The 56412-nt window shown below is 47.6% G+C and carries 45 protein-coding genes (1 of these 45 only partly in view); 11 read left to right on the top strand and 34 right to left on the bottom strand.

Annotation, left to right across the window (positions count from 1 at the left end):
• Window positions 1-288: 288 nt before the first annotated feature.
• From J7E85_RS20845 to J7E85_RS20755, 19 genes are all read right to left on the bottom strand, one after another.
• On the bottom strand, window positions 289-453 hold the full coding sequence (locus tag J7E85_RS20845; protein WP_215161064.1) for a hypothetical protein: 165 nt from the start codon (window positions 451-453) through the stop codon (window positions 289-291).
• A 284-nt stretch (window positions 454-737) separates the two neighbouring features.
• Complete coding sequence (locus J7E85_RS20840; RefSeq protein WP_215161062.1) at window positions 738-902, bottom strand: hypothetical protein; 165 nt, start codon at window positions 900-902, stop codon at window positions 738-740.
• Window positions 903-1431: 529 nt separating this feature from the next.
• Complete coding sequence (locus tag J7E85_RS20835) at window positions 1432-1683, bottom strand: tyrosine-type recombinase/integrase (protein ID WP_353049542.1); 252 nt, start codon at window positions 1681-1683, stop codon at window positions 1432-1434.
• A 284-nt stretch (window positions 1684-1967) separates the two neighbouring features.
• The gene (locus J7E85_RS20830) at window positions 1968-3071 is read right to left on the bottom strand and encodes a glycerol dehydrogenase (RefSeq protein WP_215161060.1); all 1104 of its coding nucleotides are present in this window, start codon (window positions 3069-3071) and stop codon (window positions 1968-1970) included.
• A 306-nt stretch (window positions 3072-3377) separates the two neighbouring features.
• Window positions 3378-4757, bottom strand: a complete 1380-nt coding sequence (locus J7E85_RS20825; protein ID WP_215161058.1) for an extracellular solute-binding protein — start codon at window positions 4755-4757, stop codon at window positions 3378-3380.
• 41 nt (window positions 4758-4798) lie between these two features.
• Entirely contained in the window at window positions 4799-5668 is an 870-nt protein-coding gene (locus tag J7E85_RS20820; protein WP_215161056.1) for a carbohydrate ABC transporter permease, read from the bottom strand.
• A 61-nt stretch (window positions 5669-5729) separates the two neighbouring features.
• Window positions 5730-6680: a carbohydrate ABC transporter permease gene (locus J7E85_RS20815; RefSeq protein WP_098744590.1), complete on the bottom strand. Its 951-nt coding sequence runs from the start codon at window positions 6678-6680 to the stop codon at window positions 5730-5732.
• A gap of 281 nt (window positions 6681-6961) precedes the next feature.
• Window positions 6962-8635, bottom strand: a complete 1674-nt coding sequence (locus tag J7E85_RS20810) for a ribonuclease J (RefSeq protein WP_215161054.1) — start codon at window positions 8633-8635, stop codon at window positions 6962-6964.
• 209 nt (window positions 8636-8844) lie between these two features.
• Window positions 8845-9528 carry a DUF554 domain-containing protein gene (locus J7E85_RS20805; RefSeq protein ID WP_076323459.1) on the bottom strand — a complete coding sequence of 228 codons (684 nt, stop codon included), beginning with the start codon at window positions 9526-9528 and terminating at the stop codon, window positions 8845-8847.
• 69 nt (window positions 9529-9597) lie between these two features.
• A complete protein-coding gene (locus tag J7E85_RS20800) occupies window positions 9598-10413 on the bottom strand; it encodes a MerR family transcriptional regulator (RefSeq protein WP_215161052.1) in 816 nt (271 codons plus the stop codon).
• 203 nt (window positions 10414-10616) lie between these two features.
• Complete coding sequence (locus tag J7E85_RS20795; protein WP_215161050.1) at window positions 10617-12203, bottom strand: CehA/McbA family metallohydrolase domain-containing protein; 1587 nt, start codon at window positions 12201-12203, stop codon at window positions 10617-10619.
• Window positions 12204-12480: 277 nt separating this feature from the next.
• Entirely contained in the window at window positions 12481-15696 is a 3216-nt protein-coding gene (locus J7E85_RS20790) for a glycosyl hydrolase (RefSeq protein ID WP_215161048.1), read from the bottom strand.
• A gap of 18 nt (window positions 15697-15714) precedes the next feature.
• On the bottom strand, window positions 15715-17727 hold the full coding sequence (locus tag J7E85_RS20785; protein ID WP_215161046.1) for a glutaminase family protein: 2013 nt from the start codon (window positions 17725-17727) through the stop codon (window positions 15715-15717).
• A 171-nt stretch (window positions 17728-17898) separates the two neighbouring features.
• The gene (locus J7E85_RS20780) at window positions 17899-19557 is read right to left on the bottom strand and encodes an extracellular solute-binding protein (RefSeq protein WP_215161044.1); all 1659 of its coding nucleotides are present in this window, start codon (window positions 19555-19557) and stop codon (window positions 17899-17901) included.
• Between the two features lie 72 nt (window positions 19558-19629).
• Window positions 19630-20526: a carbohydrate ABC transporter permease gene (locus J7E85_RS20775; RefSeq protein WP_215161042.1), complete on the bottom strand. Its 897-nt coding sequence runs from the start codon at window positions 20524-20526 to the stop codon at window positions 19630-19632.
• 12 nt (window positions 20527-20538) lie between these two features.
• On the bottom strand, window positions 20539-21465 hold the full coding sequence (locus J7E85_RS20770; protein ID WP_098744568.1) for an ABC transporter permease: 927 nt from the start codon (window positions 21463-21465) through the stop codon (window positions 20539-20541).
• Window positions 21466-21512: 47 nt separating this feature from the next.
• Complete coding sequence (locus J7E85_RS20765; RefSeq protein ID WP_215161113.1) at window positions 21513-24584, bottom strand: glycoside hydrolase family 38 N-terminal domain-containing protein; 3072 nt, start codon at window positions 24582-24584, stop codon at window positions 21513-21515.
• A gap of 40 nt (window positions 24585-24624) precedes the next feature.
• A complete protein-coding gene (locus J7E85_RS20760) occupies window positions 24625-26844 on the bottom strand; it encodes a hypothetical protein (RefSeq protein ID WP_215161040.1) in 2220 nt (739 codons plus the stop codon).
• A 165-nt stretch (window positions 26845-27009) separates the two neighbouring features.
• Window positions 27010-28158: a GntR family transcriptional regulator gene (locus J7E85_RS20755; RefSeq protein ID WP_215161038.1), complete on the bottom strand. Its 1149-nt coding sequence runs from the start codon at window positions 28156-28158 to the stop codon at window positions 27010-27012.
• A gap of 316 nt (window positions 28159-28474) precedes the next feature.
• Between J7E85_RS20755 and J7E85_RS20750 the strand changes: the two genes are divergently transcribed.
• The 4 genes from J7E85_RS20750 (at window position 28475) to J7E85_RS20735 (ending at window position 34891) form a co-directional block, all read left to right on the top strand.
• Window positions 28475-30529: a GxGYxYP domain-containing protein gene (locus J7E85_RS20750; protein WP_215161036.1), complete on the top strand. Its 2055-nt coding sequence runs from the start codon at window positions 28475-28477 to the stop codon at window positions 30527-30529.
• 539 nt (window positions 30530-31068) lie between these two features.
• On the top strand, window positions 31069-32157 hold the full coding sequence (locus tag J7E85_RS20745) for a GerAB/ArcD/ProY family transporter (protein WP_215161035.1): 1089 nt from the start codon (window positions 31069-31071) through the stop codon (window positions 32155-32157).
• Window positions 32158-32160: 3 nt separating this feature from the next.
• Window positions 32161-33690 carry a spore germination protein gene (locus J7E85_RS20740; protein ID WP_215161033.1) on the top strand — a complete coding sequence of 510 codons (1530 nt, stop codon included), beginning with the start codon at window positions 32161-32163 and terminating at the stop codon, window positions 33688-33690.
• Window positions 33659-34891, top strand: a complete 1233-nt coding sequence (locus tag J7E85_RS20735) for a Ger(x)C family spore germination protein (protein ID WP_215161031.1) — start codon at window positions 33659-33661, stop codon at window positions 34889-34891. The genes J7E85_RS20740 and J7E85_RS20735 overlap by 32 nt, the downstream gene beginning before the upstream one ends.
• Before the next feature lie 141 nt (window positions 34892-35032).
• Here J7E85_RS20735 and J7E85_RS20730 read toward each other — a convergent pair whose 3' ends face one another.
• The 11 genes from J7E85_RS20730 to J7E85_RS20680 all read right to left on the bottom strand — a co-directional run bounded on the left by J7E85_RS20730 (window position 35033) and on the right by J7E85_RS20680 (window position 47122).
• A complete protein-coding gene (locus J7E85_RS20730; RefSeq protein WP_215161029.1) occupies window positions 35033-35200 on the bottom strand; it encodes a hypothetical protein in 168 nt (55 codons plus the stop codon).
• A gap of 127 nt (window positions 35201-35327) precedes the next feature.
• The gene (locus J7E85_RS20725) at window positions 35328-36524 is read right to left on the bottom strand and encodes an epoxide hydrolase family protein (protein ID WP_215161027.1); all 1197 of its coding nucleotides are present in this window, start codon (window positions 36522-36524) and stop codon (window positions 35328-35330) included.
• 114 nt (window positions 36525-36638) lie between these two features.
• Window positions 36639-37493, bottom strand: coding sequence for a protein phosphatase 2C domain-containing protein (locus J7E85_RS20720; RefSeq protein ID WP_215161025.1), 855 nt, complete (start codon window positions 37491-37493; stop codon window positions 36639-36641).
• 31 nt (window positions 37494-37524) lie between these two features.
• Window positions 37525-38271, bottom strand: coding sequence for a DUF4184 family protein (locus J7E85_RS20715; protein ID WP_215161024.1), 747 nt, complete (start codon window positions 38269-38271; stop codon window positions 37525-37527).
• Between the two features lie 140 nt (window positions 38272-38411).
• Entirely contained in the window at window positions 38412-39404 is a 993-nt protein-coding gene (locus J7E85_RS20710) for an LLM class flavin-dependent oxidoreductase (protein ID WP_215161022.1), read from the bottom strand.
• Between the two features lie 21 nt (window positions 39405-39425).
• A complete protein-coding gene (locus tag J7E85_RS20705; RefSeq protein ID WP_215161020.1) occupies window positions 39426-39908 on the bottom strand; it encodes an Rrf2 family transcriptional regulator in 483 nt (160 codons plus the stop codon).
• A 330-nt stretch (window positions 39909-40238) separates the two neighbouring features.
• A complete protein-coding gene (locus J7E85_RS20700) occupies window positions 40239-41111 on the bottom strand; it encodes a sugar phosphate isomerase/epimerase family protein (RefSeq protein WP_215161018.1) in 873 nt (290 codons plus the stop codon).
• A 15-nt stretch (window positions 41112-41126) separates the two neighbouring features.
• Complete coding sequence (locus J7E85_RS20695) at window positions 41127-42797, bottom strand: ABC transporter substrate-binding protein (RefSeq protein ID WP_215161016.1); 1671 nt, start codon at window positions 42795-42797, stop codon at window positions 41127-41129.
• A gap of 32 nt (window positions 42798-42829) precedes the next feature.
• A complete protein-coding gene (locus tag J7E85_RS20690) occupies window positions 42830-43726 on the bottom strand; it encodes a carbohydrate ABC transporter permease (protein WP_215161014.1) in 897 nt (298 codons plus the stop codon).
• Window positions 43727-43742: 16 nt separating this feature from the next.
• On the bottom strand, window positions 43743-44600 hold the full coding sequence (locus J7E85_RS20685; RefSeq protein WP_251035892.1) for an ABC transporter permease: 858 nt from the start codon (window positions 44598-44600) through the stop codon (window positions 43743-43745).
• A 212-nt stretch (window positions 44601-44812) separates the two neighbouring features.
• Window positions 44813-47122 carry a helix-turn-helix domain-containing protein gene (locus J7E85_RS20680; protein ID WP_215161012.1) on the bottom strand — a complete coding sequence of 770 codons (2310 nt, stop codon included), beginning with the start codon at window positions 47120-47122 and terminating at the stop codon, window positions 44813-44815.
• 233 nt (window positions 47123-47355) lie between these two features.
• On the opposite strand from J7E85_RS20680, the gene J7E85_RS20675 reads away from it, so the two are divergent.
• From J7E85_RS20675 to J7E85_RS20650, 6 genes are all read left to right on the top strand, one after another.
• A complete protein-coding gene (locus tag J7E85_RS20675) occupies window positions 47356-48552 on the top strand; it encodes a cytochrome P450 family protein (RefSeq protein WP_215161011.1) in 1197 nt (398 codons plus the stop codon).
• Window positions 48553-48792: 240 nt separating this feature from the next.
• On the top strand, window positions 48793-48930 hold the full coding sequence (locus tag J7E85_RS20670; protein WP_215161009.1) for a hypothetical protein: 138 nt from the start codon (window positions 48793-48795) through the stop codon (window positions 48928-48930).
• Window positions 48931-48972: 42 nt separating this feature from the next.
• On the top strand, window positions 48973-49323 hold the full coding sequence (locus J7E85_RS20665) for a hypothetical protein (RefSeq protein WP_215161007.1): 351 nt from the start codon (window positions 48973-48975) through the stop codon (window positions 49321-49323).
• The gene (locus tag J7E85_RS20660) at window positions 49283-49627 is read left to right on the top strand and encodes a styrene monooxygenase/indole monooxygenase family protein (RefSeq protein WP_215161109.1); all 345 of its coding nucleotides are present in this window, start codon (window positions 49283-49285) and stop codon (window positions 49625-49627) included. The genes J7E85_RS20665 and J7E85_RS20660 overlap by 41 nt, the downstream gene beginning before the upstream one ends.
• Before the next feature lie 115 nt (window positions 49628-49742).
• Entirely contained in the window at window positions 49743-50231 is a 489-nt protein-coding gene (locus J7E85_RS20655; RefSeq protein ID WP_215161005.1) for a DUF2243 domain-containing protein, read from the top strand.
• 7 nt (window positions 50232-50238) lie between these two features.
• On the top strand, window positions 50239-51063 hold the full coding sequence (locus tag J7E85_RS20650; protein WP_215161107.1) for a cytochrome c oxidase assembly protein: 825 nt from the start codon (window positions 50239-50241) through the stop codon (window positions 51061-51063).
• Here the strand turns inward: J7E85_RS20650 and J7E85_RS20645 are convergent.
• The 4 genes from J7E85_RS20645 to J7E85_RS20630 all read right to left on the bottom strand — a co-directional run bounded on the left by J7E85_RS20645 (window position 51060) and on the right by J7E85_RS20630 (window position 56063).
• A complete protein-coding gene (locus J7E85_RS20645; protein ID WP_215161003.1) occupies window positions 51060-51992 on the bottom strand; it encodes a VanW family protein in 933 nt (310 codons plus the stop codon). The genes J7E85_RS20650 and J7E85_RS20645 overlap by 4 nt on opposite strands.
• 175 nt (window positions 51993-52167) lie before the next feature.
• The gene (locus J7E85_RS20640) at window positions 52168-53418 is read right to left on the bottom strand and encodes a multidrug effflux MFS transporter (RefSeq protein WP_215161002.1); all 1251 of its coding nucleotides are present in this window, start codon (window positions 53416-53418) and stop codon (window positions 52168-52170) included.
• 127 nt (window positions 53419-53545) lie between these two features.
• Window positions 53546-55108 carry an ATP-binding protein gene (locus tag J7E85_RS20635; protein ID WP_215160993.1) on the bottom strand — a complete coding sequence of 521 codons (1563 nt, stop codon included), beginning with the start codon at window positions 55106-55108 and terminating at the stop codon, window positions 53546-53548.
• A gap of 172 nt (window positions 55109-55280) precedes the next feature.
• On the bottom strand, window positions 55281-56063 hold the full coding sequence (locus J7E85_RS20630) for a DUF3889 domain-containing protein (protein ID WP_215160984.1): 783 nt from the start codon (window positions 56061-56063) through the stop codon (window positions 55281-55283).
• Between the two features lie 169 nt (window positions 56064-56232).
• Here J7E85_RS20630 and J7E85_RS20625 point away from each other — a divergent pair, with 169 nt between their 5' ends.
• Window positions 56233-56412 carry the 5' portion of a spore germination protein gene (locus J7E85_RS20625; protein WP_251035891.1) on the top strand. It continues 1320 nt past the right edge of the window, so the window shows 180 of its 1500 coding nt (coding positions 1-180); it begins with the start codon at window positions 56233-56235; the stop codon falls past the right edge of the window.

Raw genomic sequence — 56412 nt, 5'->3', positions numbered from 1 at the left:
CCAGCTTATTCTCCTTAATAAACGCTCGCAATTGCTCTTTTGTCCATAGTCCCATGTTTCTCCCCAACCTTTCTATTACTTTCCATTTTAATAGATTTGGGAGTTTACACAAACTATTTTACAGACTCTTAGATATTTATCTAATCGGTAATCGGCTCATGTTCTTGTCTTTTTCGGCAATCGGGACAAGAACTTGTACCGATAAAACAAAAAAAGCCGCTAAATTAGCGACTTTCAATGGGACCATGTTCTTGTCCCACGACACGTCAACAATCGCTTGTTGAGCTCTTAATCCTGGGATGGATCCTCATCCATGCCGACGGCTGAATCAAATACACTGTCCTGCGGAACTTTCGTGAGATCTAGCTTTAGTTTCACCTGATAATTGATACTCCCATACCAGGCCTCAAAGGAGCCATCCAACTGCTCCTCTCGATTAAGATCCTCGTTCACATCCGAATCAACTTATGGATCATACTTTACTTCAGCTCCTTCGAATACAGATTGAGTTAAAATACCCTATAAAACCAATTTTATACATGGTTTGCTTTGATAGCTTCGGGGAACAAGCTGCTAAAAACCAAAAGAGGGTGTCCATCGTCATTTTATGCTAATGACATTTGGGACACCCTGGATTACTTCTATGATTCTATATTCATGAATCGTTTTGTACATGCCGGTCGCCGAAGATTAAGCTTTAGATATATATCTAACGTATCTTTCAGAAACCTTTTATTCTATTTATACAATTGATCTGCATTGGGATAACGAATCTCTTCCGACTTTACTCGGGTACTGTTTCTGTCGGGATGAGTCGTTGGTTGTTCAATTTCCGAAATGGTTTGCTCCCCGACTTCAGGGTCCTGAGGTTGACTATATTCTGATTGTTGGTTTTCACTCATATGAATTCTACTCTCCTTTTAAGACCTACATGTTTTAATTGTTAGTTTAACAACTTGTTATTGAACTAATACCCCTAATTTTCTCCAATGTAATTATTTTTTTACGCAAACGACTTTCGGACAAAACTGCTTATATCCATCCCAAAGTCCCCATATACATTGCTCACATTTTTGGGGTTGTTTTGGTCTTACATTGTCCGTATTAGGAATTAACAACTTTCTCAAAAATATTTCCCTCCGATTAAAATTATTGAGCAATTGTATACTCCCCTGTTATTTATAGATTATACAGATGCAACCAAATTCATCCTTGCGACGCCCACGTGCTTGCGTTTTCCTAGTTAGTTTATTGCAATGTAATTCTAGAAACTTAGACAACTATCTAATCGGCTATGAATATAATTATGTGACCCGAAATGCCAACCAATGGCAAATCTGTCGATTTGTATCGCAGGTGAACCGTTCCTGGCGAACAAAACTCCAGCGACAAGTTTTTTTACTTACTTCCTTCTTTAAACAGTCTTTGCTCTCATAACGTGTGTCTACTCGGATGTGTATCGGTTACGATTAAGGCATTACAGTTGTCTTCATGGCTGGCCAGATACTCTTTAGCCACACTTTGCACTCTGTCGTGAAATAAAGAACCCTTGCCATTAATAATTGCAGAGCAGTTTTCCCAGTTAAGATCCTGGATATTTATCTTCTCCACCTCTCCAACCCGGCAGCCCGTACTGTAGAGAAACTCCAGTATCGCCCTCTCCCTCAGTGATTGACAAGCGATCTTTAAGTGAATTACATCTTCCTCGATTAAAAACTTAGGTATTCGTTATCAATTTTAGGTTCTCGTAGTTTTAGGGAGGGGTTAGAAGTCAAGTATGTTTCTTCAGAAGCATAGCGAAAGAACAAACCGAATCCGGTGACCTAGTAAAGTTAACAACTCAGAGAAAAAAAGGTTCATTTCCTATATTCATAGTTTACACTGTAAATATAAAACAGCCAGTCATCCGATTCATTCCGGCTGACTGGCTGTTATGATTTTAGCTGCTGTCTCTGACTCCTGCCTTGTTAATTATAATAATGTTCTGCCAATGCATTTGCAGCAATGATGGCCTGGTATACATCTTCAGGCGTTACCGGATGCGGCATATTGCCCATCGTGTCTCCTTTTGCACACGCATCTTCTGCTACTTTTCGCCATTCCTCCTCTTTGAATTCATCCAGACCCAGGTCTTTTAAGGTTAACGGCAGCCCTACTTCCTTGATAAAACGGATAACCGTTTCAATCTCCTCTCTTGGGGCACTTTCCAGAACAAGCTGCGTTAATAAACCAAAGACCACTTTTTCGCCATGCTGCGCATGATGCAGCGATGGAACGGCCGTCATTCCATTATGGATTGCATGGGCAGCGGCCAAGCCGCCGGATTCGGCGCCAACACCGCTTAAATAAATAGTGGCTTCAATCGTTTTTTCAACGGCCGGGGTCGAGACGTTCTGATCCACGGCGATTTTAGCTTGAAGGCCATATTCTAGAATGGTGTCATAGCACATTTTTGCAATACCTAAGCCGGCTAGGGATGGCTTTAAATTCACTAAATTATCCCCATTTTTCTGATAACATGCCCGCGCTTCAAAATAAGTCGCAAGAGCATCCCCGATCCCCGCAACAAAAAACCGTGTCGGTGCGCTTACCAAAATATCGGGATCTGCCAGCACGATATCAGGATTTGTCGGCAGAAACAGGTAACGGTCAAACGAACCGTCTGCATTGTAAATGACGGAAAGTGCAGTACACGGCGCATCTGTTGAAGCAATTGTCGGGAAAATCGCAACAGGCAGATGTGTGTAATATGCGGTAGCCTTGGCTGTATCCAATGTTTTCCCGCCGCCAATACCAACGATGACATTAGCACCCGATTTTTGTACCGCTTCGCGGTGTCCGTCGATTTCATCTTGAGTAATTTGATAGTTGAATTTTACAAATTCGCTTTGATGTCCGGCCTCTTCAAAAGATTTACCGGCTTCCCTACGCGCACGATCCAAAATAAATTCATCGCAAATAACATACGCATGGTCACCATAAGTACCGGTATAGGTAGCTAATTCTTTTAGTAAATAGTTCCCCACGATAAATCTCTTTGGCGATGTAATTGATTTCACGTATTTTCCCAAAATATCACGGCTCCAATGGATTTCAATATCCTTGCTATTATCTATTGATAATGAGATTTTTATACGATTGAAAAACCTGTCCCTTTTTTAGCCATAAAAATATCCCCTCCAAGTTCGCTCGCATCTCATGAAAACTGAGATTTTTTCGAGTGTCTACTTTGAGGGGATCATACCACCATAAAAGCCGATTTTTATCCGGGCATCATCGGGACAATGCACGTTTTACATCAAATTGGAATATATTGTGTTGTTTGACTCATATAATCATCATGATTAAGCCCGTCTCCAGTGCAGTCCCCTCCTGATTTACTTCAGATTTGCCGACCATTTCTCAGCACGTGCCTGCAGATCATCCAGAAACTTCTGAATATCCGGAGCATTTCCGGATGCAGCCTGGCTAATGAATCCGTTAATGGCTGGAGCGATGTCGCTCATATAAAACGGATTGGCTTCATCCATGAGCTCCGAGTGGCCAACATCTGCGATTTCGAGTGCTTTTTTCACAAACTTGTCTTCCGGCGTTACGAAGTCAGCGTTTTTAAGTGTCGGGGTACTGGAGAAGTTCTCATACATATATTTTTGCGTCATGTAACTGGTCAAGAATTTTAATACTTCCCATGATGCATCCACATCTTTAGCATTCTTCGCCATGATGAACGGGTCAACCGCGACCCAGCCTTCCCCTTTAGACCCCATGTTCAGCACAGGCTCATAACGGTCCAGCAGCTCTTTGTTTTGCTTCGACCGGAATTCACTCATCGTTGAGCCACCAGTGGAATCGAGGGCAATGGCGATATTGTTCTTCTCCAGTCCGAAATTCTCGGCTCCCTGGGCATTCACGAAACCTGCTGGCGGCAGTTGTGCAGCTTCTTTCAGCCATTCCAGCACTTTGACCATTTCCGGTGAATTCAGGTGCCATTTAATGCTCTTGATATCCTTCAGCGATCCTTCCGCTCCTGTGGCGCCATATGCAAGGGTTAACGCAACAAAGGTGGATCCGTTTAATGAGTTGCCGCTCCAATACAGACCGAAATTGTCTTCACCGGTTTTCGGGTTTTTGCCGGTCATTTGCTTGGCTTTCTCCAGAATTTCATCCGGTCCCGGCTGTGCCGAGAGGGTTTCAACGCCCCAGTCTTCAAACAGCTTCTTATCATAAATCGTCATCCGGCGACCAAGAACAGCAGGAATTCCAAACTGCTTGCTTCCGTCGGGCGACTTGGTGCTGTAGGAGTTGTTCATAATGCCTTCCAGGTAGATGCCCTTGTCAAACGTAGTGTCCTTTTCGATCAAGTCGTCCAGGTCACGCAGCAGCCCTTCCTGGTACCATTGCGATGCAAAGGCTCCGCCAGTATACAAGATATCCGCATCGCCGGAGAGCAGCATGGCCGTTTGTTTGGCTTTTACGTTCTCCCAGGGAATTTGATAAACCTCCAGTTTGATGTTCGGATACATTTTTTTGAACGTTTTATCCAAATACTCGTTGAGTCCGATGGTCGGGTTGCCTGTCAGCGCATCGATCCCGTTATCCAGCTGCCAGCCTGCCAGTGCAACGCGAACCGTGCCTTCCATGTCCGATACTTTTTCAATCTTCACGCCGCCTGTTACATCTTTTCCCGAACTGCCTGAACAAGCGGCCAATGTAAACACCAGCACGAATGACAGAATAAGCAGCACAGCTTTTTTCATAACGATAAACACCCCCACATAAATTTAGCTTCCATTCTGAATTACTGCTTGATACCGGATAGCGCAATGCTCTCGATGATATAACGCTGCAGGAACATATAAACGACGATAACCGGAATGAGGCTCGTAGTCGTTGCTGCCATAATGATCGATGGCTGCTGATTGATTCCGTTGTTATACGTAAACATGGCCAATCCAATCTGGATCGTGTACTTGACAGCCGATTTCAAGATCAGCAGCGGCCACAGCATATCATTCCATACGCCTAAGAACAGCAGAATGACCATGGTGGCGATAATGGGTGTACACAGCGGCAGATAAACCCGACTGAATACGGTAATTTCCTTGGCGCCATCCAGAACGGCAGCTTCCCTTAAACTGCTGGGTAATTGATCAAAGAAGGCTTTGGCTAAAAACGTACCGAACGCATAGTTCATGGCCGGCAAATAAAAAGCCAGGTAGTTGTCGACCAGTCCGAGTTTACTGAACAAAAGATACTGTGGAATCATCGTCATTTCGAATGGAATCATCATCGTGCTTAGCGCTAGCAGCAGGACGAAGTTTGCTCCTTTGAAGCGGAGCTTGGATAAGGCATAACCGGATAATAGTGCGGACAACGAGCTGATGATAATGACCCCTGCACTTACAAGCGTGGAGTTGCCGATATATCGAAACATATTAATGTTGGTGAAGGCGGCTTCATATGTTCGGATCGAAGGTTCCTCCGGCCATATTTTCGGCGGGAATGAAATATTTAATCGTGCAGCCCAATCGAAGCTCGTTACCAACATCCATAAGAATGGCACAATCATGATGAATGAACCTACCAACAGAACCAGCGTTAGTATCAGCTGTTGAAGTGTGATTCGTTTACGGCGCACAGGCTCCTTGGGCAAGGCTGAACTGCTCATAGTTACCCTCCTGTCTTCTGGAATAAGGTTCCCCTACGGACCCGAAAAATGGATAATGGCATTAGTCCAAACTGTCTTTGCGGCGGTTGAGCAGCATGAGGAACACAGTTAGGATGAGTATGATGACGAATAACAGATAGGATACAGCCGTAGCCAGCCCCATCTGCGAAGAGAGAAACGCATTTCGGTAAATATACAGCACTACGGTCATCAAGCTTCCCCCAGGATTACCTGCGGTTCCGCCGATTAACCATACATCCGTAAACCGTTTCATTCCGCCGATGGTACCCATGATGAGCATGAACACAAAGATCGGACGCAAGTATGGGATTGTAATGTACCACCATTTCCGGTAGGTGCCAGCCCCATCCACCTCTGCAGCTTCATAGAGATCCCGCGGGACGCTTTGCAAACCAGCCAGAAAAATAATCGTGTTATACCCAAGCGCACCCCACAAGCTCATGAGCACAATACTGTAACGCGCGACTTCCGGGTTCGTGAACCAGCCGACAGGATCGATACCAAACAAACCAATGACAAAGTTGATCAGCCCTTCCTTGGACGGAAAAAACAAGAAGGAGAACAACAGGCTTGTAGCAACGCCGGACACGACATTGGGCAGAAAATATACCGCTTTGAAAAAATTGCGTCCCAGATGCCATTTCAGATTATTAATCAGGCTCGCCAGAATAAACGACAGTGCAATTCCAAGCAGTACAGACCAAATCCCCATGACAAACGTATTTGTAAGCGCTTGCCAAAATAAGGAATCTTCTAATGCGTAACGGTAGTTGCTCAGGCCCACCCAAGTGCCGGATAAATTGAGCCCGGATGTCTGATGAAAACTCATAAACAGTGCGGCGAACATGGGATAGATGGCGAATACGATGACACCGATAATCAGAGGGGCGCTGAATAGATAACCCATCCAGTCATTACGCGTAAATCTGAACTTTCGTTTAGCCCATTTTCCATGCTCCGCAGTCCATTTCCCTTCTGGGGTGGATGACAAACCGATCCTCCTCCTTTCGTTAATAACCGGACCCATTCCGGTGATCGGACAAGACGTTCATGTCCATTCTGTAAATGGTTATGTGGACGAATCCGGATTATGTGTTATTCTTTTTTTCACAGACGTGAATGGAAGAACAACATCTTCTGCGATTGCTTATCGGCAGTGTATGCAGCTACCTCCTTCTGGGTGTATGCCTACTAGATCGAACGATGTTTCGAATATCACTGAAAAAAGCACAACCTATTATTGTAGGCTGTGCTTTTAATATTTCGGACGGTTTATACTTCGATAATGATGGGCAGAATCATCGGCCTTCTCTTTGTCTCGCTGTATATGAATTTGCCGACATGATCCTTCAAGGTCTGCTTGATCAGATTCCATTGGGTGGACCCGGTTTCAGTCAAATCCTTCATGGAAGACGTAACGATATCGTGGATTTGACCCATAAATTCCTCCGAATCTTTCACGAAGATGAAACCTCGGGATATAAGCTCGGGTTTGGCTACCATCTGCTTTTCCGTTTTGCTAAGCGTGGTTACGATAATGAGCATCCCGTCGGAGGACAGCTGCCTGCGGTCCCGCAAAACGATATTGCCTACGTTTCCGATCATCAATCCGTCCACCAGGCTGTTGCCTGAAGGGATTTTCGGACCTAAGGAGGCCATTCCCTGCTGGATTTGTATCGTGTCGCCATTCTGGATGATGAACACATTTTCATTAGGAATCCCCACGGAATCCGCCAGCTGACGATGCTGATACAGCATTCGGAATTCACCATGAACCGGAATCAAATAGTCCGGTTTCATCAAGGTGAGCATTAATTTCAATTCTTCTTGGCTGCCATGCCCAGATACGTGCATCCCTGAAGCTGAACCGGACCCATAGATAACCTGGGCACCCAACACATACAAATTATCGATCACATGAGCAAGGTTCCGTTCATTTCCCGGTATGGCTCCTGCAGCAATGATGACGGTATCGCCGGGCAAAATCTCGATATGGGGATGCTTGGAGTTGGCTAATCGTGATAATGCTGCCATAGGCTCGCCCTGACTCCCCGTGCATAACACGGCGATTTGGTCCGGTGGATAGCGTTCGCTGCCACCTGCATCAATCAGTAAGTCATCGGGGATGTTTAAATAGCCATGCTCCTTGGAAACGGTAACGACATTGACCATGCTGCGGCCGAGCAGAATCAGTTTCCGCCCTGTTTCTGCGGCGGCATCGATGATCTGCTGAACGCGGTTCACGTTGGAAGCAAACGTAGAGATGAATACCTGCTGTTTTGCCTGCGCGAATGCTTCCAGGATATGTCCACCAACCAGACGTTCTGAAGGCGTAAATCCCGGCCTCTCGGCGTTTGTGCTTTCGGACAATAACACCTTAACCCCCTGCTTGCCGATATCAGCCATTCGATGCAGATCCGGATAAGGCCCTTTTACAGGAGACATGTCAAATTTAAAATCCCCCGTATGAACAACATTACCTTCCGGCGTCTGAAAGACAATACCCACGCAGTCCGGAATGCTGTGACTGGTCGAGAAAAAAGAGGCATGGATAGCACCCGCTTGGATGGTGGAATTCGCATCGATCGTGTGAAGCTCGGAATCACGCAGAATACGATGCTCTTTCAGCTTGATTTTAATCAGCTCAATAGTGAGTTTCGTCCCATACACAGGGATCGGGAGCTGCTTCAGTAAATAGGGTATCCCTCCGATATGGTCCTCATGTCCATGGGTGACAATAAGAGCTCTGACTTTATCCGCATGCTCCAGCAAATAGGTGAAGTCAGGCACAATCAAATCGATGCCGGGCAGGTTTTCGTCAGGGAATTTGGAGCCGCAATCAATGACCACGATATCTTGATCGCACTGAATGAAGTACATGTTTTTTCCAATTTCATTAATGCCACCTAGCGCTGCGACCAGCAGTTTATGTTCAGCTATATTCATAACGATGAAGCCTCCTTCTCTCTATCCACCTAGTCCAATTCTTAGATGCTGTCGGTCTCCTATATTATTGAAATTGTCACAAAACTTATGCACCAAGGTAAACAATGGCTTATTCAGCGTGCGAGGTATAGAATAACAGCAAAAAACCCGCCATGCGTAGGCGGGTTATCCTTGTATTCAGATATGCTCGTATGAATCCCTGCTTCATGTTAAAAACCGAGCAGATTTTTAACCGTAATGAATACGACTGGGACCAAAAGCGCTGGCGTAAGATTCATGGTTTTGAAGTTCCGAATGCCCAAAATGTTTAAGCCTGAAGCAAAAATTAAAATGGCGCCAATAATGGATATTTCGGTTAACAGCTCCGTCGTGATAAAGCTAGAGGCTGCACCGGCCATAACGTACAATAACCCTTGCCAACAAAATGTGGCCACGGCTGATAGAACGATCCCAATGCCAAAGGTTGAAGCCAGTACGATCGACGTCACGCCATCCAGGATGGCATTGGTGAACAGATAGGTATGATTATTGTTCAAAGCACTCTCGATCGGTCCGATAATGGACAGTGTTCCAATACAGAACAACAGAATGGCCGTAGTTAGTCCTTCAGCCAAATTCCCCTTGGTAAACCTCGACACCGCTTTTTTAAATCCCTGCTCCAGATTCAGTTTCTCCCCGATCAGTCCGCCTATGGCAAGACTTACAATGAATAAGACGGGATAATGGCTCTCTGGCATATACTTCACGATCGAATGCACACCAAGTGCCATGACGGCCAAACCCATCGCCTGCATCAGGATGTCCTGATAGGCTTCGCTCATCCCCTTTTTAAATACATTTCCAATCGTGCTGCCTACAACAATGGTTGTTACGTTTACAATGGTTCCTATCACAGTCGTTCTCTCCTACTAATATGTTTTGATATAAAGAATAAACCCTCCAGCAGCTGGAGGGTCAATCAATTATTTAGCTAGCATTTGAATTTCGGTTACGAATTGAGAGGGATCACCGGTAAGCCCATAGTCAATGTACGTGATCTCTAACGCATCTTCGATCAGGGTGTAACCTTTTTCCTCGATATAATCCAGGAGCTTTCTGTAATAAGGCGCAGCATCTTCGTGTGTCCCGGCAAACCGAATCGAAGTATAGGTACCTTTCCGCCAGATCTTCTCTTCGACTTCGGAGCTGCTATGCTCACTTTCCTGCTCCACAATGACAAAAATGGAGTCGTATTCATCAAATTTGCCTTGCATTAAACGATCGATCGAGATCGATAATCCTACTTTACCCAGGAAAATGGTGGACTTCATCTTCGTGCTATTCTCCAATAATCGGATCGGCATATCCAGATTGTCGCTTTTATGTATTTTCTGTTTCAGCAAAACCATCACTCTCTCAGGAAGCTCCACTTCCCGAATTTTGTGGAGTTCTTCCTTATTCGAGGCATCTTCAATCTGATCAATTCGGCTTTTGATCTTCGCCTGGATTCTTTGATATTCCTCAATTTTCTCTTCGGTTCTGCGCTGCTGCTCCTTGAGCAGGGTTAGTATATGTTCAATCTCCCGATCATCCAGAAAAAGCTTAATGTCTTTTAAAGGAATGCCAAGCGCCTTGAGATACAGAATGGTGTTCAACTGCTCGAATTGATCGACCGAATAATAACGGTAACTTGTCAGGTTATCCACGGATGCCGGTTTAAATAAATCAATATCGTCGTAATACCGGAGGGTGCGGATATCGATCTGAAACAGCTTGGATATTTCTCCGATCGTAAACATATCATCTCTCCTCTCCTTAACAGACTATACCCCTCGTTCAATTTGTACAATAAAATGATAGGATACGCAGCAAAATACAATCAATGTGATTAGATATATGACATGCATGCATCATTATACTACGTGTGAAAAAAACAAAAAGACTGCCGAACAATCGGCAGTCTTCTGAAGAGAGTGCGAGTCGCATCCTACTGATGCTTCCCCTATTTGTTAGGTTCTCTAACCGGCTTGTCGTCAACGCTGACAAAGATCGGATTAGAATAAAACCACAGGTCACTATAATTCCGCTTGTTTATTTCCTCAAAACGCTGTTCGTTGTCTTCGATGTCTGTTTTTGGATCTATGAGCGGATCGCCATTGCTGGTTTCTCCCGCAACATTTACGCCAAGATTAGTCCCTCTTAATCGGAAATATTGATCCTTCGTCGCTTTCGTTCGATAAGTTATGACGTGGTATCCATCCCTATCGGTTTTCCAATCCTTGCTCGTAAACCGTTTCACCACTTTGGTCGAATCGTTGGTGCTCTTGCTGTAAGCCGCCGTACCTGGTTGCGCTTTACCCGTTACGTCACCTGAGATCAAATCGACATGATCTACGGTCACAGAATCACCGTTGTTGTTTTTATTTGGGCTCTTGAATCGGATCGTAATTTCGATCGGGTTTCCTTTTTTCACTTGCAGGTTACTTCCCATCTCGGCCTGCTTATTGCCGTGACGAACGCGATAATCCAGCGCGTTAATCAAATCGCCGTAGACGGAGAACGATTTACCCGAACGCATCCCGTCCAGTACGCTTTGCATATCTTTTCCATTCACCCAAGTGTAGTTTTTGGCATACTGTCCCGGCCAATATCCACTGGAGTATAAACGGTTTTCACTAATCTCAAAATGAGAATCCGAGTTCGCAAAGTTCCAAAATTCGCGTCCTTCGCCAAGCAGCGCATCCCATACGCCGCCAACCTTGGCAATCATGAAATCAGCGCCGCCGTACGTTCTGTTTTCCGGCGTGGTTAAGTTAAGTCCACCGCGATCCGGTTCCATCTGATTCCCGGGCATGCCTTCCATTCCAAATACGACATTCGGCGCAATATTATTGAAATCCCGTATATCCGCTATTGTGTACACGGTTTTTCTAGAAGGATGGTTGAGCAATGCATAACTGCTGTTTCCGTAGTTTTTCTTGAGCCAAGCCAGTGCTGTTCGGGCATCTTCGGGTGTAGTAAAGGCCCGGCTGTCTTGTTTGTTCCAATCGGCGACGTCTTTGGGATCGAACATCGCTTTATCGCGATCGGTGAACAGATACTCGAACTGACGAGCTGCCTTCAGGCTCGATTCTGAACCGAATTTGCCTGCTATAATGCCAATTCCCACATGTTCATATGTAGGCATGTCCCACTCAAAACCTGAAAAGATAATGTTGTTCTTGTATTTCCCTACTTCCTGAAGCTGCTGGATCTTGGGAATCTGGTATTGAGCCATTCCTTTGGAGAACGGAATAGATCCGCCGGCAAGGGGATTTCCCTCATCGTCCCGTTTAGAAACTCTAAGATGGTCGGAGACCGCGATCCAATCCAGACCATACTTTTGGAAACCGTTATCCAGCAAGTCCTGTAAGGATTGACTGGCATCATCGGATTGATACGTATGCGCGTGATACTCTTCTGTCATCCATTTTCCGTTTCCTTCCGGCTTAAACCTAGCTCCATCTTCCTTGGCATGAACCATCATACCTTGCGAAAGAATGGACAAGCTGAGCGCCAAAACCATGATGGTTTTCTTCTTTAGCTGCACTTCATGGCACCTCCGAATTGATATCATTCGTAAAACTTCTTAAGTGTAAGCCTTCATGATTAGGAGAATGTTATCGTAAATCGTTGATTGTGTAAGAATGGAGCTTCCGATCCTATATGTTTCTCAAAAATAGATCCCGCCCCCTTTTTTTGAAACTCGAAATATTCATGTCTTCAACTATAAGGCTACATATTATATATTATGTAAACTTATTTTTTAAAAAATAATGACCACAACCTGAATTCGGATGTAATCATTTTCAAAGAATCATATAAGATTACATTCTTTTGGATAAAGTTCGACGAACCAACTTTACCCCTCCATTCACACCTGAAGGTAAAGCAGACTTACCATATAAATTCTCCAGCGTATTGGCTGCACGGATGGTAATGTGATTATTTCCCTGCTCAACATATGGAGTGATATTCCAGTGATAAGGCGGCCACAACCGGATGCCTGCCTCCATATCATTCACATATAAAGAAGCTGTCTCCCTAATATCTTCAGCTTCCAGCCATAATTCCTCATCTGGAGCCAAGCTAACTTGGGTCAGATCCACTTGCTGCGAGTATTCTCCCGTTCCCGCATAATATGGATAACCGGCAGAAGCCCAAGGACCAAACATATGTTCTGTACTCGCATTAAGCCTCATCTGATCTTCTATAACAAAGGGTCCAATCATAAATGCAGGGAATGAAATCGCCGGCATCGGCTCCAGCAATGAAACCGTCAGAATCTCAAGTTCGTTCTCGCCTGCTAACAAATGAGGGGTGACATCCACGCTGGCATAGTGTTGATCCTGCCAATTTGAGGGCTGCAGCGCATTCTGCCTTACGCCATTCACGAAGATTTCAAGATTGCGCCTGCGCTGCAGAAAGCCGATATGGGATGGTATTTTCTGCTCCACATCATCCAGAATTAACAACATCTTACGGGATTCGTCGTCATCCGATGGATCTGAATGAACTCGACGACTCGGTGATTGCAATCGTTCGATCAATTCCTGCGTCATGGTAAACGTTGTACGATACGTGTTCACTTGCCCAGGCATCGTTGCGTTCATCCTGGACTTTCGGTCATTCAGCGTGACCTGCCATTGGTCCAGTAATAAAACGTTGGGTTCAAGTGTCTGAAAACGCCACATATCTTCAAGAACGATTACATCCTTGGAATCCCCCTTCGTAACGAACATTTGTTCTGCCGAGCCGATTAGGCTCTCTTCAGGTACAACCGAAAGAACTCGCAGCTCTCCAGGTGCATAGGTAAGAATGGAATCGTTCGCTAAGTGGTGAATTTTACCGCTTTCCAAGTCCCATTTTTCGATTCGGTACTTCGCCTCAGTTGCATCAAGCTTCATGGAAACGGGATTCTCCGACCAGTTCATCAGCCACACATACACCCGATTCCCGAACACACGTTCTAGGCTAATGAAATCCTCATGTTGTCCTTCGATCAACTTCCATCGTAAAACAGGAGTTTTCCTTAATAACCCGCTTAAACGTTCAATCAACGAATCAATGGGATCAGGAACAGGCATGTTCTCCAGGGAATAAAACAGACTATAACCCTTGCCAACGGATCGTATTTCATTATGCTGCGGAGTCGAACTAAATAGCTCATGCATATGCTTCGCCAATTCCGGATCATGATGCAAGCACTCGCTATGCCGCGGTATCGCTCCTACAGCAACGAGAGTACCCCCTTGCTTAACATACGAAACGAGTTGTGCGGCAATGTCCTTCGACATGACCTCAATCTCCGGCATAACCAAAACCGAATATATGTTCCCATCCTCGTTAAATCGCACCCCTTCTCCATCAATAAGGCTGGCTTCTCGAAGCTGAGATTCGTCTACATAGTCGTAATCAATGGAGCTGCGAAGCATGCGATCCGACAGAAGCGAGAACAGAGCATCGGAAGAGAGATGCGTATTCGATTGACCGGATACGAACATACTTTCGTATACCGTATGGATAGGTGACAGCAGAAGAACCTCTGGTGTACGTTTACCGCTCGCGCCAAGCAGACTCAGTCGTCCGATATAATCGGCAAAAGTACGATAATGTCGCCAATGAGGCGCATGTTTGAATTCCGTCGGCGGGAAATCGGTCTTCCGATACCCGGCAAACGAGTAATAGAACGCATGCGGGATGAACAGATTAACGCCCAGGAATGCCATGAAATTCGCATCCAGTCGCCGTTGACGCATGGAATAGCCGTGACCGCTTGCGCCAAACGATTCGCAGATCACCCGTGCCTTGCTGTTCAACTGCGCGACAGAAGCGGCTGTCTTCACTGACACAATCCGATGCGGATTCTCCTTCGTACCGATTCCAGGCGTTAGGTAATCCACGCCTGCGTAGTGAAACTGCTGCAGCACCCGCGTCTGATTGCCTTGCGATCTCGCTTGTCCCCAGACCGGCTCTTCGAGCGTATGACCGATGTACAGCAGTCCATGCCGCTCACACCATGTACGAATCGCATGATGATAGCCCTCAACATACCAGCGCGTAATCGTATCATAATATTGCTGTTTCGTTGACCGGCTGCCGTCTGCCATGTTATATAACAATGCGCCTAACCGAGGGATGAGATCATATCCATTCTCTTGCTGATATCGCTCCGCCATTCCTTCTGTCCAAGCGAAGACCATGCCCGGCAGGGTAGCGCCTACATCGTGAACGGTCGTGCGGATCGCCTCCACCCCAAAAAAACCGTCATGTATCATAAGCCCGGGTTCGTCAGTAAATACCCCTTGAATCGTTGCACCAAAGTATTTCTGCAAGGACTGAAACGGCTCATAGGACATCCGGATGAAAGCCTGGACGGCATCCGGATTCAACGTATCCAAGTAGTACCCTTTGGCAAACGTGATGCCTTCAGCGATCTCGCAAGACCAGCAAGCCAGCACGATATGAGAATCGTCCGTAGTCGGTGACCAACCTTCTCCCCATGCATGCGTGAGATCCTCGGGTTCATCACAGAGCAGCCACTCACCGTCCTGCTGGGCGGCACGATAAGCCAGAATGGCAATAAGCTCATTGTGATCATAGCGTGCAAAGTCCAGCTTCAAGCCTTCTTGCCGTCCGTCGTGTATATACCTTTTCTCTTCAACCCTTAAGTATCGCATGCGGTATTCCGGATGCTGACGGGTCAGCTTGCCGCCCAGCGTTCCGCTCGGCCAATTGTCCTCATCATACAGCCAGACGACCATATTCCGTTTCTCGCACTCCAGGGTACAGAACTCCAACGCTTCCATAAATGCCGGCGACAGATAAGTGGTCTGCATCCCATGACGCGCATGCAGAACAACACCGCCGACACCCGCTTCATACATCGATTGTATCTGGCATTCCAGCTCCCGCTTCGTGAGCTCATGATTCAGGAACCAGAACGGCTGCGGACGATACGTGGCATCCGGGTTCTCGAATTGCTGCTTCAGCTGTGCTAGATCCTTATGGTCTACTTCTTCCTGAACATTAACGTTATTCACATGGCATCACCTGTCTTATCACGAATTTAATTCAGGCCGGGACATCAGCAATTGGATGAAAAATCCACCGACAACGGAGCGGTTCTGGAAATTCATCTGCTTGCCGCTAATCGTGTCATACCAATCGGTCACCGGAACGCGAGCAGAGGTTTCATTCATGAAATCCCATAAGGGTGCAATCATGGCTTCAAACTGGGATTGGGTAGCACTCATCGATGCGCACCATACGAGCCAATCTGCTTTTGTATACGTATCGCGGCTATCCAATGGAAGGCCGTAACGATTCTGTTTCTGCTTATAATATTCCAGCTCTTGGGTAGCCACTTCTTTTGGAAACAGGTTTAATTCCAGCAGGCGATCCCCTACCAAATTGTATTTCATGCTCCAGGTATCGTTGGCACTGTCGAACGTAAGCTTATAATGGTCACCTGCATCGGCCATGGACATCCACTCATTCGCCATATTTCGTGCGGCTGCAAGATAAGAGGCTCCTTCCTGCAAGCCCAACTGGTCACACATGTACGAATACGCGGCAATGCCCAGAATCGCTTTAATGGACAAATTCGCATTATGCGCCAAATGTCCGGCAAAATCATCCGTGCACAGCTGATTTTCCGGATCGAGTCCATGCTGCAGTAAATACCCCGCCCATGCGGTAAGAAGCTCCCAGTGCTCCCGGGCAAAATCCGTATTCCCTTCATATTTGCACACCGCGGCAGCCATTAGGAGCATATTTCCGCATTCCTCGATCGGCATCTGGTATTCCAGCTTATTCTCGCCATACACCTGACCGTTAGCTTTAGGGTACGTTCCCACGTCATGAGGCGCAAAATCGAACGGCCAATCAGGGCTCATGGCATACTTATAAATCGGGCGCATCATGCCTTTGACCAGTTCAGGATTGTATCTTAAGAACAGCGGAATCGACGGGTAACTGACATCGACCGTAGCGATGCATCCGTTACTGAAATTCTCCTTGGAAAAAAACAACACATGCCCCGCTTCATCTGCAACTAATTTATGTGCGGCTATCGCCTGTCGATACGTCAATGCCAAGATATCCCGGTATTGTTCGCCGCCTGCGGCAAGGCTCTCCGCCATCAGCTCGCGATTGAAGCTCTCGCATAATGGCATGATGTCTTCGTATTGGGCGGCTGACTGTAACAGCATGTCATGGAATGTCAATCCGTTTCGTTTCCAGTAAGCATCCAGCGGCTGGTTAAAATATTCGATGGCATGAATATCGTCATACGCAAGCATCAGATACTCGGATATCCATTCTTCTCGCACCGGGCCTAGATCGATTTCGGCTGCCATAATGGGAAGTTGATCGAATACGGCCCTCGGCTTCTCCTGATCATCTTCCGGCGGTAATTGACCGGTTCGTACATATAACTCTCGGCTCGTTACAGAATGAATCACCGTCTGGATCCGTTCCGTACGAGGAACCGCCAGAACCATATACCCCCAATCGATTCGGGTATCATCTCCGGCACGCTGCAGGATGGGCTGTTCGACAGTACCCATCGACATCAAATTCAATTGTCCATCGATTACGCGATGCTCCCAGGTCACTTGCTGTTCTGGTGCATGCACGCACCACTCGCCTGTAACATCGAAGTAGATCTTAACATGATGTTCACGCCCATCCATCGATCGAACCTGAACAGTCACATACGTTACAGGCCGAGAAAGCAGATCAAGATCATCCAGTAATAAAGGCGTGGTGAACTCAACTTGGAGCTCAATGCCTTCCCCTTGAAACGTATAACGGGTGGTAACCGGCTCAACCGTCAGATCGGTTTGTTTAAGCGCTTCAAGCTCGGGACGTTCTGCTGAATCCGCTGTTGCTACCCTCCCCATAAATCGTCTGGGCATGCCATCGATCATCGCAAGGCCGACCATGCCCTGAATCTTGTTCGTCCAATGCCGGGTATGATCATCGTAGAGATGATCTGCAGCGGACCACACGCTAAAATAAGGATCTACGGTGACCAGGGGTACGGATGGAGGTCTGAATTTCGTTGTCATCTGACTTCAACTCCTTCATGTTTTGTTAATTCTTGATAATCCCTTCCATATCCTTGTGGTTGGGAAAGTTTAGAAACTAAAGCAAGGAGAGCATAAAAGGCTCCGCCCCCTTGATTGCCAAGGTGCTGCGAAGCCTTTCGTATTACCGGGCTCCCTTGACGATGGAAGTCATCAGTTCGGCATCTGAACGGTTACCACGTCTTTCCCCTTCAGATTTTCGTTCGTGAACTGCATGGCTTTCTCATATCCGGTCTTGCGGAGCTGTTCTCGCAGTTCGTTAATGATGCTCATCGCAGCTTCATCCGATTTGGCGAATACCGCTTCCTTCCAGGCATCCCCCATTCGATCCATCGATGGCTTCAGCATTTCCCATTCCGGCGCCTTCGTGATAACATCGCCCGGGTTATAGGCGGTAATCACGTGAATGCCGTTCGGTCGGAGGATTTTGCGGGCATTCTCCATGGCGTCAAGCCGTTCCTGTTCGGCCCAGATGTCTCCGCCAGCTACCGAATTGATGCGATCAAGACCCGTTAGTGATTCCAGACCGATACTGATGCCTTCGTTCTTGCGCAGCTTCATGTTGGTGTCCGTACTGAATTTGTCAAACCATTCCTGGTTGGCAACCGGCTTGCCGTCCTTCATGTCCCAGTGAACCCCCGGAACTCCATATCTGGCCAGCATGAAGCCTTCATCCGAGGCCATGAAATCTAGGAACTTCAGCGCTGCGTCAACGCAGGCGCCTTTACAGTTCTTGGTAATGGCTGTCACGTTGTTGCCTTGAATTCCGAGATCAACCGGCCTGTCCGGCTCGACGCCAGCGCGCTCCAATGGGCCGAGAGGAATATACTCACTTCCAGGATGCGAAGTGGCATACTCCTTGGAAGCATCCAGAATGGCCGGATAGTGCGCGGCGAGAATGGCGATGCGGCCTTGATTGATTTTTTCCTTGGCGATCGGATCTGTCTGGGTAAAGGTTTCCGGGTCCAGCAGCCCTTCTTCAACCAGCTTCCGATAGAACAGGGTGTATTCCTCATAGCCTTTAGTAAAAAAGTCACGCTCAACGGTTCCATCGCCCTTGTCTACATAGCTTGCACCCGAGTAGAACATGGTGTTGCCGATGCCAACAGCCCAGCCGTTACTGAAACCGCCCAGCGGAAAGACCGGCTGGCCGTTCTCCTGCAGATTGGCATCCTTGATTTTTTTGAGGAAGTTATAGAAATCGTCCTTCGTGACAACGGATTGCGGATCGACGCCAACTTTCTCGGCGATGTCTTTGCGCACGTAGAAGCCATAGAGCCAATCCATCCCGTCTTTGTTTGTGGCCGGCTGATTTTGCAGCAGCAAATATTTTTTGCCATCGTAAGCGTCAATCGCTTTCTCATATAATGCCGGCGGCACATTTTCTTCCGCGATGGATTTGGACAGGTTCGGATAATCCTTTAGCTTGTCCGATATATCCACCAATTGTCCCTCTTTAGCTGCCTTAATGATGCCATCCAATTCTCCGCCCCAGGCTGGCCCGGTATAAATATCCGGCAAATCCTGCGTGGCGAAGATCTGGTTTACCTTCTCAGTCTCACTGCCTTTCGTATATTCCCACTCGAGGGTAACGCCGGTCTTCTCCTTGATGACTTCCTCTACGGGCGTTATGGCATCGGAACCGTTTGAACCATTCCAATTGTGTAGTATTTTGAGTTTGTATGAATTCTCTCCTTCTGCACCTTCTCCGTTATCTCCGTTCCCTGATGAATTCGTGCAGCTGATCAGCAAACCTCCAACCATGATGGACACGAGCAATGCGGATACGCCTTTCGACCAAATCCTCTTCAAACCTATCGCCTCCTGGAATATGGATATCAATGATCTTGGTAAAGCTTTAGACAAATTCCGGGTCAGGATGACCTAACCTTTAACCGAACCGATCATAACCCCCTTTACGAAATATCGTTGCAAGAACGGATAGATACACAAGATCGGGAAGACCGTAATGACAAGCAAGGCCATCCGGAGTGATTCCGGAGTAGCACCGGCGCCGCTGGTTCCGCCAATCGTCTGCCCGCCCTGCTGCGCGGCTCGCTGCATCGAATTGGACAGTGCCTCAGCTTCCGTCAGCATTTCTTGCAAGAGGGTCTGCACCGGGATCAAATCTTTGTTGGATACGTAGTAAGCTCCCGAGAACCAGTCATTCCAATGGGCCACCCCGATGAAAAGAGAGATGGTGGCAAGCACCGGTCCCGATAGCGGCAGTATAATCCGCACGAAGATTTGAAAATCACCGTAGCCGTCAATACGGGCAGACTCCTCCAACTCCTCGGGTATGCCTTGCAGGAAGGTTCGAATAATGACGATGTGCATGAAATTGAACAGCATCGGCAGAACATACACCCAGAAGCTGTTGATCAGATGCAGTTTTTGCAGCGTGATGAAGAACGGAATGAACCCGGCACTGAAAATCGTCGGCAAAAAGATGTAAAAGGTGAAAAAAGAGCGGCCTGGCAATGTCTTTTTGGAAAGTGCATAGGCCATGAGCGTACTCAGCACAACATGAAGGAATGTCCCCAGCACGGTGCGCATGAGCGTAATTTGGTACGCCTTCCAGATGCGGGCATTATCGAATACCTGCGCGTAGTTCTCCAGCGTGAATTTACGGGGCAAAAAATAAATCGCTCCCATCATCGAATCCTTCCCGTCGTTAAGGGAATACGCCAAAATGTAAATAAACGGATAGATCATGGAAAATCCGATGATAGCGAGAACGGTGTAATTGAACAGCGAGAATAAAGACCATTTACGTTTCATAACGTCACCTCCTTAGAACAGGGATACATCACTGACTTTGCGGGCGATGCGATTAACGGTCAGAACCAGAATGAGCCCGATGATGCTTTGGAATAGCCCGACCGCAGCGGCGTAACTGAGACGACCTTCCCGGATACCTGAATTGATGGCATGCACGTCCAGTACGCTGCCCATGCTGGCAGTTGCAGGTCCATTCAGGAGAAGCAGCTGTTCATACCCGGCGCTCATCAGATTCCCTACGGCGAGAATAAATAAGATGATGGCGACATTGCGGATACCTGGAAGGGTCACATGCCACATCTGCTTGAAACGTCCGGCGCCATCTATCTTGGCAGCTTCGTAAAGTTGCTGATCGATACCCGCAATGGCGGCCATGAAGATAATCGAATTCCAGCCGATATTCTTCCAGATGTCAGACCCGACAATCATCTGATAGAACCAGGTAGGGTTGTTCAGGAACTGAATCGATTCAGCTCCAAATGACCCCAGCAAGTCATTGACCGGACCGCCATATGGAGTCAGTAAACGCTGCATGAGCGTGACAACCACAATCCAGGATACGAAATAAGGTAAATAAGAAAGAGTCTGAATCGTCTTCTTGAATTTCATCTTCCGCACTTCATTTAACAGGAGCGCAAGAACGATCGGCATCGGAAATCCAATCAGCAGCTTCATGAGACTGATGATGACTGTGTTGCGAATGATGTCACCAGACTGATAGTAATTGAAGAATTGTTCAAAATACTTAAATCCTGCCCAGGGACTCCCGGTAAATCCGCCAACGAAGGTATAGTCCCGGAAAGCAACTTGAATTCCGTATAGGGGCACGTAAGAGAATAGAAAGAACCAGACGATGCCTGGCAGCATGAACAAGTAAAAGAGCTTGTGCTGCCAGATTCGTTTCATGAATCGGTTGTTGGTTAATCGTGACTTGCTCACATTCCCACCTCTCCTTTCAGTGGGGCGGATTGACCGCCCCGGTTATATTAACGGAATCTCAAACGCAGCGTGATGATTTCAAACGGCGTGAAAGAAAGTGCAATGGTGTTGGATGTTCTATCAATCGGCAACGCAGTAAGGACGTTTTCCATCAGATCCGTAGTCCAGGCTTCGGCCGCTTCAAATCCGAAATGAAGTGACGTTTTGGCATGTGTTCCCGATGTTTCATACAGACGAACCACGATGTCGTCGCCATCCTCGGCTTTCTTGACGGATTCCACCATAATGTTCGCATGATCCGGTCTCAGAAATGCTTGGGATGACGGTAGCTCTCCTGTCTCTTGATTAGGCATGGAAGGCAAGGACACCGTACGAAGCGGGATGTTCAGCTCATTGCCTCTTCGGTAGATTTCGGCTTGCACATGGTTCCCTTGATGCGGATATAACGAATATGTGAATCGGTGCTCCGCGCGGTCCGCATCCGGATCCGGATAAGAGCTGCTGCGGAGCAAATGCAGATCCAGCACGTTATGAATCGCCCGATGGCCATATTTGCAATCATTGAGCAGTGCAACCCCATAATCCGGCTCCGATAAGTCAACCCATTGATGAGCACAAATCTCGTCCTTCGCAAAATCCCACATCGTATTGCGGTGGGTCGGCCTGCTCAAGCTGCCGAATTGAATTTCGCAATGAACGTGCTCTGTGCGTATATTGACCGGGAACGAGGTTCTTAGCATCCTGCCGTTCTCTCTCCAATCGACGGCCGTCTCGAAATCGATGCGCCGGCTGCCCTCCGTCAGCACTACGCTCTGCGTCAGCGTAGATTCCCCATAAGCGTACTCGAAGACCAGCCCGATTCGCGGGCCGTCTCGCAGCTCTCGCATGTTCAGCAGGTGTAACGGCGTGCCCGGATTCTCCGAATAGTCATGACGGAAATCCCATGCATCTCCTTCGTCATGATACACGCGAAGAACGTTACCCGAGTGGCCTTGCTGAATGACTTCACGAGCTTCCGCCTTATCAAGGATCGATAGAATGCCTCCGTTTTGTTCAAATTTCACGATCAATTTATCGTTCTCCAGGGTTCGTTCCGAAAGTGTAATGTCTAATTCCGCTTCCGGTGTTTCTAGAAGCATTTCAATGCCAGATGCCACTTCATCTTCGGTTCCAGGATCGGCGACATCTGATATGATGACGTAGCCCATCGATGGAACCAACACGTTATGCCATTGTCCATTCGCATGCAGCCACTCCCGGCGTTCCCAAGGCAATGAATTGAAAACGACAGTTCCGGGAGAAGTTTCGGCATCACGTGAAATGTGGTCTGCCAGATAGCGATAGGTATCGGCATTCATGGCTTCCGTTTGGGATAGCAGCTCTTCATACCGCACTAACGACTCATCGTATACCCGCTTTATTGAAGAGCCCGGAAGAATGTCGTGGAACTGATACAGCAGGACTTCTTTCCAGATCGTCTCCAGCGTCTCGGACGGGTATGTCCTGCCTAACCAGGCAGCCAGCACGGAAGCAAACTCCAACTCACGCAGCGCTTTCTCCATCTTCCGGTTGTACCACTTGCTTCGCGCCTGACTGGTCAGGGTGCCTTGATGCTTTTCCAGATAAAGCTCACCGCGCCATGTCTGGAACGACTCGCGTTCTTCATTTAATCGCTCAAAGAACTTCCACGAGGGCTCCTGTATGACAGGGGACAGACCAAGCAGGTTCTTCTCGCGTGCAAGCCGCTCCAAATGCTCTTCACCAGGACCCCCACCGCCGTCTCCAATGCCGAAGAGCATCAGGGCATGGCTGGATACATTTTTATCTAAATATTCCCGCTCCGCTTTGGCGATGGAACGAGGGGCTGCCGGGCTGTTGTATGTATCTTCAGGCGGCATATGCGTTAATACAGCGGAGCCATCAATCCCTTCCCACAGAAAGGAATGGTGAGGGTGCCGGTTATACTCGCTCCAGGAAAGCTTCTGGGTCATCATATAATCCACGCCCGACTTCTTGAGCAGCTGTGGCAGGCTTGCGGAGTAACCGAATACGTCCGGCATCCAGAGCGATTTCATCTCCAAGCCGAATTCCTGCTGAAAATATCGCTTACCGTACAGGATCTGGCGTACCAGGGATTCACCGCCCGGCACATTGGTATCCGACTCCACCCACATGGCACCTTGCGGTTCCCATCTGCCTTCTCGTACCCGCTCCTTGATCTGTTCGTATAACGCGGGATAATGCAACTTCATCCAGTCGTATAGCTGGGGCTGGCTTGCGCCGAATACATACTCCGGATAGCGTTCCATCATGCGAAGCGCGGTCGAGAACGTTCTGGCGCCTTTTCGGATCGTTTCGCGGATCGGCCACAACCAAGCCAAATCGATATGCGCATGACCCACCGCGCTGATCGTTAAGACCGGATCGCCCCCCTGCAAGCTTAATTGTTTATCCAATTGCTTCTTCGCTTGATTGACCAGTTCCGGCGAGAAATCCGTAAGCTGCAATGAAACGTCATTGAGCGCCTGATAAATTCTTTCTTTGCGCGCGGTTCCGGCATGGAGCTGCTCGGCAGCTTCCAAGAGCACTTCGACATCGTAATAGAGACTGCGAATATCTTCCCGGCAGATCGCGATGACAGCCTCTTTCAAGGTGCCTCCCTGATATTTGCCGAAGAGATCGTTATTGCCTGCATCTGCCCATACTTCAATGTCAGATCCGGTCATGTACATGTCATGAAGCCGGACAACACGCTTGCCGGGGAGTCCTAATGAGAAATCGAATTCCGAATTTACGGTAGTCAATCCCTGGACCGGCGATCCTTCCGGATCCACCAGACACAACTCGCCGTTGATGTCGAGTAAGAGAACGAGGTCTTTCTTACGGCTATTTTCCGGAAGGCTGCCGGTAAATCGGAACCAGGCACAGTCCCACAGGCTCCCCCATCGCATGCCATGGACAAGCGTCATTTGCGTGCCCGTCATTCGATCCATGTACGATACGGGCTCGGGTGTAACCCATGCCGTCACTTCCAACTCGGCAACCGGCTCATATATAGCTTCCCGAAGATGGTTTAACATTTGTTTTAACCGTTCCGGCCTTATCGGTTCGTATGGCATGATGAATTGCTCCTCTCTATTGCACCAATCGGTTGCAGGTTCAGGTATGAATTTCGCTTGCTGTCCAATCCACCTGGATCTCTGCATGGTTCACGCCGCCATGTTCATACTGCAACAGCACGGTTAGCGACTGCGGATCCCATACCCATCCAGCAGGTACGGCTTGATCTTGAATAACGTACTGAACAGATATCGGCTCTATTGGGCAATACAATCTCGCGCTTGCCTGCAGATTGGACGGCCCTCTAGCAATGAATCGGAAGCCTGATTCCGTCTGGACAAGATCCTCGATTCGAGAGGAAGCGGCAATGACAGATACCTTGCCGTCCGAAGGACGCCCAGCCTCAACATCATAGAGCAGCGCTTGTTGCCCTGGACTTAACGTAACCTGATCCAGAACGGATAGCTTCGAATCGAACAAGTTCACGATGGGGCCTGAGATGTTCAACGGCTCATCGGTAATCGATTCCTCCAGAACCGAAGCGATCAGATAAGGACCTCGCTTGAGCTTGAAATAGTGTTTGGAATTCCACGGTCGTTCTGTGCCGTGAAGTGCCTCCAGCGTAGCTTGAACGGCGTGCCGCAGCTGGTCTGCCCCTGCTTTGGATAGAGTGAGGTCAGTTGGATGTTGATCCAACCAGCACACGACGCCTTTTCCTGCCTGATGGATGCCGTCCGCTTCCTCCTTCAGGCCAAGCTGCTCAAACAGATGCTCCCGCGGCGAGTTATACTTCGGGCCAAACGAGTTATCCTTGTGGTCATTGTTCCACCATGAACGAATGCCATGATACGGGTCGCTATCATCGCCAACATAGATCAACGCCCCGCCATCCTGCACCCACTGGGCAAGAGCATTATGAATGTCCGGATACTCCGGTTTGATGAATTCATAGCTCAGAACCAGCACGCGGTATGGAGCCAAATAACCCGGATACCGCCTTACATTATCCAGCTGAAGCGGACGAACCGGTATTCCATGTTTCAGCAGCGGGAGCGACAGACCGTAAAAAGGGGAGAAATCAAGAAGCTCCGTGTCCCCTTCCACCTGAAATCCTTCAGGGTCGGTCCCGTCGTATTTGCCGGCATCGGGCGCTTCCGGTTCCGGCTTCATCCGTTGAAACATAGCGGAGTCGGCAATCAGAACGCCAACTTGCAAGTCATCTTCCGCCGATACGATCACTTCCTGGCCCATGTTGCCCAGCGTATGCATGACCTGGAGCAGCGTCGTTGCATAGTCCGACGGGATGGACTCCTTACCGGAGCCGTCATCGGATGGATAAGTTCCTTTAAAGATTCTTCGCGGCCAGGGTGAAACTTCGTAATGGGCAACCCCGGGATGCAGCAGTGAGGCGACCACGGTCTTTAAGTAGTTCTGTTTGTAATCCGCCCAAGTGTGGTTCGGGTTATCTTCGATCGGATCATGCAAGAACCACATGCGTCTGTCAGTTCCGCGAACCAACTCCTGCATCACGCCATATTCAAGGTAAGCGGTTTCAAACGTCCGTTCCTTACGTTGCCCTTCATACACGTTCGGCGTCCTTGATGTCCCCGTCCAGATCTGTGCAATGTATCCGTCAATGGATGGAAGCTCAACGAGCCCGGATTGCGGGCTGACGATTCGCCACTGCGTATAATTGATCAGACTGTGGGTCGGAACGTAAAAGCGAAGGACTCGGTCGTAACGAGTTAGCGCGTAATCCTTCATCTCTGCACATAACCGGTCCAGCACGCGTGTGTATAAATGCGCTTTCAATTTGGAAGCTCGGTATTGTGCGTCAGGTGAAGCGTGTGGTGGAATCCATGGCTCTTTGTAATACAGAAGCCATTCCCGCTTAAACGCTTCCGAATATCCGCCATTCACCCAAAATTCAGGCTCCTCCAGATGGATGGCCTCTACGCCCGCATCAACCGCAATGCGTATTCGATCCGCTAGATATCGGCCAAAGGAAATCGTTGGCACCATGTATGGAATAACCGGTCGTCTCCCATGCAGGATCATCTCACCATGACGATCGGTCTGCGCTTCATCCCAATGCGATAAGCCGTCAACCTCTCCGTCCAGGTAGTTGTTGTATGTCCCCCATGCGACTCCTGTCATCAAATGGACGATATATCCTTTTTCCTTCCATTTCTGAATGCGCTCCGGCATCGTTTCGTCAATTCCGTAGACCATCACAAAGTCAGTCTGAAGATCATAGTCGGGATGATACGGAGCCGACTCCTGAAACCCGGTTCGCTCTTCTCTGCGATCTCTTGGCACGTTCTATACCTCCCTGCTCAGGTTAGATGTACTTGTGCTTCTTGGTTAGTCATCATTTTCTAGAATATAATATATAATATCAATATATTCAATATGTTTTTTAGAGAGAACTAAAAAAAGCCCTCTCCGTTAGTTAACGGAAAAGGCTTTTCTTTAGCGTAAATATTATGTTTGTGGAACATGTCCCGACGTTTGGCGGATCACAAGCTCAGGCTCAATCAGCAATTTGCTGTAGCTCTTCACTTCTCCATGACCGCGCAATACTTCGAGCAGTTTGCCGGCAGCCTGATATCCCATATCCCATTCAAACTGCTTCACATGGGTAAATATGCTGAATTCCTCCACGATGGAAGTCGGATCGTCGAAGCTGACGATCGAAACGTCTTCCGGCACGTTAAGCCCCGCTTGCTTGGCCATCTGATAGATTTGTACGCCCAATCTCCCGTTCAGCGAAATATAGGCGGTAACCATACGATTTCGGATATACCGGTACAGTGGATGAGCTTCGGCATCCTTGAGAACGTTCAGCGGTTTGAAATCTGTAATCATATGCGCCGGATTGATTAATGCGCCTTTGTCTTTTAAAGCATCAATGTAACCTTCGATCCGCTCCTGAACTGTGACGGTTTGAAGGGGAGAATCCGAGCATATAGCGATGTCGCGGTGTCCAAGCACCCATAGATGTTCAACGGCAAGTCTCGTGCCCCGCCTTCCATCGGCGGCAATATAGTGGGTCTCGACCCCAGGTAAATACCGATCGATCAGCACAAAAGGAAACCCGGATAACTTCATACCCAGTATTTCCTCGTTGTAGTTCTCCTCGTCGACTGGGAAAATCAACAGGCCTTCGGCTCCGAGAGCCTTCAGCTCTTTGATGGCATCCTTTTCTTTTTCCAGCTTGCCATCCGTCAACATGATCATGCTGCGATAACCTTCATGATTCAGTGCCTCTTGGATTCCCTCAATGAGTCTGATCGCGAAATAATCATGGATGGTGGGCATAATCACGCCAATCATGCCCGTGGCCAGCTTCCCGTCTCTTCCCTTAAGCGACGTGGTCGATAACTGGCCCGCAGGTGAGAAGTCGGCCTCCTCTGCTACAAAACTGCCTTTGCCCGGCACACGGGCAATCAACTTCTCATTCGCTAATCCGGTTAGGGCATTGGCAACGGTTATTTTACTGACATGAAACTGATCCATCAGCTCCTTTTCTGTCGGAATGCGGTCACCTGGCTTCATATTTTCTGCTGCTATGACGTGTCGGATATAGTCCTGGATTTGCTGATACAACGGAATTCGATCGTTTGCACTCATTCTAATCACATCACCAATTCATTCATGATATTTGAAATATATAATATATCCTTACACATACAAGCGCAATAAACAAGCATGAGTCGATCAACAGCGCATTACGACAAACCCTTGATATACCTGTGTTTAAATTGCCTGATTTTCAAGAATTATAGGAAGTTTTGTCGAACTACTTGTAAAACCATACTTGAATATATTAAATATGTGTTGATAAGCGTAGTGTTGACGGCTATTGGGCCGCAAAAGGAGGAACGATGTTTACGGATACACACGCTTGCTTTTCTGACCATAGACCATAACAAGGAGTGAATTCGCCATGGCTCGTAGATTCACGATTCTCTGTTTAGCTATCCTATGTGCTTTTTCATTAACGACCGGTGCAGCTTACGCTTCGGGAACGGATGCACAGTCAGCGCAACCTAACGGCTCCAAGAACCGCGAACTGCCAAGCTTCAAGAAGCCTAAGCATCTGGATGTCGCAGATATTTATGATGCGCCAGGTGACATTAAATTGTTGTTAGGGACCTTGCAGGGAATCGTTAACAGGGAAGAACCCCGAATCTATTTGATTGAATCCCAGGAAGAAGGGAAATTAACCTGGCTTACGGATATAAAGGTGCCTTACACGCTTCATGAAGATTATTGGGACGTGTTCTCCGCTTATCGCAGCGAGGTTAAAGGCATGATTGTATATGATCCAGAAGTTCCTGATACGATTAATGTCGCCACCACGCTCGCAGGTTTGAAGAATGCAGTCGTTGCCAGCCCGGAGTTGGCCGACAAATTGTCCAAAGCTCCATTCAACTTGAGGATTCTGGACGATCTTCGCGGCAAATTTGATAACCGGCTTGATGCTTACACCTGGCAATATGAGCATCTGTGGAAGCAGACGACTCATCAGATGCTGATCGGGCTGGATCCGGATACAGCGATTCGTATTCCTTCCGGAATGCCTGAATCGTTCGTGACGATTGCGGAAGAGAAACAGCAGGTGCGGGATGCAAGCAACCGTGATACTTATAGCCTCGACCTCTCCTCGCTCTTGGGAGAATCAGCGGTTTATCTGCGCTTTGATGATGCTTTCACCCAGGATGGTTGGGGACCCGCAGTACATGAAGTTACGGTCAAGGCCGACGGCAAAGAGATAGCGTCCTTCATCGCAGGAACCCCTGAAGAAGAGTCTTATCTCTATGATCGGCAAAACTCCAAGTTCAGTGAAGGCCAAGGCGGTCATCGCTTTGCCGATAACGGCAGTTATTTTGTGTATGAATTCACTCCGCCTGCGGGAACACAGAAACTGACCGCTGAAGTCGATATGTGGAACCAGTACAAGGTTTCGGCAGGGAATATCCGTCCTCCCTCTGCCGAGCAGCAGGAACCCTATGGCTATTTAAGAGATTACGCCGTCGCCAATAAAGCGATGGTATTCTGGCTCGATTCCAATGTACCTGAGCAAAAGGCACTCTTCGAGAAAATCATGTCGGAGGTGAAACCGGGTACCCCTTACCTCGGCTGGTTCAGCAATGATGTGGAGGGCGAGTTCAGCTCGGTCGAGATTGCCTCCCGTTATGGCGTCTATGTGCTGGCGGCCGATTGGTTCAGCAATCTGACGGTCTTCTCGGGAACCAAGCCGGATTTCAAGCTGGCGAAAACGCCTCCTCGGCCGGCGCTTGAGAACAAAATTTACGTAACATACACCTTTACGGAAGGCGACAACTTTCAATATAACCAGCATCGCATGCGCGTCATGTGGGATGATCCGGCCCGAGGCAAGGTTCCAATTAACTGGACCTCTAGCCCATTGCTCTATGAAGGTGCCCCTGCCATATTGAATTACTATCTAAACACGGCAACGGAGAACGATCTGCTTATTGCCGGACCTTCCGGTGCCGGTTACTTCTATCCGAGTCCATGGCCTGATGCAAGCTTCCGGGCATTTTTGCAACAAACCGAAAAGTATATGAGAAAGACAGGAATGACAATCCCTTATGTACTGAACCGAGTCGATAGCGAGAATGTGCCGTTGTCACCGGATAAAGCAAAAGCTTATGAGGAGGAATATAACGTACCTGGATTATTTATTAGTTATGAAGACAAATACGGGGTTGAAATTATCGGCGACAGCCTGCCCGTATCTACGATCCGCGGGATCAGCACCGTTCAAGACGGATTGCAGGTGCTCAATGAAGCCAAAGCGAATTGGGACGGGAAGTCACCGTTGTTTGTCTCACTCGGTATGCTTGCATGGAGTATGACACCTTCCGATGCGCTGGCCCTGACTGAACAGCTCGGGGCAGATTTCAAAGTCGTTCGCGCCGATCATTATTTCTCCTTGATCCGTGAAAGCTACAACTTGCCAAACAAGAAATGATGATTCCAGTTAAACAAGTGACAGATACTTAAGGGCATCGCAGGTCCGATTATAATTGGATCTGCGATGCTTTTGTTATGTAATAGAAACCCTGCCCTCCCCTTAGTTACGGGCTTTGGAGACAATGATTAACGACATTAAATATAATTAATTAATACCATTAATTGATAATACAGTCGCCATTCATTGATTATATTTAATGTCATTAATTAAATTAATTAATCACATTAAATAATAGCAGTCAACGGTATATCCATAGGAAGGTTACTGGATAGAAATCATTTTCTTAGAGCAGTAAAAACCCACACTCCACACAATTGCCAACCCTATTTTCGATGTTTCGCTAATTAGCAGACAGATGATTTCCCCTGATTATTTCTTGGGTAATCGCAAAAACCACATCCATTCGACAGAAACTCGAACTAAACGAATCCAGCGACACGATGGTTGTACTTCTTCCACTCATACATAAAAAGCAGAAAATGGTGAATACTCACTATATCGATTAGCATGTATTCCCTCACTTGGAGATTAGTATAATGCCCACTAACAAAAAGATATCATTGATCGAGGTCTACTTCATCATGCTGTTGTCCTTGGGTATCACCAATCATGTAATCCTGATTCCGCTTCTTCTGCAGTACGCGGGCCGTGACGCATGGATGGGGACCCTGCTGACCATGATCCTGCATATTGGCTGGGTCTACATTTTGTTCTTTATCATGAAACGAACACAGCAACAATCCATATTCGCCTGGTTCAAAGATGGATTTGGTCCGGTCATCGGTTGGATATTTGTGAGTATCATGACACTCTATTTCTTTTGGATGTCCATGGTCATATTAAGAGAAACAACGACATGGATTCAGGTCACCTACCTGCCGCAAACACCCAAAATGGTCGTCTCACTGACCATTATTTTGCTATGCGTATATGTGGCAAATAACGGGATTCGCTCGATAGCTATCATATCCGGGATCTTACTTCCCATTGTGTGGGTATTGGGCCATTTTGTAGCTGTGTCGAATCTTCAATATAAGGACTATACATTGTTGACACCGCTATTCGTGGAAGGTTACACCCCTATGCTCAAGAGCATGATCGTAGCCGGCGGCGGATTTATGGAGATGATTGTATTGATCTTTCTTCAGCATCACATGAAGCGAAAGATGAAATACCTCTCGATTGTTATATTATCCGTTCTTCTAGGCGGACTCACGCTCGGACCATTGATGGGAGCTATCGCCACATTCGGTCCTGTTCCCGCCATGGAATCCCGCTATCCCGCATACGAACAGTGGATGCTGGTTACCATTACGAAATATATAACGCATGTCGATTTTCTGGCTCTATACCAATGGATATCTGGCGCATTAATCCGTATTTCATTGTTCCTGTTTATTATGGCGGACGGTATATCCTTCAAAAAATCCAAGAGACGCTTTTGGTATCTGTTAGGGATAGGTGTCGCATTGTCTGGCCTCTCGTTAATTCCGGTAATCGATAGACAAGTCGAGTTATTCGTTCTGGGTAAATACTCCATTGCATTTCTTGGCTTCGTGTCAGCGCTGACGCTATTCATTGCGATCATGGTAACATTTAAACCTAAAACAAAAGGGGGCGGGTAGACGATGACACATCACACACACCGAAATCGAATGTTCCGTCGACAATCAAAACAAGCCCGGTTTGCAGTTGACCGTAAGCCTGCTTTCGATACATTGGATGAGAATACCCTGCGCTCCATGTTTGCCTCTTCCTCGGACGTTGTCATCAAATCCTTCCCTACAAAGAGTGTTAGTGCGATTCCTGCTTTGCTGATCTACAGCGAAGGCATGGTTGATGCCACGGTGATAACTCTATATGTACTGCCGGACCTGGAAGAAAAGCTGGATCACTTCAAAGATTTTGAATCACTAGCCAGAGCACTGGATAAATCGATGGAATGGAGTGAAATTAGCGAGCATGCCGATGTTGTTAAGCTTCTGTTTGAAGGTCGAATGCTGCTGTTTTTCTCAACAGAACAATGCTTTTATTCCATCGATATCGCAGCGCGTCCGAATAGACAGCCTGAGGAATCCAATACCGAGGTGGCCATCAAAGGGGCGAGAGACGCCTTTACGGAGGATATTATTACAAATGTGGCACTGATCCGAAAAAGACTTCGCACGGCAACACTCCACAATGAACAATTGATCATCGGCGTTCGCAGTCAGACTCGAGTTGCGCTTCTGTATATTTCCGATATTATACGCCCTGAAGTAGTCAACGAGGCTAAGGAGCGATTAAAAGGCATCAAAGTCGATGCACTCGTAACCAGCGGCCAACTGGAGGAGGCTCTTTCCGATTCTACTCTCTCCCTGTTTCCGCTAATGGACTATATTGGCAGGCCGGATTTTGTAGTGGAGTGCTTGCTTAAAGGGCGTTTCGTGATTCTTGTGGATGGTTCGCCAATGGCATTAATTGCACCTTGCAATTTATTGGAATTATTAAAAACGCCTGAAGATTCCTATTTTCCTTACTACTTTGTCATCTTTGAGCGACTTCTCAGGCTGCTGGGTCTCTTTCTCGCCATTATGCTACCGGGATTTTGGATTGCCCTGACAAGCTACAACATGGATCAACTCCCCTTTCTGCTTCTAGCGACCGTTACCGTTTCCCGATTCGGGCTTCCGCTGTCCGGGCCTATGGAGATCTTGTTGATGCTGGGCATGTTCGAATTGTTCAGAGAGGCCGGGGTCAGACTTCCTAAAGCTGTTGGTCAAACCATCGCAGTTTTAGGCGGTCTGATTATTGGTGATGCCGCCATCCGTGCGGGCCTTACTTCACCAACCATGCTGGTTGTATCTGCAACGACCGCGGTTGCGACTTTTACTTTGGTCAATCAGACGCTAAGTGGGACGGTCAGCATTATTCGTCTATATGTGCTAATCTGGTCCTCCTTGCTGGGTATGCTCGGATTCTTCATTGGAATACTAAGTCTCATTGCATACCTCTCTGTGTTGGAATCCTTCGGTCTTCCGTATTTAGCTCCTTTATCGCCATTAACCATCAAAGATCTGCTCAATGCCCTCTTGAAAAAACCTTGGGCTTTCAACAAAAAACGACCGCAAATGTTTCAAACGATAGATGACACATCTGAAGAAAGGGAACCTACATGAGATGACAACCTGCGTCAGAATCATAAAATTAATATGGTTAATGGTGTTGCTCAATATGTTAACAGGTTGCTGGGACATCAAAGAAATACAAGACATCAATTACATCACGGCTATTGGAATCGATCAAGAGGACGGGAACTTTATTGTTTACACCCAAATGATGGATTTCACATCCGTAGCCAAAAGCGAAACGGGTAAGGCACAAAAGCCCTCCCAAATATGGACCTCCAAAACGAAGGGCAAGACCTTGGACATGGCGATCAATGCTATATATAATTCTTCCCAGGAACGCACGATCTGGAGTCATATCTCCTGTATTCTTGTTAGTGAGAACGTATTGAAATCGAATGTCCTAACCAAACTGGATACCATCGGCCGTTATCAAGAGGTTCGAATGACTCCGTGGGTATTTGGCACAAAGGATTCGATCGAACAATTGTTTAATGTCCCAGCGTTTTTCAACCTCTCTCCATTAAATACAATCGCCCATGAACCCGCTGAGGAATATAAACAAAGATCCTATACCGAACCCATTCGATACTTCGATTTCATGGCATTGATGACTGAACCGGGCTGGACGGTATTGCTTCCAAATCTCACGATCGATAAAAAGACATGGAGCTTAAACCAAAAGGAAAATCCAAAATTGATGATGAACGGAGTGTTTGCTATATCTAAAGGGGTATCGAATGGCTTATTCACCAATGACAAGCTCACCGGTTTGCGCTGGCTTGATGAAGATACCAAACGTTCTCACATCACCATCACAAATACGCGTGGTGAAATAGCAGGCGTCGTGGTTTTATCGAACCCTAAAATCCGCAAGAAACTAAGCATTGTCAACGGTGTGCCTAAATACCACGTTAGCGTCAGGTTACATGGAAGCGTGGATGAAGCTCTCGACGACATGACCAAGACTGAAATCGAAATACAGGCAGCTAAGGGAGTGCGAGAGGAAATTTTGAATACGTTTAAAAATGGGGTAACTTCAAAAACGGACCTATTCGGCTTGCAGCACGTTTTGTTCAGGAAGGACTCCAAGTTGTGGAAAAAAATCAGTCAGTCCTCTGCCCAACCGATTGAAGCAGGCGCACTGGAAACCGTTCATGTTGAAGTCCATCTGGATCACGCCGGCATGAAGCTGCTGCCTCATCATAAAGGTCCGATTACCCCAACAACCAAAAACGAACCAAACTCCTAATTCAGCATAAAAAGATCTATGTCAAAGGCAGCCTGTTCTAATGATCAAGAACGGCTGCCTTTGTATTGAAGTGGGAATTCCATGCTATTTATGATCAAGATAAATAAACGTTCTGGGATCGGATTGTTTAAACACTTTTAGTTACACGACAACTTCAACGCCGTCTTCCTCGAACAAATCATCATACGCAACGTAGAGGCCTATAGCTGAGGCAATCAATATTAAAATGGCTGCAATAAACGCCAATTGTTTAACCGTCGCTTTTTTCGAATTTCCTTGTCTGCGTTTTCTTTGCGTTCCTTGGCTCATACTACATACCTCCCGCTTCCATGCCATTACCATAAAATATGAATTGGACATGAATATGTTGTTAGGCAAAGCACGCTGATCTCGTTTTCTTGAGACGGATTGTATTGTATATTCTTACATAACGTAGTTAAAGGCTGCAAAGTTTGTTGAAAAATACTCTGATATCCTGTACGAGCGAATCCGGAGCCGCCATAGCAACCATATGACTGCCGCTTTCCCGATTCGACCAGTGGACGATGTTGTTTTTGGCTTCGGCAATTCGCCTGAATACTGAACCTCCCCCATGAGAAACCCCTGTCGGTACTTTCTTTTGATCTGTTGGCATCCCAGCTGCCCCTTCATAATAGGTCCAGGACGAAGAAGCCGCGGTTTCCGTCAGCCAATATAACGTTGCGTTCGTGAGCAGCAGATCTTTGTCGATAGGTTCAGGCTGGATTTCCTCCGAGTTACTTGGCCAACCATCAAACTCCTTAAACCGCTCAATAAGATAAGCCAGTTCGGCCATCGGTGAGTCGTTAAGTCCATAACTGAGCGTCTGTGGCCGGTTGGACAGATAAGGGGCATAACCGCTGCCTCCTGCAAATAGCTCAGCCATGTGCGTAACTTCAGCCAGTTCTTCCGCGCTAAATCCTTCCAGTTCACTCGGGTCTCCCTTAGGGATACCCAACCCTCCAGTAATATGAACACCGATCATGTGTTCAGCATCAAGGATAGCCAGCTCCGGGGAAACTAATGCACCTGCATCGTTTCCATGGGCACCGTAAGAATCATAACCGAGCCTGCGCATCAATTCGGCCCAAGCTCTGGCGACGCGTTTGATGCTCCACGGTGTTCCATCTGCCGGCTCAGAAAAAGCGGAGAAGCCGAACCCCGGAAGCGAAGGTGCCACGATGTGAAATGCCATGCTAGGATCGGCACCAAACGCTCTGGGATTGCTTAAAGGACCAATGATATTCATGAATTCGACAATGGAGTTCGGCCAGCTATGCGTCATGATCAATGGCAAGGCATTCGGCTCAGGAGAACACACGTGTAGAAAATGGATCGGCTGCCCCTCAATGTCGGTCATAAATTGCGGGAACGCATTCAGTTTCTGCTCATATTCGCGCCAGTCGTATTCCTTCTGCCAGTAATCCACGAGCTCTTTAAGATATGCAACCGGAATCCCGCGATTCCATGCGCCTCCAGGTAACTGGGAAGGCCAACGGGTATGGGCAATACGAGTCTGAAGATCGTCGATGTCCTTTTGAGGTATGTGAATACGGAAGGGCCGAACGGAAGCTTCCGAACCCTGGTACTTGATATCATCCTTATAATCAGACATATAATTTAACCTCACTCTCGATTTTCACTTCATTATAAAAGCGAAACACTGACGACATTGTGTCAGTGTTTCGGGGGAAGAATTCTCATAAGGTGAGGATGCCTCATTGACCAACTATGGGTTGTTAAAGTGAAGCACCATGCCTGTTTTATCGTCGGATTTTTTGAATCTTGCATATGTTAAGCACTCAGGGTCAGCCTCTTCGATCTCTAGTAATTCAAGTGCATACTGCTCAACGCCCTTTTCGAGGATCCGCTGCGCGATATAATCCCAATAGGATCGATCACTCGGTACATCGCTCTCAGGCCAGAATAGACCATCCGTTAACAAGATTACGTGCTTTAATCGTGACCTGTTGATCTTTCCGCATTCGAGAAAGTGAACGGCATGGGCCTCCCCGTTCAGTACTCCATAACCCCCATTTATATTACTTTGAAAGCGATTCTCCCTGATGATATCAATAACCGTCCCATGGAGATCTTTTTGATTGAACAATCCCTTATTCACGCCCTGCTCCCATTTTGCGATGGCCGGAGATTCTAAATGAGCGACTTGTCTCCAGGTTAACGGGCGAACCTCCCCATCTTGGTATACGGCAAGAATCATGCAGTCGCCTGTCTGTATAAATTCCACGCGATCCTCTTGAATTCGTACAAGAGCAAGAGCAGTACCCCAAAGCCCGTCTTTTTTCTCCATGTTGATATTGGCTTGCAGCATAAGTTCTCTTAGCTTTTGGTTCGCTGCCGCAGCATGCTCCGTAAGCTGTTCGACCCGGTCCAGTGATTCGAAGTAGTTCTTCACGGCTTGAGCAGCGATGTAACCTCCGGTTTCCTTCTTGTCGCTGAGGTATGGGACGATGGATGAAACCCCATCTAACACGCCATACACTGCGGCTCGCTCGTTTATGACAAGCGCATCTTCATTCAAGAAATGGATTCCCCTATGCGTGAATTGCTCAACGGTTACCATAACCATCCTCCTGTTGATCTAATTTTATTTACTAGATTTGCAATTTACGCCTTGCAGCGCTATAAAATGCAAGACACGTTATAAGCAGTGCGATTAGGAAGCTGCTGATTGCCGGAACGACAAGCTGTAATACAAACGTCATCCCTTCACCATCAACAACCGTCATCATGGCCATGAGCATAACCAGAATATAGATCACCACAAATACACACCAAAAAGGTAGAACCGGATACGAATGATCTCTTTGCGTTGATGCTACATACAAGTGGCGATGAATCCAGCATAAGATCAGGATCAACCCAAACAGACTACTGCCATGCTGACATAATTTATACACCGGAATTTGTACGGGGCCGATATGTATCAATTGGGTGAGGAAGGGAATCTGATTGACGATCCAGGCGCCCTTGTGCGTAAACTGATCCCATAGCAGATGTGTGCCAACGCCTACCAATCCGACGAGAAGTACAGTAAGCCAACCCTTAAGAGAGGCCGGCAGCTTCCCTTCCCGATTCCAGCGGTAGGGGAACCAGGAAGGCAAATATGCGAATAGAACGGGTCTTATCACTGCCTCGAATATAACATACAGGAGCAAGATCATGGGAAGATTGAACAGCAAGATACCAGGACCCTCGTGGCTCCATACGCCAGCCGCTCGAAATCGGACAAAATATTCAAAATCCGGCGCCATACAGCCGATAATAAGAGCTGACACCGGAAGCGATTTCTTCTTCCACCAAGGCATCGTGATGACGGGATGAGCGAATGTAAACGGCATAAAATCTCCTAACTGCTGCGTCATAAGAAAAAAATCTATTTTTTACTATTCTAGCATCTACGCACTCGTCAGAGGTACGATAATTTCACCAATTAAATAAAGGGACAGGCATCCGCCTATCCCCTCGCAACCCTAAATGATTACAGCAGCTCGCGTGCAAGCAGGCGATAAACCTCCAGCCGCTTTTCCTGCGAATGCGGAATGCTGCATATCATCGCTTCCTGGAATCGGTAGTGCGCTTGCTCTTCTTGTAAGCGTGCCGCGATATCTTTTACCGCTCCCACAAGATGAATCTTGCGGCCTTCCTGGATAGCCATCCGGTCGATTTCCGTTAAGGACACATTCTGAGCTTCTTCGGGCGTCAGCACCTGCGTAATCCGGCCCTTGCTCATCATCAATCGAAAAATATCCTGCGGCAGCGCTTCATACTCGGCTTCTTCCTTCGTTTCGGCCGTTGTCACCATATAGGATACGTTAATCTCCGGCTTTTCCATGAATATGGATGGCTGGTAGTTATCGCGGTAATGATCTAATATCTCGTTGCTCATCGCTCCGTTAAAGAATTGCGCGAAGGAGTACCCGACCCCCATCTGAGCCGCTTTTAAGGCACTGTTGCCGCTGGAGCCGAGCAGCCACACTTCCGGCAGGGCAACTTCGGTTGGAGCAGCGGCGTTTTTGGCATACAGCTCATCTTCCGGGACCTCATCACGAAGGAGCTGCATGGTTACGGCCAGCTTATCATACATGTTATGAAGCATCAGCTGCCGCCCTTCAGACAAAGCGTACATCGCACTTGTATCACCGCCTGGCGCTCGTCCTACACCGAAATCAATTCTGCCCGGAGTAAAAGCACTTAACGTCTTAAACACTTCTGCGAGTTTAAGGGGAGAATAATGCATCATCATGACGCCGCCGGTACCGATACGAATCCGATCGGTTTTTGCCGCAAGCCGGGCTGCCGTCACTTCGGGTGCGGAGCTGGCAAACGTATTTCCCCCATGATGCTCGGCCATCCACATTCGGCTGTATCCCAATTCATCTGCCAGAATAGCCAGTTCTTCCGCTTTTTTCAAGGCGCCTTCCGCTGTGTTGCCGCTTGTTACAGGTGCCTGATCCAATACGCTTAGTCTCATGAAATTTCATCCCTTCCTCGGTTAGATGACCATTTTGTTGTTGATCCATTCCTCTAAAGCCGCAACCTTATCCTTAAAGCGTTCACCGCACATCTCCTCTGACAGCGAAGCAATCGTCTCCCGCTTTAATACAGCCTTCCAGGAGGATTCCGCTTCCTCCATTAAATCGGATAACAGGCAGCAGCTTTCTTCTTTTTCCAAATCCAGCATGTCTACCAAAATTCCGTTGCACGAATAGAGGGACTGCTGCCCTTCCACTGCGAGATATACGTCATATACACGGATATCCTCCGGTTTCTTTTTTAATCTAAAACCGCCCTTGATACCGGGTACTGATGTGATGATGTCTGCTGTTACCAGCTTCCTTAACAGTTTCTGAAAATAGGTTGCCGATGTCCCCAGTTGCTGGCTAATCGCTTCCCCGGGCAGTACCGCCTTGTCAGGCAGCATATTCAATAGAACCAGGGCATACACCGACTGTTCCACGCCGGTTTTCATATGCATCTTACAGCACCTCAATTCACGAAAATAACGGATCGTTCGTTATCTAAACTACACACGCATCTATCCATTCACGACTAAAGACGATAAACATTATCCACGTTATATCTTATATGAATTCGAACCGATTGTAAAATCATTTCCGATCTGATGCAAAATGAGGAATGCAACCAATCTATACCCAAGTGCCAAGTCATTAGTTCATATGATGAAATAAACGCCTCTTACTCAAGGTCTCATAAATAAAAAAGTCGCGCTAGGCGCGACTTTCAGGCTGTTCTGTTATTCCATGTATATTTCGCCATGAGCATTTGATTTCCGCAACGCATCCACCTACGCTTCGTCCCATAATCGCTTCAGATTGTCCAGACCCAGCCGGGTTCCTTCCCGGCATTCTTCCATACCTTCGAATTCCAGCGTAATATATCCGTCATAACCTTCAGTCTTAATGAGACGCAGAATCCGGCGAACATCGATATCACCCTGGCCGAAGATCGAGCCTCGAAGGTAATTGCCGTGGGATGTTCTGAACCATTTCCCCCCACCCGGGTCCTGATCAAACGGACGATAATAGAAGTCTTTCACATGGATGAGCGAGGCAAACGGTAAGTTTCGTTTCACACCAACCATCGGCTGCTCGTCAACACATAGAAAGTTCCCGATATCCAGCGTCGTCTTGAAGTTCGGGCGGTCGACAGCCTGAAGCACACGCTGTACACGATCGCTCGCCTGTACGCTCACGCCATGGTTCTCGATCGTGGTCGTAATACCATAACGGTCTGCGTAATCTGCTATGAGCCGACAGCCTTCCACAATCATATCCAGATGGGTTTCCACATAATCAATGCCCATCTTCTCCGGCGGCAGCGTGAAGGCCGTCACGTCATGACGCATATGCTTCATTCCTAACCGATTCACCGTATCGACATGGCGCTTGATCCGCTCAACCTCCGCATCGAAGGCGTCCCGGCTCTCCTGAACAAAATTAGCGGGCATCGAATAGTTGGATAACGTGATGCCGACTTTCGCCGCCCGCTCACGCACCGCATTGGCAAGCCCCGGATTGTCCTCCAGCGTATATCCGTAGGGTACGATCTCCATGTGCTGCCCTCCGTTCTCAGCGATCCAATCCACCACATCCAGCACCGTCATCTCTCCTGCACGGATAGCGGGCAGCAAACTGTAGGTGCTTACGCCAACTCTCATCCTGCAATCCCTCCTTTATTTGCTTCTTCCATCATACGCTTCCTGATAAATTTCCAGATAGCGGGCTACGTTCATTGCTTCCAATTGCTTAACGTAACCATCCCAGTCCTTATCCAGATCGGCATCGCCGATCACGAAGCGGGCCATCATTTCATCAACATAATCATTGATCGTCTTGGACAGATCCGCTACCTCGGACGCCTGCTCGTTGGTCAGAAATAACGGCGGCACGGTGCTGACATCGGTTGGTTTGTGGGGTTCGTATTTATTTTTTGTTTCATTATACAGAATGACTTCCAGATCGTCGTCCCCTTTGGCAACGGCGCTAAGGCGGAAATCATTCGTCCGCAGACTCGGACCGGTTTGAATCCAGGCTATATTCTGCACCGTACCATAAGACTTCAGCTCTGACCAGACCGCGGGCTCTCCGTTGATGCCGATCTCTCCGTCCTTCGCTTCCCGCCATTCCTCGTCCGGGCGACCATACACACTTCGCAGCGTATGCTCCCGTTCGTACAGCCCATCCGCCCATCGCAGGGCAAGCTCAGGATGCTTGGCCTTCTTCGTGATGACAAATGCACCCGGATTCAATCCGGTGGAATCCAGAGCAGCATAGCGAACTCCATTCGGTCCCTTGAGTGGCGGCACGGTCTTATATTCCAACCATCTTCCGCTTTCGCCGAGGAGTTGGGTAAATATACCCTGGTGGCCGCCGGTTGAAGCGCCAAGAAGCACGGTATCCGGGTTCTCGCCGATCTGTATCAACTGATTGTCATCCTGCGTGAAAGACTCCGGAGCGAGCAGTCCCTCAGCGTACAGCTTATTCATATATCGCAAGCCTTCCCTCCACTCCGGTTTGTTGAAGGCGACGTCGAGCTTGTCGTCTTTTATGAATATATGCTTGTAACTTGAGCCGTAAACCGGATTATAGATGAAGGAGTTCAACAGGAACGCATCGATGGAGGAGCTCCAGGATTTCGGGGAAATCGACAATGGAATCTCATCCTGAATGCCATTCCCGTTCGGGTCTTGATCCTTAAAAGCTTTCAGTACCTCGTACAGCTCATCCGTGGTTTCCGGCATCTCCAGATTGAGTTTTTTCAGCCAAGGCTCGTATATCCACATTTTCTGGCTCATGGAACAGTGATAGCATTCATTCACTTCCGGAAGCGCATAAATATTGCCGTCCAGCGCCGTTATTGTGGATTGGATCTCCGGATTATCCTGGAATACTTTCTTCGTATTCGGTCCCTGTTTCTCAATCAAGTCATTCAACGGAAGAAAGGCGCCCTGTGAGCCGTATATCATCTGCTGCGCCGGCGAAATATTCAAACCCATAATGACATCGGGATAATCCTCGCTGGCAAGAACGAGATTCAGCTTCTCCTGTATGCTCTGCTCCGGAACGACCTCCCATTCGATGTGTACATTCGTTTTTTCCTCGTACCACTTTGTGAATTCATTCGTTTCAAAATTTTCGACCAGCGGATTTCCCCGCACCATCACCTTTAACGTGGTTCTCTCTTGAACCAGCGGATAAGTTCCCGGTTCGGATAATGCGATGGGTTCGGTACCCGCATTCTGCCCCTCATCCGAGCCCTTTGGGCTTTGTGAACCCGTACAACCTGCAAGAAGAATACTGAATGCAGTGAAAGCCCCCATGAAAATCCGTGTTTTTTTTCTCATAACGTCCCGCCCTCCTGATATTGTTGGATGTCTTATCCTTTTAATGAACCGATCATGACCCCTTTAACAAAAAACTTCTGCAAAAACGGATATACGATCAACAGCGGTACCGAGGTCACCACGATCAGCGAATATTTCAGCAGTTCCCGCAGCCCTTGCCGGGCCGCAGCGGTTTTGGCATCGCCGAGCATTTCGATATTCACCTCGTTCTGCACCAGAATATCGCGAAGCACGAGCTGGAGCGGGTACAACTCCGCGCTCTTCAAATAAATCATCGCATTGAAATATTGATTCCAATGGCCAACGGCATAGAACAAGGCGATGACGGCCAAGATCGGACCCGAAAGCGGCAGCACGATGCGCCATAGGAAGCGAAAATCGGTGCAGCCGTCCAACTGTGAAGCCTCCAGCAGTTCCTGCGGGATGGTTGTCTGGAAATACGTGCGCATGATGATGACATTCCACACCGACAGCGCCCCCGGAATCAGCATCGACCATATCGTGTCGATCATGCCGAGATCCTTCACCAGCAGATAGGTCGGGATCAGCCCTCCATTAAACAGCATCGTGAACACGAACAGCAGCATGAACATGTTTCGCCCCCGAAAATCTTTGCGTGACAACGGGTACGCTGCCAACACGGACAGAATGAGATTGATCATCGTGCCTGCCAGCGTATAGAACAGCGTGTTCATGAATCCCTTGACCACCATCGTATTTTTGAATACCGCACGATAGCCTTCGAGGGTCGGCTCGACGGGCCACAGCCATACCTTTCCCGACAAGACCGCGCTGCTGGAACTGAATGAGGCGCTGACTACATAAATCAACGGATATAACACAATGATTAGGAAAACGGATAACATCGCGTAGTTGACCACCGTAAAAACGCGATCCGAGCCGGATTCCTTCATGGTAGGTGATTGCATACAAGTCCTCCCTTTCTTACCATAGACTCTCCTGCTTCAGCTTTTTGGCCGTTTGATTCACGATCAACAGCAGCACGAAACCGATGATCGCTTTAAACAACCCAATCGCCGTGGCATATGAGAAATTCATTGCTTGGGATACCAAACCCACCTTGTACACGTACGTGTCAATGACTTCGGATGAACGCAAATTCAGTGCATTCTGCATTAACAGAATTTTCTCGAAGCCGGTCTCGAGCATTTGCCCCGTATTCAGAATGAGTAAAATCATGGCGATGGGCATGATGCCCGGGAGATCAATGTGGCGCATCCGCTGCATCTTCGTGGCTCCATCCATGACAGCTGCTTCATGGAGAGCCGGATCAATTCCTGAAAGCGTTGCCAAAAAGATGATGCAGGAAAACCCGACATTCTGCCAAATATGGGACCATACATAGATCGACTGAAACCATGAGGCCTCCGCCATGAAATGAAACGGACCTAGGCCGATCCAGCCGAGCATCGTATTGATGATTCCCGTTCTTGGATCCATAAACTGCAGCATCAAGCCCACCAGCACGACCAGAGAGATAAAATAAGGCGCGTATGTAACCATTTGGACGGTGTTCTTGAAGCGCCGGTTCCTTACATAATTCAGTCCAAGCGCAAGCATAATGGGAAACGGGAAACTGGCTATCAGTGTGTACAAGCTGATGGAGAACGTATTCTTCAGCAATCGCCAGAATTCATGCGATTGAAAGAAGCGTTCGAACTGGGCAAATCCGACCCATGGACTTCCGTTGATCCCCTTCGTGACGTTGAATTCTTTAAACGCAATCTGCGCGCCGTACATCGGCACATACTTGAATATGATGATGTACAATAATGGAAGCAAAAAAAGCGCATACAGCTGCCAGCTACGGATGATGCTCTTCCAGCCACTCAGCGGCTACCACTCCAATCTTCAATGGATTCGTCCCGATTCGGTCCGTGATTGGAGTATATACAGCTGCGTGGATCAGCGTAAATCTTCATGTTTCCGGTCGATTATTCAAAATTTTAGAATGGACTGTTATTCATCAATCATGCACTGTGCATTTCTTTAGATTAAGCATGTTCTTCTGCGCGTTGAAGACGTCTATACTCGGTCGCGCTAATGCCGTTTACCCGTTTAAATGCACGGCTGAAGGTGTTAAGTGAGAGATAGCCAACAGAAGCAGCAATGTCACTTACCGGCCTGTCGCTTGACGCCAATTCACGCTTCGCCTCATCCATTCGGAGTTGCTCCAGATAGTCCGAGAAATTCAAGCCTGTTTGCTCCTTAAAGAAGTAAGATACATAAGCCTCAGAGGTGCGTGTTTCCCGGGCGAGCGCGGTTAAACTCAGATCACTTTCCCCATAGTGCCTCTCGATATAGGTAAGCAGTCGGCTCGTTAAATGGTCATTATGGCTCTTCTTCCTCTCCTCGTTTTTCCGACAGAGCCGAATAAAGGTAGTATAGAGAATGTTCATGGCTTCGGCTGGAGGCATAACTGGATTTAACGCTCGGATGACAGCTTCCATTTCCTCCGTTCTGCCGCTTCCATCCTTCCCTGTGGGTTCGCAGCATTTCATCAAGGTACCGCTAAGCTCCTGGGCAAGGAGCTTCTCCACGGCCATCGGCAATTGCCGCTCCGATCTATTCTTCTCCTTGATCTGCAGCAGCAACTGCTGCGTCTCATCCACATTGCCTGCCTTCACAAGCTGGATCAACCTCATCTCTTCATCGGCCGGGTAATAATAGGAGAAGGATGGCGTTTCCATTTCAGCATGATATAAGATTGGAGCCTTCTCGCTCCATCCTGCATGATGAAGCACAAACCTGGCCTCCCCGTAGGAACGGTATAACTCAGCAATGCTGGACTGGCACTCGCCCACAGCCATATACAAGCCCGTATCTGAGATTCCGCTCAAATGCTCGTAAATTACCTTTATATTTGCTCGCATCTGTGTCATAAAATCCGCGTTGTCTACTGCCATTCCCGACAGGATCAGGACCAATTGGTTTTCACCAAAATCATGCAGCAGCACCTCCTCCCTGCATAATGCTTGAAGCCGGTCGCGAAGGTTGATTTTTACAATATCGAGCTCCATCAGCATCTCTTCCATAAATGGCTCCTGGTATCCCCGAATATAGAGAAGGACAACCACATGGTGAGATCCCCGAAGTTGGACTTGTGCGTGTTCCATGGCAGCGTCGATCTCCTGCATCGACGTGAAGCTACCCTTCAGAAGCCTGTCAACCACAACATTTCGCAGCATCGGAATCTGCTCTTCCAACCGTTCCTTCAGCGAATCATGGCTCTCGATCAGCTCGGACACGGAATGTCCGATATAATCAACGGCGTTACGAGAAACCACATGCTTTGCATCCCGACGCGATGACGGCAGAAGCTGGAGGATCTTAAGGAATGGTCTGCTGCTTCGATATGCAAAATAGCCGGCGATCCCAAGCCCCAGCAGAAGAGCCGTGATAAAGATCGTCATTGTCAGCTGTTTGATATAATTTACCTTTTGCAGCACCACAGATTTCGGTTGAGCGGATACATAGCTCCAGCCATTGTATTTGGACGTGGATTGCGTCACCAGCATTTCCTGACCGTCCAATCGGATATGGGAGTAGCCCCCTCGCTTGGGAAGCGCTTTCAAAATATCCGGTTCTTTCAAACCAATAGAACTGATCAGGTTGCCGTTCTGATCCGCTATGTAGGCAAAACCCTCTTGTTCCGGATCGACTTTGCGAAGCATGTCCTGAATCTGCATGTTGTTGATCAGTACAGTGACAACTCCGCTGCTCCTCTTATTCCCGAAGGATTGCATGTAGCTAACAACCGAGTAAGGTTTGCCTTCATACACGACCGAACGGCCCGGGGCATACGTTTTATAATGATACTGCCCAAACAGAGCTTGCTTCCACTCACTTAATGACTGGTCGTTATAGCGCAGCTGTAAACGATAATACTGGTCCACCGTATACACCTTACGAGGTGAAACGATCATGTTGCTGTTCCTGTAAGCGATGTAATAATCCAAAATGAAGTGATTGAACAATTTGTAATTAAACAAACTCTTTTCCAAGTCCCATAGACGGTAAGGACCTGTTCCGACAAACGGTTCTTTCTCAAATTGAAAAGACAGCACCTTCGATTCGCTCGACATCTGCCGTGCCATGTTCTCGATTTCGGCAAATCTCTGATCCAGCGCTTCCTGGATTTGCTGCAGAGCGGCGGAGGTGCTTCTCACCGTCTCGCTTTCAATAAGCCTTGCGGTCTTCCCATAAGCAAACAATCCAACCAATAGGGAGCCCACCAAAATGACAGCATACGGTATAAAAAATCGAACCAACAGCGCTGCCTTCTCCCCGGAAACGGATTTCACCGCTTTATTCCCCCTCTCATCTCTTCAGATATGATCCAATATAACAAAGAAAACAACGTATAGTCAGTAGACCAAAAGGCACTCTTTAGAGTCAATCTTGAACACCATTCCCATCACAAGTTTGGTATAAACAATCATTTGGAGACTGTCGGCATTTCATCCGTAAATTGGTTATCTCCTTCTCCTTCCCTTATACTGGATAGGAAACTATCATTTTCGAGAGGAGACCCTATATGACAAATGCGAACGAATCTCTGAAAAATGCATTGTTTACGAAGGAATTCACCCATAACCCCTATCCTGTATACGAGAAATTGAGGCAAAGCGATCCCATACTAAATCTGCAATTTCCCGATGGACGTTTCGGCTGGCTGATCAGCAATTACGAGGAGGCTGTTGAAGCGCTCAAGGATAACCGATTTAGTAAAGACGTCGCTAAAGCAATGGGGCAGGAACAGACCAGCGTGTTCAGCACTAACATGCTGTTCTCCGATCCACCGGATCACAAACGGCTTCGCGGATTGGTCCAAAAGGGCTTTACGCCACAGCGAATCGCGGATATGCGGGGCCATATTCAAGAGATCGCGGACAGCCTGCTAGATGCTGTCTCCTCCAAAGACACCATAAATCTCATTGATGAGTACGCGTTCAAACTTCCCATTATCGTGATAAGTGAAATCCTTGGCGTGCCTACGGAGGACCAAGACAAGTTCCGGATATGGTCCAACTCCATCATCGGCGCCTCCAACCAGGAAATGAACGAGCAAGTAGTCCAGCATATGAATGAATTTATCGCTAATTTGAAGGATTGGTTCGCCAAGGTTCGCGAACAGCCGGGCGATGATATGATCAGTCAGCTGGTCGTTGCCGAGAATCAGGGTGATCGCTTATCCGAACAGGAGTTATATGGCGTCGTCACCCTGATGATCATAGCCGGTCATGAAACGACGGTGAACCTGATCGGTAATGGAGTGCTTGCGTTATTGGAGCATCCGGAACAGCGCAAGCTTCTGCAGGAACAACCCGAACTCATTCATGGCGCGATTGAGGAAATGCTTCGCTACAACGGTCCCGTTGAATTCAGCACCTCCCGTTGGGCGGCGGAGGATATGGATTTTCATGGCGTTCACATGAAGAAAGGCGACTTGGTTGTCATCGCTTTGAACTCCGCTAATCGGGATGCCTCACAATTTGAGGACCCGGATATCTTTGATATTACCCGGGAGAAGAGCCAGCATTTAGCCTTCGGCAAAGGGATTCATCTCTGCCTGGGAGCTCCCCTCGCCAGACTGGAGGGTGGAATCGCAATCAACACGCTGCTCCGTCGCTACCCCAACTTTGAGCTGCAACGGGACATCGATGAGCTTGAATGGAGACCGGGTATGATTGTCCGCGGTGTGAAGGAGATTCCGATTTCACTTCATGCCTAATGTGCAACAACATGAATGACTGCTTCCATGAAAAAGGCGAACCCCTAACAGGATTCGCCTTTTTGACTATGTTGTAAACTTATTTGGTTACATATTAAACATTATGTAAACTTATCTTCATTATATTAACATGTACCCTTTAGTTCACATGCCGGAATGAATAATAGTTAATTCCACCCTTTTTATCCAATCCCCATCACTGTATTCTATTTAAAAGCTATTTCAAGGAGGACTGATGTAATGAGACGTATTGGTATAATCGGCTGCGGTACCGCTGGGATCCAGCTTGCCTATTCTCTGAAGAATGATTTTGATGTCACGGTACATCATTATGAAGAGCCGCAGAACATCCTTGATGGGAGAATTCGATCCACGTAGATTCATTTTCATCCCACATTAGAACGCGAGTGGCGTTTTAACATGCCTGCCAAGGATAACGCGCCTCCAATCAGCACCATTCAATTTCAGTTAGGTCAACAAAAACTGTTCACAGGTAATCTTTCCGGAATCGCCGCATCGGTGGACCAGCGCTTGCGCTTCGCCAAATCGATGCATGATTTAGCTGAGCAAGGCGTGAAGTTTATAAACGGGCGTTTGAAGCCGGAAGATCTTCCGGACCTGACCTCATCCTACAATCTCATCATCGACGCAACGGGAAAAGCCGGGCCGCTGGCACCATTTCCTGTAGAAACGGGGACTCACTCCCTACCAAGCGCCTCAGCGGAAATACATCGTTGGTTATTTTACCGGAGTACAGCCCTTAGAGCCTGAGGGTATTTCAATTACGGTTCTTCCGGGGAACGGTGAAATGTTCGAGATTCCCGCTATTACCGATGCAGGTCATGCCACCATCTTATTCATTGATGCTGTGCCTGAAGGAGTATTGGATGTTTTTAAAGGCATCAAGAACTCTTCTGAATTTGTGGCACGTATGGCGAATGTAATTGAAGAGCATTTTCATCCTATATATGAACGAACTGATATTGATCGGTTTGCACTCATCGATGAGAACGCCTTTCTTCAAACCGCGATTACGCCGATCCTAAATCCTAAATATGAAATAATCGATCCCTAGTCCAAGCTCCATGACTAGGGTTATTGATATGGTGAAAATGGGTAAAATTATTAATAGAAACCTTTTTTGAATGAAACACCTCAAAATTTCCATCAAATGAAAGAAGCTGAACCAAATGAAGTCTGCTAAAACCAAAGAAAATCAATCCAAGCGCATAAGATACTCCGCGCGTAACTTATGGTCTGGAATCTTATTCGGATTAGGTCTGGTCGCTTTTATCGATGAAGTTGTGTTCCACCAATTGCTGCATTGGCATCATTTCTATGATAAGTTGACAAGCGATATCGGACTTGTCTCCGATGGACTGTTTCACGCGTTCAGCTGGTTTGCTACCATCGGATCCTCGTTCATGCTTGCCGATCTGCACCGCCGGCATGCGTTCTGGTTGAAACGGTGGATTGGCGGTATCCTGCTTGGAGGCGGCGCCTTCCAGCTGTATGATGGTATCATTCAGCATAAATGGATGCGGCTGCACCAGATTCGTTATAATGTCGATATCCGTCCCTACGATTGGGTCTGGAACCTGATTGCTGCGGGCATGATCCTAGTTGGTATAATTCTCATCGTGCGAACTCAAAACCGCGCTCTATCCGGGGAGGCCTGATCTCATGATGAGTAACCATACTCTTGCTCTTGGGGCTGGATTGTCCGGAAGCTCTGCTTCATGGACGTCATGGGAATGGATCATCGGTGGTTTAATCTTTGCGCTTCTCATGCTTCTATATATAGTTACGGCTGCGGTTTCCAATCGAAACTACCGAAATTGGCCGTTCTATCGTTATGTTTGTTGGGTTGCGGGAATGCTTTGCATTGGTTTGTCGCTGATCGGTCCGCTAGCACGACTCGCTCCTACGAGCTTTATAATCCATATGCTCGGACATCTGCTGCTCGGTATGCTGGGGCCGCTGTTGATTGCATTCTCCGCACCGATGACGCTGCTTCTAAGGTCTACTCCAATTCCTTTCGCCAGACGGATCACTCGTTTGCTGAAGAGCAAGCCAGCCCAAATCGTTGCTCATCCGGCGGTAGCGACCTTGCTGAATATCGGTGGACTATGGGTCTTGTACACAACCGGCTTATTCATGGCCATGCATCACAGCCTTTTACTTCATATCATAGTGCATTTTCATGTTTTTGCAGCAGGGTATCTATTTACGGTCTCTTTGCTTTACGTGGATGTGGCCCCCCACCGTCACAGCTTTCAGGCTCGTGCGATCATCCTAATGATCGCCATTGCCGGACATGGGATATTGTCCAAATACATATATGCCCATCCGCCAGACGGCATCTCCTCGGAACAGGCCGAGCTGGGTGGAATGCTGATGTATTACGGTGGAGACGCGATTGATCTCATTCTAGTGTTTTGGCTGTGTATGCAATGGTATAAGTCGGCGCGCCCGCGACCTGTCGCATCCATGCTCCAAGCCTTGGATTAATCACCGTTAACCGGATTATTCTTGGTGTCACTCGTCTCCTGCGGCAGCACGTTGGATATGCTCGGTACATTACGCGGCTTATATTCAATGAGTTCAGAAGAGTAGATGGCAACGGTCATCCTTCCCCCATTACCGAATGCGCGGATGAGGATGGGCTGATTATAGGCGTTCTCAAAAACAAAATCCGGTCCTCCCCAGCTCACCGTAGCATCGCGCCCCGGGAGCACATAAGGTACGTTCCGGCTGTGAGAGTATCGCTTTACAATCTGCAAGCCTGCACGGTCGATAGCATTATACAGTGTGGAAGAGACCTGACAGATCCCTCCCCCCACTCCCTCCGATAATTCGCCTCTGACGATAACGCCAGCTCGTTTGTACCCTCTGTCCACCGTTCTAATGCCAACCACCTGATTAAACGAGAAGGTTTCTCCGGGAAACACGACTGCACTGTCAATCGCCTGAGCGGCTAACGCGATATTATGGGAACGATTTTTGTTGTTGGAATTAAAATAGGTGACATAGTAACCTATCGGTTTCACCCGAAGGGAGGCCAGAAGCTCCGTATCTACCTTCGGATAAATCGGATACCTCGGCGCTTCGACGGTAGCGCCCCCAGTGCCGTACCAATAGGAATAATATTGCTCCAGCAGTTTGCGTCGATCCAGTCTATGACCATTCTGCCCGGGAATGATCTGGCCACTGCTGCCAATCCGGGCGTTCCGGGCTTCCAGATAGGTTTTCCGATCAAGTGCATCTACCCATTGATTGTATTTATCCATATCCAGCAGGGGGAAAACATCAAGCGCATGGTCGCTCCGGCTCACGCTTGCCATGACTTTACCTTCTTGCGTTATCATTAAATCGCTGTTATCCGGTTCATCCCCTTGCAGGAGCATAAACAATAGACCAAGGACTGACATCCATCTCAAGCTGGTTCACCTGCTTTATCGTTGTGTTTTTCTCTATTCGCGTTTACGTAATATGTCCGGTTTCGTTTACTCTCTGGTATTATGATTGCATTACAGGTAATTCATTCAGATTGTTTTATAAGCAAAAGAAACCCGCACCATGAAGTGCGGGTTTCTCTGTATGTTATGACTTATTTTACAAGGACACTGGCGTCTCTTTCCTATGACTAAAGGGCATAACAAGGAACAAAAACGAGCTTACGGCCAGCAATTCTGCAATCCCGATGACGGTTCCCATTGGGGCAGCAGTTGTTCCGTCTCCCAGGCCTACAAGTGGACTTGCGGCTGCACCTAATAACAATGGCAGTAATCCAAGAAGTGCGGACGCACTGCCTGAAGTGTGGGCTGCTTGCTTCTGCATCGCCAGTGAAGTTGTCGTTGCACTGACCATGCCAACGGCAGAAACAATCAGGAACAGCATCGGTGCAATCAGCAGCAATCCGCCGCCGAGCCATGTGATCGCGAACAACGAAGTGCCGCCAAAGGCCGCTATGACAAGACCCGTTGTCAACAATTTGGTTTCCCCTGTGCGGGAGGCCAATCTACCCGTAATTTGAGAGAACAGGACAATGCCAACCCCGTTAACGGCAAAGAACAAGCTGTACATTTGAGGGGATACGCCGAAAATATCCTGAAGTACGAAAGGTGACCCTGAGATATACGCAAACATCGCGGCTGATACGAATGCTTGGGAAAGCGCATAGCCGACAAATACGCGGTCCCTAATCAGCGTGCCGAAGGTACGGAAGGTTTGCTTAATCCCTCCGTTGGCCCTATTCTCCGGAGTGAGCGTTTCCGGAAGACCAAACCATACAGCGAGCAGCATCAGCAATCCAATCAGGAACAAGACAACAAAAACTCCGCGCCAAGAGACGAAATTAAGGATAAACGCCCCGAATACAGGAGCGATAATGGGTGCCAAACCATTAATCAGCATCAGCAACGTAAAAAATTTGGTCAGCTCCGTACCGGTATATAAATCCCGGACGACAGCCCTGGATATGACGATACCGGCTGCTCCGCTTGCTCCCTGCACGAACCGAAGCGCAACCAGAACCCATATCGTTGGGGCAAACGCGCACAGCAAGGAGGTAATCGAATAAATAATCAAGGATATAATGAGCGGTGCTTTTCTCCCCCGGATATCGCTAAGCGGGCCTGCTACAAGCTGTCCAAGAGCAAGACCAAGTAAAAAAGCCGTCAGGCTTAATTGGGCCAACGATGCTGGTGATCCCAAACTTTCGGAGAGCTTGGGCAGTGCAGGTAAATACATATCAACGGAAAGTGGCCCGAAAGCCGAAAGAGATCCGAGAATCAAGGCAAACTGAAGCCTCTTCCTGCGAGTTAGAACCATGGCTGAACCGGCTTCATTCGTGGACATCGACATACGATCTGTTACTTCCTTTCCTGCAACACATTGATGCATGAGTAATAAAATTTTAGCAAACCATCTTGGATTGCTAAATAACTATCCTATCATAGGATATATTTCGGTAGATTGCCATCCATTTTTTCTAAGCGAGTGGAATCCGCAGGGTAAACGTCGTGCCAATCTCTAGCTCACTGTGCACCGTTATTCTGCCCCCATGGTCCTCCACAATTTTTTGACACAGCGACAGCCCAAGGCCGGTTCCTTCTTCTTTGGTTGTATAGAACGGATCAAATATCTTGGCCAGATTTTCATCGGCAATGCCTTTTCCGGTGTCCTGAATTTCCACGACAGCCATTCGTTCTTCCGCTCTGAGCGAGATTCGGACGGAGCCGGTGTGCTCCATCGCTTGAAAGGAATTACGGATCAGGTTAATCAGCACCTGGATGATCTTATCACGATCCATGACGATCTTGATCGGTTCATCGCTTACATCCAGCATAAATAAATGTCCATGTGAAGCGGCTTCGGATTCACACAACGAATAGACTCGTGTCATACAGTCCGTAAGGGATTCTACCCTCATATTGCTGGCATGGGGTTTTGAGAAGTGTAGAAATTCTGCCGTCAGCTCCCCTACCCGCGTAATCTCCCCCATTATGACTTCATACCAGGGCTTAATGTTATAACTTTGATTTTTGGAGAGTTGAATAAACCCTTTAATCGAGGTAAGGGGATTTCGAATCTCATGGGCCATCCCGGCTGCCAACTCCCCCACCATCTTCATCTTTTCCGTCCGGATCATCTCCTCCTGGCCTCTCATCCAGGAATTGCGCCGCATTTGAAATATCCGGTCTTCTGCCGTGCTGATCATCTCTTGATATGTTAAGGCTTCATGCGGGTAACAAGTGATGCTATAGGTCACCTGTACGCCGATATTTTCAAATTTGAACATGCTGCTGTCGATGTTGACATGCTCGGGCAGCAGTATGGCAAAGCGGTCTCCCGCATATCGGGAGGCTGCCAGCATATCGTTTCGGAACAGTTTGCGCACTGCCCGTGAGAAACTGATCAGAATCTCATTGGCTGTGGAGATGTCCTTGGCATTTAACGATTTGAAGTTGTTGATGTCCAGTAACACCAACTGAAAGGGCTTATTCACCTCAATGAGATGCTGAACTTTATGCAAATATCCATCATAATTCAGAAGTCCCGTCAAGGGATCATGATAGGTCAGGTAATCGTTTTGCTTATATAATTTCTTCTTTTCCGATTCGAGAAAGTTAACAAAATGAAAGGAAATCACGACGACAAAGGATGCTAAGCAATCAAACACCGAAACCAGAATATTGTACTTTGTAAAAGGCACGTAAGTCAGACGAATAATAGAATATTGAAGTACCATAAGGAGGCACAGCGGCATCGTTTCTATGAAACGCTCCTTCTTATGAATGAGATTGATGATAAGTATGTAATACAGCAAGATACACCAATTCAATTGGCTAACATAATGAAACGCCCCGAGAAAGAGAAATTGAAGAATGCGAAGCCATTCGAACTTTCGATCCAAAATGACGGATGCATACAGTAACGATGCCGTGAGCAGCATCAAAGGGATTGACGTTTGATATCCAAGATAAACCGACGACACCATGATAAAAACCGATATCAAGGGAACAAATAGGAGCTTAAGTACTATAAACGACAAAGCGAATCACTCCTAAATCACTATTACTGGCGCAAAATGTAGAAATAACGGAGGCAAGTTTCACCAAATATGGTACACCATATATAAGCGTCTGAACAGCAGGAAAACACCACTTTCAAAAACAGCAAACGTGAATCTCTTTCTGAAAATCGTGTTTGTGCCTGCTAACCAGCTAGAATTCCTCGTATCGAATCGATATGAACTGATGGATTGTCGGATGAAACGCAACGGTTACATATACGCCGAATTCACGAGCGCCTTTCTTAAGCCATAGCTTAAATTTCTCCTCCACCATCTCATTGGATATCGTGGTTCTTCCCATATAGAGGTAGTCGACGACATCCATATTGTATTTACGCTTCGTTTCCGTGACGGCGAGCGTTCCCCAGGTAGCATAAACAGGGTCTTTACTGTTCAAGGCATGGACCAGGGACTCTGCAATTTCTGTCAATTCCTGCTGCCTGATTTCTGAAGAAGCGCGATTTGCAGCAGTTAAAAGGTACTGCCAGTCCCCCTTTTCGAATACTAACAGTCGAAGCGTATTGATCGGTCCCTTGTAAAACTTTGCAGTCGTATGATCTGAAAGTTGCGATTCTTCAAATGATAGATGTTTCAGATGCTGTTTATTTTCTAACGGATATAACTCGATTTTGTAGCTATGTTCAGGTTTATACCGGTTCTGATAGTGAACCTCCAAATGCTCGTCCAATCCACCCTCCATGTCATAACAGCGGCCATACTGATGCGTAAAAGCTACGGGCGGCAACAGCGGCGGTAAAAAGACGGATGTTCCGAAATGTTCCTCGCAGTCCCTCATAGCCTCCTCCACGAGCTCACCGCCGGATTCAAAGATGGCCTGCTGATCATAGGGATCCTGATGTTTTTTAATCCCTTGATCATTACCAGGACTTATCCCAAGCGATAAAACACCGACTAATACGATGCTGCCCAGCATATTAAACCTCCTCTTTACACCTCTTAGATAAATCTGGAGTTCGTCTCTCAAGCCTAAGATTCCCGCTTACGTTCTTCCTAATTCGACATGGAATTCGTTGGATAAATCCAGGGAAAAGTACACACACTGTGACAGACTATGCAGGAATCCGAGGTGAAAAGGCGTGGGGATGAAACAGAAGTTAAAATCCATGTTTCTGGTTAGCCATGATCATTCTGAAGAAGGCCAAACTCACGAAAATCAACAGGACCCTAACCCCCAGGAAGAAGTTACACTGACGCTGCAGCATATCATCGATCAATTTGATCATGCCGCCGATTTTGTCCATAAAACCTACCATAAGAAACGT

It is taken from the genome of Paenibacillus sp. ISL-20 (assembly GCF_018613005.1).
Lineage (GTDB): Bacteria > Bacillota > Bacilli > Paenibacillales > Paenibacillaceae > Paenibacillus_AQ.
The sequence above is the reverse complement of the archived record's forward strand: the minus strand, read 5'-3'. Positions and strand labels throughout refer to the sequence as shown.

Coding starts and splice junctions, on each gene's coding strand:
- J7E85_RS20700 (WP_215161018.1), bottom strand. CDS start 41,111: ATGAGAGTTGGCGTAAGCACCTACAGTTTGCTGCCCGCTATCCGTGCA.
- J7E85_RS20695 (WP_215161016.1), bottom strand. CDS start 42,797: ATGAGAAAAAAAACACGGATTTTCATGGGGGCTTTCACTGCATTCAGT.
- J7E85_RS20840 (WP_215161062.1), bottom strand. CDS start 902: ATGAGTGAAAACCAACAATCAGAATATAGTCAACCTCAGGACCCTGAA.
- J7E85_RS20665 (WP_215161007.1), top strand. CDS start 48,973: ATGCCTGCCAAGGATAACGCGCCTCCAATCAGCACCATTCAATTTCAG.
- J7E85_RS20650 (WP_215161107.1), top strand. CDS start 50,239: ATGAGTAACCATACTCTTGCTCTTGGGGCTGGATTGTCCGGAAGCTCT.
- J7E85_RS20640 (WP_215161002.1), bottom strand. CDS start 53,418: ATGTCGATGTCCACGAATGAAGCCGGTTCAGCCATGGTTCTAACTCGC.
- J7E85_RS20740 (WP_215161033.1), top strand. CDS start 32,161: ATGACACATCACACACACCGAAATCGAATGTTCCGTCGACAATCAAAA.
- J7E85_RS20810 (WP_215161054.1), bottom strand. CDS start 8,635: ATGAATATAGCTGAACATAAACTGCTGGTCGCAGCGCTAGGTGGCATT.
- J7E85_RS20715 (WP_215161024.1), bottom strand. CDS start 38,271: ATGCCGTTTACATTCGCTCATCCCGTCATCACGATGCCTTGGTGGAAG.
- J7E85_RS20655 (WP_215161005.1), top strand. CDS start 49,743: ATGAAGTCTGCTAAAACCAAAGAAAATCAATCCAAGCGCATAAGATAC.
- J7E85_RS20825 (WP_215161058.1), bottom strand. CDS start 4,757: ATGAAAAAAGCTGTGCTGCTTATTCTGTCATTCGTGCTGGTGTTTACA.
- J7E85_RS20630 (WP_215160984.1), bottom strand. CDS start 56,063: ATGCTGGGCAGCATCGTATTAGTCGGTGTTTTATCGCTTGGGATAAGT.
- J7E85_RS20675 (WP_215161011.1), top strand. CDS start 47,356: ATGACAAATGCGAACGAATCTCTGAAAAATGCATTGTTTACGAAGGAA.
- J7E85_RS20670 (WP_215161009.1), top strand. CDS start 48,793: ATGAGACGTATTGGTATAATCGGCTGCGGTACCGCTGGGATCCAGCTT.
- J7E85_RS20690 (WP_215161014.1), bottom strand. CDS start 43,726: ATGCAATCACCTACCATGAAGGAATCCGGCTCGGATCGCGTTTTTACG.
- J7E85_RS20800 (WP_215161052.1), bottom strand. CDS start 10,413: ATGTTTACGATCGGAGAAATATCCAAGCTGTTTCAGATCGATATCCGC.
- J7E85_RS20785 (WP_215161046.1), bottom strand. CDS start 17,727: ATGACAACGAAATTCAGACCTCCATCCGTACCCCTGGTCACCGTAGAT.
- J7E85_RS20720 (WP_215161025.1), bottom strand. CDS start 37,493: ATGGTAACCGTTGAGCAATTCACGCATAGGGGAATCCATTTCTTGAAT.
- J7E85_RS20765 (WP_215161113.1), bottom strand. CDS start 24,584: ATGCCATACGAACCGATAAGGCCGGAACGGTTAAAACAAATGTTAAAC.
- J7E85_RS20735 (WP_215161031.1), top strand. CDS start 33,659: ATGACACATCTGAAGAAAGGGAACCTACATGAGATGACAACCTGCGTC.
- J7E85_RS20745 (WP_215161035.1), top strand. CDS start 31,069: ATGCCCACTAACAAAAAGATATCATTGATCGAGGTCTACTTCATCATG.
- J7E85_RS20725 (WP_215161027.1), bottom strand. CDS start 36,524: ATGTCTGATTATAAGGATGATATCAAGTACCAGGGTTCGGAAGCTTCC.
- J7E85_RS20755 (WP_215161038.1), bottom strand. CDS start 28,158: ATGAGTGCAAACGATCGAATTCCGTTGTATCAGCAAATCCAGGACTAT.
- J7E85_RS20730 (WP_215161029.1), bottom strand. CDS start 35,200: ATGAGCCAAGGAACGCAAAGAAAACGCAGACAAGGAAATTCGAAAAAA.
- J7E85_RS20775 (WP_215161042.1), bottom strand. CDS start 20,526: ATGAAACGTAAATGGTCTTTATTCTCGCTGTTCAATTACACCGTTCTC.
- J7E85_RS20705 (WP_215161020.1), bottom strand. CDS start 39,908: ATGCATATGAAAACCGGCGTGGAACAGTCGGTGTATGCCCTGGTTCTA.
- J7E85_RS20710 (WP_215161022.1), bottom strand. CDS start 39,404: ATGAGACTAAGCGTATTGGATCAGGCACCTGTAACAAGCGGCAACACA.
- J7E85_RS20820 (WP_215161056.1), bottom strand. CDS start 5,668: ATGAGCAGTTCAGCCTTGCCCAAGGAGCCTGTGCGCCGTAAACGAATC.
- J7E85_RS20750 (WP_215161036.1), top strand. CDS start 28,475: ATGGCTCGTAGATTCACGATTCTCTGTTTAGCTATCCTATGTGCTTTT.